This is a genomic window from Rhizobium sp. YAF28 (assembly GCF_052113285.1).
Lineage (GTDB): Bacteria > Pseudomonadota > Alphaproteobacteria > Rhizobiales > Rhizobiaceae > Rhizobium.
Genome location: NZ_JBFRCX010000004.1, coordinates 390,263 through 445,463, shown reverse-complemented (window position 1 = coordinate 445,463; position 55,201 = coordinate 390,263). Strand labels below are relative to the sequence as shown.

General features: G+C 59.7%; 58 protein-coding genes and 2 tRNA genes (2 of these 60 cut by a window edge). 24 read left to right on the top strand and 36 right to left on the bottom strand.

The genetic code is table 11. The features are described from left to right. A protein-coding gene (gene fliI / locus AB4Z13_RS12240) for a flagellar protein export ATPase FliI (protein ID WP_439014087.1) crosses the window boundary here: on the bottom strand, positions 1–343 show its beginning. The gene continues 1,058 nt to the left of window position 1, outside the view; the window shows 343 of its 1,401 coding nt (coding positions 1–343); the start codon lies at positions 341–343; the stop codon falls past the left edge of the window. Positions 344–358: 15 nt separating this feature from the next. After that, on the bottom strand, positions 359–1,093 hold the full coding sequence (flgF, locus tag AB4Z13_RS12235) for a flagellar basal-body rod protein FlgF (RefSeq protein WP_439014086.1): 735 nt from the start codon (positions 1,091–1,093) through the stop codon (positions 359–361). A 249-nt stretch (positions 1,094–1,342) separates the two neighbouring features. On the opposite strand from flgF, the gene motA reads away from it, so the two are divergent. From motA to AB4Z13_RS12205, 6 genes are all read left to right on the top strand, one after another. Next, on the top strand, positions 1,343–2,215 hold the full coding sequence (gene motA, locus AB4Z13_RS12230) for a flagellar motor stator protein MotA (protein WP_037071050.1): 873 nt from the start codon (positions 1,343–1,345) through the stop codon (positions 2,213–2,215). Next, positions 2,216–3,163 (top strand): flagellar motor switch protein FliM, encoded by a 948-nt coding sequence (locus AB4Z13_RS12225; RefSeq protein WP_113323620.1) that lies wholly within the window; start codon positions 2,216–2,218, stop codon positions 3,161–3,163. 66 nt (positions 3,164–3,229) lie between these two features. Continuing rightward, positions 3,230–3,856, top strand: coding sequence for a flagellar motor switch protein FliN (gene fliN, locus AB4Z13_RS12220; RefSeq protein WP_113323619.1), 627 nt, complete (start codon positions 3,230–3,232; stop codon positions 3,854–3,856). A 28-nt stretch (positions 3,857–3,884) separates the two neighbouring features. Continuing rightward, positions 3,885–4,922 (top strand): flagellar motor switch protein FliG, encoded by a 1,038-nt coding sequence (gene fliG / locus AB4Z13_RS12215; protein ID WP_007816114.1) that lies wholly within the window; start codon positions 3,885–3,887, stop codon positions 4,920–4,922. Between the two features lie 131 nt (positions 4,923–5,053). Next, the gene (gene flhB / locus AB4Z13_RS12210; protein WP_439014085.1) at positions 5,054–6,133 is read left to right on the top strand and encodes a flagellar biosynthesis protein FlhB; all 1,080 of its coding nucleotides are present in this window, start codon (positions 5,054–5,056) and stop codon (positions 6,131–6,133) included. A gap of 5 nt (positions 6,134–6,138) precedes the next feature. Further along, positions 6,139–6,579: a hypothetical protein gene (locus AB4Z13_RS12205; protein WP_112541535.1), complete on the top strand. Its 441-nt coding sequence runs from the start codon at positions 6,139–6,141 to the stop codon at positions 6,577–6,579. 65 nt (positions 6,580–6,644) lie between these two features. On the opposite strand, the gene visR is transcribed toward AB4Z13_RS12205, so the two are convergent. From visR to AB4Z13_RS12140, 13 genes are all read right to left on the bottom strand, one after another. After that, positions 6,645–7,391, bottom strand: coding sequence for a transcriptional regulator VisR (visR, locus tag AB4Z13_RS12200; protein WP_113323617.1), 747 nt, complete (start codon positions 7,389–7,391; stop codon positions 6,645–6,647). Between the two features lie 8 nt (positions 7,392–7,399). Then, complete coding sequence (gene visN / locus AB4Z13_RS12195) at positions 7,400–8,146, bottom strand: transcriptional regulator VisN (RefSeq protein ID WP_113323616.1); 747 nt, start codon at positions 8,144–8,146, stop codon at positions 7,400–7,402. 603 nt (positions 8,147–8,749) lie between these two features. Continuing rightward, positions 8,750–10,444, bottom strand: coding sequence for a flagellar basal-body MS-ring/collar protein FliF (fliF, locus tag AB4Z13_RS12190; RefSeq protein ID WP_439014084.1), 1,695 nt, complete (start codon positions 10,442–10,444; stop codon positions 8,750–8,752). Between the two features lie 114 nt (positions 10,445–10,558). Beyond that, positions 10,559–10,948 (bottom strand): chemotaxis protein CheT, encoded by a 390-nt coding sequence (cheT, locus tag AB4Z13_RS12185; RefSeq protein ID WP_113323614.1) that lies wholly within the window; start codon positions 10,946–10,948, stop codon positions 10,559–10,561. A 16-nt stretch (positions 10,949–10,964) separates the two neighbouring features. Next, positions 10,965–11,519, bottom strand: coding sequence for a chemoreceptor glutamine deamidase CheD (gene cheD, locus AB4Z13_RS12180; protein ID WP_007816127.1), 555 nt, complete (start codon positions 11,517–11,519; stop codon positions 10,965–10,967). After that, positions 11,516–11,905, bottom strand: a complete 390-nt coding sequence (locus AB4Z13_RS12175; protein WP_007816129.1) for a response regulator — start codon at positions 11,903–11,905, stop codon at positions 11,516–11,518. Before AB4Z13_RS12175 ends, cheD begins: the two co-directional genes overlap by 4 nt. Beyond that, on the bottom strand, positions 11,905–12,951 hold the full coding sequence (cheB, locus tag AB4Z13_RS12170; protein ID WP_113323613.1) for a protein-glutamate O-methylesterase CheB: 1,047 nt from the start codon (positions 12,949–12,951) through the stop codon (positions 11,905–11,907). The genes AB4Z13_RS12175 and cheB overlap by 1 nt, the downstream gene beginning before the upstream one ends. Then, positions 12,948–13,859 carry a protein-glutamate O-methyltransferase CheR gene (cheR, locus tag AB4Z13_RS12165; RefSeq protein ID WP_439014083.1) on the bottom strand — a complete coding sequence of 304 codons (912 nt, stop codon included), beginning with the start codon at positions 13,857–13,859 and terminating at the stop codon, positions 12,948–12,950. The genes cheB and cheR overlap by 4 nt, the downstream gene beginning before the upstream one ends. Further along, on the bottom strand, positions 13,856–14,323 hold the full coding sequence (locus tag AB4Z13_RS12160) for a chemotaxis protein CheW (RefSeq protein WP_439014082.1): 468 nt from the start codon (positions 14,321–14,323) through the stop codon (positions 13,856–13,858). The genes cheR and AB4Z13_RS12160 overlap by 4 nt, the downstream gene beginning before the upstream one ends. Before the next feature lie 6 nt (positions 14,324–14,329). Beyond that, positions 14,330–16,627 (bottom strand): chemotaxis protein CheA, encoded by a 2,298-nt coding sequence (locus AB4Z13_RS12155; protein WP_439014081.1) that lies wholly within the window; start codon positions 16,625–16,627, stop codon positions 14,330–14,332. 18 nt (positions 16,628–16,645) lie between these two features. Further along, complete coding sequence (gene cheY1, locus AB4Z13_RS12150) at positions 16,646–17,011, bottom strand: chemotaxis response regulator CheY1 (protein ID WP_003570362.1); 366 nt, start codon at positions 17,009–17,011, stop codon at positions 16,646–16,648. After that, positions 17,008–17,304: an STAS domain-containing protein gene (locus AB4Z13_RS12145; RefSeq protein ID WP_007821057.1), complete on the bottom strand. Its 297-nt coding sequence runs from the start codon at positions 17,302–17,304 to the stop codon at positions 17,008–17,010. Before AB4Z13_RS12145 ends, cheY1 begins: the two co-directional genes overlap by 4 nt. A 63-nt stretch (positions 17,305–17,367) precedes the next feature. Continuing rightward, positions 17,368–18,996: a globin-coupled sensor protein gene (locus tag AB4Z13_RS12140; protein ID WP_439014080.1), complete on the bottom strand. Its 1,629-nt coding sequence runs from the start codon at positions 18,994–18,996 to the stop codon at positions 17,368–17,370. A gap of 650 nt (positions 18,997–19,646) precedes the next feature. On the opposite strand from AB4Z13_RS12140, the gene AB4Z13_RS12135 reads away from it, so the two are divergent. Further along, the gene (locus tag AB4Z13_RS12135) at positions 19,647–21,071 is read left to right on the top strand and encodes an ArnT family glycosyltransferase (protein WP_439014079.1); all 1,425 of its coding nucleotides are present in this window, start codon (positions 19,647–19,649) and stop codon (positions 21,069–21,071) included. Between the two features lie 6 nt (positions 21,072–21,077). Here the strand turns inward: AB4Z13_RS12135 and AB4Z13_RS12130 are convergent, their stop codons facing one another. Beyond that, positions 21,078–21,383 carry a helix-turn-helix domain-containing protein gene (locus AB4Z13_RS12130; RefSeq protein ID WP_439014078.1) on the bottom strand — a complete coding sequence of 102 codons (306 nt, stop codon included), beginning with the start codon at positions 21,381–21,383 and terminating at the stop codon, positions 21,078–21,080. A 34-nt stretch (positions 21,384–21,417) separates the two neighbouring features. Here AB4Z13_RS12130 and ybaL point away from each other — a divergent pair, with 34 nt between their 5' ends. The 4 genes from ybaL (at position 21,418) to AB4Z13_RS12110 (ending at position 27,123) form a co-directional block, all read left to right on the top strand. Beyond that, the gene (gene ybaL / locus AB4Z13_RS12125; RefSeq protein ID WP_439014077.1) at positions 21,418–23,238 is read left to right on the top strand and encodes a YbaL family putative K(+) efflux transporter; all 1,821 of its coding nucleotides are present in this window, start codon (positions 21,418–21,420) and stop codon (positions 23,236–23,238) included. A 54-nt stretch (positions 23,239–23,292) separates the two neighbouring features. Further along, positions 23,293–23,673, top strand: coding sequence for a hypothetical protein (locus AB4Z13_RS12120; protein ID WP_439017169.1), 381 nt, complete (start codon positions 23,293–23,295; stop codon positions 23,671–23,673). 84 nt (positions 23,674–23,757) lie between these two features. Next, entirely contained in the window at positions 23,758–26,310 is a 2,553-nt protein-coding gene (gene secD, locus AB4Z13_RS12115) for a protein translocase subunit SecD (RefSeq protein ID WP_439014076.1), read from the top strand. Positions 26,311–26,406: 96 nt separating this feature from the next. Next, entirely contained in the window at positions 26,407–27,123 is a 717-nt protein-coding gene (locus AB4Z13_RS12110; RefSeq protein WP_439014075.1) for a sensor histidine kinase, read from the top strand. Between the two features lie 70 nt (positions 27,124–27,193). Here the strand turns inward: AB4Z13_RS12110 and AB4Z13_RS12105 are convergent, their stop codons facing one another. From AB4Z13_RS12105 to AB4Z13_RS12095, 3 genes are all read right to left on the bottom strand, one after another. Beyond that, positions 27,194–27,631, bottom strand: coding sequence for a response regulator (locus tag AB4Z13_RS12105; protein WP_007821076.1), 438 nt, complete (start codon positions 27,629–27,631; stop codon positions 27,194–27,196). A 30-nt stretch (positions 27,632–27,661) separates the two neighbouring features. Beyond that, positions 27,662–28,366 carry a response regulator transcription factor gene (locus AB4Z13_RS12100; RefSeq protein WP_439014074.1) on the bottom strand — a complete coding sequence of 235 codons (705 nt, stop codon included), beginning with the start codon at positions 28,364–28,366 and terminating at the stop codon, positions 27,662–27,664. Between the two features lie 457 nt (positions 28,367–28,823). Beyond that, complete coding sequence (locus tag AB4Z13_RS12095; protein ID WP_439014073.1) at positions 28,824–29,195, bottom strand: response regulator; 372 nt, start codon at positions 29,193–29,195, stop codon at positions 28,824–28,826. A gap of 258 nt (positions 29,196–29,453) precedes the next feature. On the opposite strand from AB4Z13_RS12095, the gene AB4Z13_RS12090 reads away from it, so the two are divergent. From AB4Z13_RS12090 to AB4Z13_RS12075, 4 genes are read left to right on the top strand one after another with little or no spacing between them, the layout of a single operon-like run. Further along, on the top strand, positions 29,454–31,541 hold the full coding sequence (locus tag AB4Z13_RS12090; protein ID WP_442206015.1) for a sensor histidine kinase: 2,088 nt from the start codon (positions 29,454–29,456) through the stop codon (positions 31,539–31,541). Beyond that, positions 31,528–31,953, top strand: coding sequence for a response regulator (locus AB4Z13_RS12085; protein WP_007821084.1), 426 nt, complete (start codon positions 31,528–31,530; stop codon positions 31,951–31,953). The genes AB4Z13_RS12090 and AB4Z13_RS12085 overlap by 14 nt, the downstream gene beginning before the upstream one ends. A gap of 3 nt (positions 31,954–31,956) precedes the next feature. After that, positions 31,957–33,552 (top strand): response regulator, encoded by a 1,596-nt coding sequence (locus AB4Z13_RS12080; protein WP_113321836.1) that lies wholly within the window; start codon positions 31,957–31,959, stop codon positions 33,550–33,552. Positions 33,553–33,574: 22 nt separating this feature from the next. Next, entirely contained in the window at positions 33,575–35,215 is a 1,641-nt protein-coding gene (locus tag AB4Z13_RS12075) for a VOC family protein (RefSeq protein WP_439014072.1), read from the top strand. 1 nt (position 35,216) lies between these two features. Here AB4Z13_RS12075 and AB4Z13_RS12070 read toward each other — a convergent pair whose 3' ends face one another. The 4 genes from AB4Z13_RS12070 to AB4Z13_RS12055 form a co-directional block, all read right to left on the bottom strand. Further along, entirely contained in the window at positions 35,217–36,911 is a 1,695-nt protein-coding gene (locus AB4Z13_RS12070; protein WP_439014071.1) for a hypothetical protein, read from the bottom strand. A gap of 65 nt (positions 36,912–36,976) precedes the next feature. Beyond that, entirely contained in the window at positions 36,977–37,870 is an 894-nt protein-coding gene (locus AB4Z13_RS12065; protein WP_113321834.1) for a DMT family transporter, read from the bottom strand. 114 nt (positions 37,871–37,984) lie between these two features. After that, positions 37,985–39,436: an FAD/NAD(P)-binding protein gene (locus AB4Z13_RS12060; RefSeq protein WP_439014070.1), complete on the bottom strand. Its 1,452-nt coding sequence runs from the start codon at positions 39,434–39,436 to the stop codon at positions 37,985–37,987. A gap of 96 nt (positions 39,437–39,532) precedes the next feature. Then, the gene (locus AB4Z13_RS12055; protein ID WP_113321831.1) at positions 39,533–39,961 is read right to left on the bottom strand and encodes an OsmC family protein; all 429 of its coding nucleotides are present in this window, start codon (positions 39,959–39,961) and stop codon (positions 39,533–39,535) included. Positions 39,962–40,115: 154 nt separating this feature from the next. Here AB4Z13_RS12055 and AB4Z13_RS12050 point away from each other — a divergent pair, with 154 nt between their 5' ends. Genes AB4Z13_RS12050 through ligD form a run of 4 tightly spaced genes read left to right on the top strand, consistent with a single transcriptional unit; the run spans position 40,116 to position 44,028 of the window. Continuing rightward, on the top strand, positions 40,116–40,379 hold the full coding sequence (locus tag AB4Z13_RS12050; RefSeq protein WP_113321830.1) for a hypothetical protein: 264 nt from the start codon (positions 40,116–40,118) through the stop codon (positions 40,377–40,379). A gap of 32 nt (positions 40,380–40,411) precedes the next feature. Beyond that, positions 40,412–40,645, top strand: a complete 234-nt coding sequence (locus tag AB4Z13_RS12045) for a DUF2188 domain-containing protein (protein WP_439014069.1) — start codon at positions 40,412–40,414, stop codon at positions 40,643–40,645. A 12-nt stretch (positions 40,646–40,657) separates the two neighbouring features. Then, the gene (ku, locus tag AB4Z13_RS12040) at positions 40,658–41,500 is read left to right on the top strand and encodes a non-homologous end joining protein Ku (RefSeq protein WP_439014068.1); all 843 of its coding nucleotides are present in this window, start codon (positions 40,658–40,660) and stop codon (positions 41,498–41,500) included. A 2-nt stretch (positions 41,501–41,502) separates the two neighbouring features. Then, the gene (gene ligD / locus AB4Z13_RS12035) at positions 41,503–44,028 is read left to right on the top strand and encodes a DNA ligase D (RefSeq protein WP_439014067.1); all 2,526 of its coding nucleotides are present in this window, start codon (positions 41,503–41,505) and stop codon (positions 44,026–44,028) included. Between the two features lie 33 nt (positions 44,029–44,061). On the opposite strand, the gene ku (AB4Z13_RS12030) is transcribed toward ligD, so the two are convergent. After that, positions 44,062–44,868 carry a non-homologous end joining protein Ku gene (gene ku / locus AB4Z13_RS12030; RefSeq protein ID WP_439014066.1) on the bottom strand — a complete coding sequence of 269 codons (807 nt, stop codon included), beginning with the start codon at positions 44,866–44,868 and terminating at the stop codon, positions 44,062–44,064. 183 nt (positions 44,869–45,051) lie between these two features. Here ku (AB4Z13_RS12030) and AB4Z13_RS12025 point away from each other — a divergent pair, with 183 nt between their 5' ends. Beyond that, positions 45,052–45,285, top strand: coding sequence for a hypothetical protein (locus AB4Z13_RS12025; protein WP_113321824.1), 234 nt, complete (start codon positions 45,052–45,054; stop codon positions 45,283–45,285). Positions 45,286–45,952: 667 nt separating this feature from the next. Here AB4Z13_RS12025 and AB4Z13_RS12020 read toward each other — a convergent pair. The 10 genes from AB4Z13_RS12020 to AB4Z13_RS11975 all read right to left on the bottom strand — a co-directional run bounded on the left by AB4Z13_RS12020 (position 45,953) and on the right by AB4Z13_RS11975 (position 52,092). Beyond that, a tRNA-Phe gene (locus tag AB4Z13_RS12020) sits at positions 45,953–46,028 on the bottom strand. 246 nt (positions 46,029–46,274) lie between these two features. Further along, the gene (gene yacG, locus AB4Z13_RS12015) at positions 46,275–46,487 is read right to left on the bottom strand and encodes a DNA gyrase inhibitor YacG (RefSeq protein WP_007821130.1); all 213 of its coding nucleotides are present in this window, start codon (positions 46,485–46,487) and stop codon (positions 46,275–46,277) included. Between the two features lie 123 nt (positions 46,488–46,610). Continuing rightward, positions 46,611–47,231: a Maf-like protein gene (locus AB4Z13_RS12010; RefSeq protein ID WP_113325745.1), complete on the bottom strand. Its 621-nt coding sequence runs from the start codon at positions 47,229–47,231 to the stop codon at positions 46,611–46,613. Positions 47,232–47,289: 58 nt separating this feature from the next. After that, positions 47,290–47,508: a translation initiation factor IF-1 gene (gene infA / locus AB4Z13_RS12005; protein ID WP_003545338.1), complete on the bottom strand. Its 219-nt coding sequence runs from the start codon at positions 47,506–47,508 to the stop codon at positions 47,290–47,292. A 120-nt stretch (positions 47,509–47,628) separates the two neighbouring features. Next, a complete protein-coding gene (locus tag AB4Z13_RS12000) occupies positions 47,629–48,114 on the bottom strand; it encodes an arsenate-mycothiol transferase ArsC (protein ID WP_310378919.1) in 486 nt (161 codons plus the stop codon). Further along, positions 48,111–48,584 (bottom strand): UPF0262 family protein, encoded by a 474-nt coding sequence (locus tag AB4Z13_RS11995; protein ID WP_310378921.1) that lies wholly within the window; start codon positions 48,582–48,584, stop codon positions 48,111–48,113. The genes AB4Z13_RS12000 and AB4Z13_RS11995 overlap by 4 nt, the downstream gene beginning before the upstream one ends. Positions 48,585–48,588: 4 nt before the next feature. Continuing rightward, positions 48,589–49,887, bottom strand: a complete 1,299-nt coding sequence (gene hisD / locus AB4Z13_RS11990) for a histidinol dehydrogenase (protein ID WP_439014065.1) — start codon at positions 49,885–49,887, stop codon at positions 48,589–48,591. A gap of 34 nt (positions 49,888–49,921) precedes the next feature. After that, the gene (locus AB4Z13_RS11985; RefSeq protein ID WP_439014064.1) at positions 49,922–50,359 is read right to left on the bottom strand and encodes a DUF2948 family protein; all 438 of its coding nucleotides are present in this window, start codon (positions 50,357–50,359) and stop codon (positions 49,922–49,924) included. A 114-nt stretch (positions 50,360–50,473) separates the two neighbouring features. After that, positions 50,474–51,766: a UDP-N-acetylglucosamine 1-carboxyvinyltransferase gene (gene murA / locus AB4Z13_RS11980; protein ID WP_007821142.1), complete on the bottom strand. Its 1,293-nt coding sequence runs from the start codon at positions 51,764–51,766 to the stop codon at positions 50,474–50,476. Positions 51,767–51,882: 116 nt separating this feature from the next. After that, positions 51,883–52,092 carry a hypothetical protein gene (locus AB4Z13_RS11975; RefSeq protein WP_310378927.1) on the bottom strand — a complete coding sequence of 70 codons (210 nt, stop codon included), beginning with the start codon at positions 52,090–52,092 and terminating at the stop codon, positions 51,883–51,885. Between the two features lie 154 nt (positions 52,093–52,246). Here AB4Z13_RS11975 and AB4Z13_RS11970 point away from each other — a divergent pair. Next, positions 52,247–52,321, top strand: a tRNA-Thr gene (locus AB4Z13_RS11970). A 149-nt stretch (positions 52,322–52,470) separates the two neighbouring features. Next, positions 52,471–52,713, top strand: a complete 243-nt coding sequence (locus AB4Z13_RS11965) for a DUF982 domain-containing protein (RefSeq protein WP_007821147.1) — start codon at positions 52,471–52,473, stop codon at positions 52,711–52,713. Positions 52,714–52,948: 235 nt separating this feature from the next. Here AB4Z13_RS11965 and AB4Z13_RS11960 read toward each other — a convergent pair whose 3' ends face one another. Both AB4Z13_RS11960 and AB4Z13_RS11955 read right to left on the bottom strand, forming a co-directional pair. Continuing rightward, positions 52,949–53,212 carry a hypothetical protein gene (locus AB4Z13_RS11960; RefSeq protein WP_310378931.1) on the bottom strand — a complete coding sequence of 88 codons (264 nt, stop codon included), beginning with the start codon at positions 53,210–53,212 and terminating at the stop codon, positions 52,949–52,951. An 82-nt stretch (positions 53,213–53,294) separates the two neighbouring features. Continuing rightward, on the bottom strand, positions 53,295–53,558 hold the full coding sequence (locus AB4Z13_RS11955; protein WP_310378934.1) for a BON domain-containing protein: 264 nt from the start codon (positions 53,556–53,558) through the stop codon (positions 53,295–53,297). A gap of 159 nt (positions 53,559–53,717) precedes the next feature. Between AB4Z13_RS11955 and AB4Z13_RS11950 the strand changes: the two genes are divergently transcribed. After that, complete coding sequence (locus AB4Z13_RS11950; protein ID WP_439014063.1) at positions 53,718–53,996, top strand: hypothetical protein; 279 nt, start codon at positions 53,718–53,720, stop codon at positions 53,994–53,996. 114 nt (positions 53,997–54,110) lie between these two features. After that, positions 54,111–55,201 carry the 5' portion of an ATP-dependent helicase gene (locus tag AB4Z13_RS11945; protein ID WP_439014062.1) on the top strand. 970 nt of this gene lie beyond the right edge of the window, so the window shows 1,091 of its 2,061 coding nt (coding positions 1–1,091); it begins with the start codon at positions 54,111–54,113; its stop codon lies off the right edge, out of view.

The window sequence follows — 55,201 nt, the reverse complement described above, 5'->3', positions numbered from 1 at the left end:
CGCACCAGCTGTCTGACGGAGATATACGGAAGGCACCCTTGCGGATGACGATGTCATGGATGCCGATCGGCTCGCCCGGTTCGATCGGGCAGACGTAAACCAGGTCCGGCTCTACCCTGACCACTTCGCCAAGATGGACACCCGTCGCGGATTTATGCGCCACGAACTCGCCAAGCCGCACATGCCGGGAAAGGCCGCGGACGGTATAGTGGCCGGCGGCGATGGTGTGCACGCGACCGCCATGGGTCACGGAGAATTCCGGCGACGTGTAGCGCTTTGCAAGGTCGCCGAGATGTGTGAGCTTCGGCGAGAGCGCGTCCTCGGTCAACAGGGTGGTGTTCATGCTTCACACCCTGCCTTAGCGGCTGCCGCCCAGCGTCTGAACCGCTTCCTTGAAGGAGTCTTCGCTGTCGCGCATCAGCGACGACACGCTATCGAAAGCGCGATTCACCTCGATCAGCTGCGTCATCTCGTGCATCGCATTGACGTTGGAGTTTTCCAGATAGCCCTGCTCGACACCGACATTGAAGCGGTCGACGACGGCGCGCGGCTGCTCGGTCGTCATGATGCCGCTGTTTTCGTAGCGCAGGTAACCCTTGCTGATATCGGCTTCGAAGAGGCCGAGTGAACCGACCTGGCGGTCATTCTGATAGATGATGCCATCAGTGCCGACCTTCGGCTCGCCGCCGGCGGTGTTGAGCACGATCGGCGCACCGCCTGCATCGAGAACCGGATAGCCGCGGATGGAAACCAGCTCGCCGGTATCCCGCATCGTGAAGCGGCCGTCCCTCGTCAGAACGCGGCCGGCGGGCGTATCGAGAGAGAACCAGGCATCGCCCTTGATGGCGAAGTCGAGCATGTTGCCGGTGTGCTGCATTTCGCCGTGAGTGGTGTCCAGGTAGTCGTTGCCCTGGGAGACGAAGGCGACCTTGGTGTTCGTCTTGTTCTCGTTGTTCGCCAACATTTCATCGAACTTTACCTCAGTGCCGCGAAAACCGGTCGTGTTCACGTTGGCCATATTGTCGGCGATCGTCGTCAGGCGTTTCTCGAGAGCCATCTGCGACGACAGGGAAACGTAAAGACCGGATTGCATGTCGGTAAGCTCCACATTGGCGATAAACGGGACGAAACACCGGGCTCCTTTTAGTTCGGCCACGGGTTCCGCTGAGCGGCATCTCAGACATGGGCGCGCATAGGCCCACTCGTCACGTTCAATATGAAGGCAAATCCTTGCGCGAAGCTGGTAGCGCAAATGAATGCGCGAAAGCCGCGTTCATCAGCCTCACGCAAGGCACAAACCCTATCCGTCGCAAAGAAAAGCAACGTTCAGATTGGGCTGACGATGAATATTATTATCGGATTTGTAGTTGTCTGCGGCTGTATCGTCGGTAGCTTCATGGCCATGGGCGGCGAAGTCGATGCTCTTTTTCAGCCCTTCGAATTCCTGATCATCGGCGGCGCGGGTCTCGGCAGCTTCATCATGGCCAACCCTATGAAGGTGGTGAAGGACTCCGGCAAGGCGCTCGGAGAGGCCTTCAAGCACTCCGTTCCCAAGGAGCGCAACTACCTCGATACGCTCGGCGTGCTCTATTCACTGATGCGCGACCTGCGTACGAAATCGCGCAACGAAATCGAAGCGCATATCGACAATCCGGCCGAATCGACGATCTTCCAGCAGGCTCCGACGGTTCTGAAGAACAAGGAACTGACGGCCTTCATCTGCGACTACGTGCGCCTGATCATCATCGGCAACGCCCGCTCCCACGAGATCGAGGCGCTGATGGACGAAGAAATCAACACCATCCTTCATGACAAGATGAAGCCTTACCACGCGATCCAGATCATGGGCGATTCATTCCCCGCTATCGGTATCGTCGCGGCGGTTCTCGGCGTTATCAAGGCCATGGCGCATATCAACGACTCGCCGGAAGTGCTCGGCCACCTCATCGGTTCGGCCCTCGTCGGCACATTCCTCGGCATTCTGCTTTCCTACTGCGTCTGCTCACCGCTGGTCTCGCAGATCAAGGTCGTCCGCTCCAAGCAGCACCGCCTCTACGTCGTCGTCAAGCAGACCCTGCTTGCCTACATGAACGGCTCGGTGCCGCAGGTCGCCCTCGAATATGGCCGCAAGACGATCTCGGCGTATGAACGCCCGTCGATCGACGCAGTGGAACAGGAAATGATGAACCCAGGTGGCGAAAACAAGGCAGCTTAAATGACTATGAGCAATGCTTCGCATGACAACCAGACAATGGATCCAGCTCTCCTTGCCAAACTGACCGGCGGTCTCGGCGACAAGGGCAGGGTTGCCAAGCTCTGCAGTTCCTTCAGCGATATCTACAGCGAATTCCTTCCTGATATCCTGAAGAGCGAAACCGGCCTCGACGTGACAGTCGGCTATCTCGGCTGCGAGATCGGTTACAAGAATCATCTGATCGACGATCTCAGCTCCAACATGACGCTGGTCGATGCGACGCTGCGCAATTGGTCTCAGAACATCACCATCGCCTGTGGCAACAGTTTCATCATTACCCTGATGGAACATCTGCTTGGCGCTGCTGCCGAAACGATCGAGGAGCCGGCCGACCGGCTTCTCTCCGTTATCGAGATCGACCTCGCCGGCATGGTGTTCGACAAGATTTCCAAGGTGCTGCGTTCTGCCGTCAACGCGCCTGGCGGATTCGAGCCCAGCCTGTCGGCTCCCTTCGCTCTTGAAGCACGCATCCGTCCGCCGGAAGACCGTCCGGATGAATTCGCGGCGGCAATCAACATGTCGATCACGCTTGCCGGCATCACTTCCGAATTCAGCCTGATCGTCCCCCAGGCAGCGCTGCTCAAGACCAAGGTCTCTGCCCCGAAGCCGAAGAAGCAGCCGAGCAAGTCGCCGGAGTGGACGGAGCAGATCGGCGACCAGGTTCGCCGGTCGCAGGTGACCCTCGAAGCGAAGATCCGCCTGCAGGATCTGACGCTCAGAACGATTTCCAAACTGATGGCCGGCGACGTCATTCCTTTCCGCGACAGCGGCGACGTACGCGTCGAAGTCAGCGCCAACAGCCGAGAATTGTATGTGTGCGAGTTCGGGCGTTCAGGCGACAACTACATGGTGCGAGTGAAAGACACCATGAATTCGGATGATGAGCTGATCCGGCACTTAATGAATTAATCGGTTCTCTCGCTCTCAGGGCCACAAAGGCAGTTTGAGGCAAGTTTCAACTGGAATAGTGATTTCATGGCTACGAAGAAGACACAGCAGAATAGTGACCTCTCCCTGGACATGCCGGGCAATGAAGCCGATCTGGATCAGGCTATCGACGATCTGCGCGGCGTGCTGAAGAAAGATTCGGACGGCGACCTTCCGCAGTTCGGCGACGACCTGCAGAACGATGCTTTCGCAGCAGGAACGGACCTTTCGCCGTTCGGTGGTGATGCCGGCGAAACCGCCTTCGGCGGTGCCGATTTTGCAGGCGGCGATTTCGGGGGCAGTGATTTCGGTGACAATGCTGCCGGCATGGGCGCAGCAGGCTTTCCCAGCCTTGACGCCGCGCCGAGCTTCGGCGGCAATTCCTTCCAGTCCGCTCCGGCACCGCTCGGGAGCGCACTGAACTCGAACTTCGACCTGATCATGGACATCCCTATCGATGTCCAGATCGTGCTCGGGACGAGCCGCATGCAGGTTTCCGGCCTGATGAACCTCACCGAGGGTGCTACCATCGCGCTCGACAAGAAGATCGGCGAGCCGGTCGAGATAATGGTGAATGGCCGCAGGATTGCACGCGGCGAGATTACGGTTCTTGATAACGACGACACGCGATTCGGTGTAAAACTGATAGAAGTTTTGAGCACGAAAAAAGCCTGATCCCTGTGCGGGACGGAGAGGTTAGACCATGATGGACTTTGACGATTTCGGCGGCGCACTTGCCGGGAAACCGTTGACCCAGGCTGAAAAGGCGGCGGCAGTTCTTCTCGCTATGGGGAAGGGGGTCGCCGGCCGACTGCTGAAATATTTCACGCAGGCCGAGTTGCAGACCATCATCGGATCTGCCCAGGCGCTTCGTGCCATCCCGCCGGACGAGCTTCTTCAGCTCGTCGGCGAATTCGAAGATCTCTTCACCGAAGGCGCCGGTCTGATGGACAACGCCAAGGCGATCGAGGCCATCCTCGAGGAAGGGCTGACGCCTGACGAAGTCGACAGCCTGCTTGGCCGCCGTACCGCCTTCCAGGCCTACGAAACATCCATCTGGGACCGTCTCGCCGAGGCGGAACCTGCCTTCGTCGCCCAGTTCCTGCTGCGCGAGCATCCGCAGACCGTTGCCTATATCCTGTCCATGATGCCGTCGTCCTTCGGCGCGAAGGTGCTGCTGCAGCTTCCCGACAACCGCCGCGCCGACATCATGAACCGTACGGTCAACATGAAGGGCGTCAGCCCGAAGGCCGCGCAGATCATCGAAAACCAGGTGATGACGCTGCTTGCCGAGATCGACGCGGAACGCAACGCGTCAGGCTCCACCAAGGTCGCCGACCTAATGAACGAAATGGACAAACCGCAGGTCGACACGCTGCTCACCTCGCTCGAATCGATCAACCGCGAAGCGGTGAACAAGGTTCGTCCGAAGATCTTCCTTTTCGAAGACCTCATGTTGATGCCGCAGCGCAGCCGCGTGATGCTGCTCAACGATATTTCGTCCGACGTTCTCACCGTCGCACTGCGCGGCGCATCGGCCGAAATCCGCGAATCGGTCCTTTCCTCCATCAGCCCGCGCCAGCGCCGCATGATCGAATCGGATCTGCAGAGCGGCATGGCCGGCGTCAATCCACGCGAGATCGCGATTGCGCGGCGCGCCGTCGCACAGGAAGCGATTCGCCTGGCCAATGCCGGCCAGATCGAGCTCAAGGAAAAGGAAGGCGGCCCGGCCGCCGCCTAGACGATCGCAGTTGTTGACAAGCCCCCTCGCCCACAAGGCGGCGGTTGATCAGCAGCACGCACAAGACTACCCTTCGGGGAAATGGGCCGCGCTCCAGTCGCGGCCTTTTTCTTTGACGGAGGGCCGCAGACTTGGCCGATGAAGACAAGGACAGCAAAACAGAAGCCCCTACCGCGAAAAAGCGGTCTGATGCTGCCGAAAAAGGTAATACCCCCCACTCGCGCGAAATCTCGATCTTCACGACGATTCTGGCGACCTTCATCTATCTCGTCTTCTTCCTTCCCGACGCGACGTCACACATGGCCGAGACCCTGCGTGACGTCTTCGAGCAGCCAGATCAGTGGAAGATCGAGACCGGACCTGACGTCCTCTCGCTCTTTGCGAAGCTCGGCTGGGCTATGGCTGCGCTTCTGGCCCCTGCCTTCATCATGTTCATGGCGTTCGGCATCGCCTCGTCCGTCTTTCAGAACCTGCCGACGCCGGTTCTCGAACGCATCCGTCCGCAGGCCTCGCGTATTTCACTGATCAAGGGATGGTCGCGGCTCTTCAGCCTTCAAGGCCTCGTCGAATTCGGTAAGTCGCTGTTCAAGGTGGTGGTGGTCGGAGTGATTCTCTTCTTCGTCCTCAGAAGCGAATATTTCGGCTCGATCGATGCGATGTTTTCCGATCCGCAGACGATCATGGTTCGCATGATGACCGCGATGCGCAAGATCATCATCGTCATGCTGGTCGCCACCGCGATCGTTGCGATCGCCGACGTCTTCTGGACGCGCTATCATTGGTTCACCGAACTGAAGATGACGAAGCACGAGATAAAGGAAGAAAACAAGCAGTCGCAAGGCGACCCCTTCGTCAAGAGCAGGCAGCGCTCTGTCATGCGTGACCGCGCCCGCCGACGCATGATCGCCAGTGTCCAGCGTGCCACCCTCGTCATCGCCAACCCGACGCACTATGCCGTGGCGCTGCGCTACGTACGCGAAGAAAACGATGCACCGGTCGTCCTTGCCAAGGGCCAGGACCTTATTGCGTTAAAAATCAGAGAGATCGCCGAGAAGAACGACATCCCCGTCTTCGAGGATCCACCTCTCGCACGCTCCATGTTTGCGCAAGTCTCGGTGGATAGTGTCATACCGTCAGTCTTCTATAAGGCCGTCGCGGAACTCATTCATCGGGTTTACGCCGCGGAGGCCAAGAACAAACGGGTAAGATAAGTCGAATGAAAAAATGCCCCTACTCTGCCCAGCGTGAAAAAATCCTTGCAGAAGCGATCAGCCCGGTCGCAACCGAGCTCAGGCTTCTGGACGCATCCGATCTCATTTCTCTGCTGCGTTTCGAGTATTACGGCAATCTCGCCGACCTCGTCGCTTCCGCAGCGGAACTGTTTTTCCATCCTGGCACTGTCAACTTCGGCTTGGGGGGAAATTATACGCTGGAATGGGGCGGTAAGCCTGAAGTTGTGCTCGATCTCGAAATCAAGCCGCGCGGCGTGACCGTCTATGCGCAGCTGACACTCGCCGAAGACCATGCCGGCATCGAGATCAATCATATTTCCTTTCAGAACGCCTCCAGCGATCCGGACGCAAACACGGCTTTTCTCCAGAGAAGCCTGCACGAAGCGCGCTATATCGTGGCAAAACCGCAGGCGCTCGCCGGCTAAAGCACTTCCGTTTGAGAATATCAGGCCCGGCCCGCAAGGCGCCGGGCTTTGCCGTTCTCAGAGCCCTAGCTGATGTAGCCGAGACGTATCGCCTTCGCGATCGCCTGGATACGGTTGACCGAATCGAGCTTAATGGTCGCCGAGCCGAGATAGGCGTTCACCGTGTGGACGGACAGGCCGAGCTTGTCGGCAATTTCTTCGCTGATACGACCGTCGCCGGCAAGCTGAAGGCAGGCGATCTCACGCTCGCTCAGCGCTTCGGTCGCCGCCGCACGCCGCTCATCGAGCGACAGCAGATCCATCATCACATTGCAGCACCGGCCATGCAGCTCGATGATCGTATCGCTCGACGGATCGATATCGTCGCCGGTGAAAAGCACGAAGCCATTGCCAATGGCGCCAAGGCGCACTGGAAATGCGAGACCGGAGAAAGGCACCATGCCGTCTTTCAGCCTCACCATGAAGGGAGAGAAGTCGGCAGGGCCAGGAGCTGCACGATCATGGCTACCGGCCCAGAACAAAGGCAACAGCGAGCGATCGATATGGTCGAGCAAAGCCTCGCCATGAGCATCGACGAAGCCCTTGCCGAAGCCGGCATTCGAGGGACTCCAGTTTTCCAGCTCGCAGATCAGTCGCTGCTTTGCCGGCACGCCGGAGCCGGTGACACGAAAAACGGCGAAGCCTTGCGCATCCGCGAGCTTCTGCATGGCAATCAGGCGCGGGAAAAGGTCAGACCGGCTGGAAATCCTGTTCACACGTACCATGCGCATCTGGTCCGTATTGCCTAGCGCCCTGCCTGGATGATGGCCCATAATTTCCCTCAGACGAGATTGTTGCGAACGGCGAAGGCTATCGCCTCGGAACGCGTCTTCGTTGCAGTCTTCCGCATCACGCTGGTGATATAGTTATTGATAGTATTCCGGGAGATGCCGAGGATCATGGCGATCTCGTCGCTTGTCTTGCCTTCCGCAATCCAGAAGAGGCATTCCAGCTCCCGGTCGGTCAACTCGAAATCGCGATCGACCTTCGTGCCCCCGCACCGAAGGAAGCTTGCGAAATAGCCTGCAAGCAGGCCCACGTCCCGGAGACGTTCCGGCGAAAGAACGAAACCTTCCCTGAACAAGAACATCAGCACCAAGCGAGAGCGGCCGACATTCAAGGTCAGCGAGCAATATTGGCGGCTCGCGCCATGCGGCACATCGGCGCTGTCCGGCAGGAGTGCGAAGCCCGGCTGCAGCACCTGCATGCACTTCTCGAATTCGGTCGAGCGCGCATAACCCACGACCAGGTCATTGGCGACCTCCTTCACCAGATCGAAAGGCCAGTCGGACGAAACGATAAAGTCCAGACCGCTTTCCTGGATGAGATCGCAGCGCGCCATCAGATAGTGCATGGCGCCGACATACTCGGTCAGCGCCAGTAAGCCGGCATGCAATTTGCCGGTTTCGGCGATGACGCGAAGGCGATCGATCAGTTCGTCGCGCGGCAAAAGATCCGGCACATTGGCGCCGACGAAGTTCGCCATCTGCTTCTCGCCTTTATTCGCCTGAAATATGTCCATATCCATTGGCAGTGACCTGCGGCTGAGAAACTGTCGGTTCTCGCAAAGAAGTTCTGTTTTTGTGAAAGGGATTCAAACACATGCCCCACGCGAATCCCAATTCGAATCACTTAAGGGTAAGCCAACCACCGTAAATCACCATCTCCGACTTCTGGGGATTTACTTTTGCGACCTTCCATGCGGTGATTCGATCACCACTCCACTCTCGCGAAGATGTATAAAACTAGGATGATTCTGGCATTGGCCGCAACGTTTCTCGCCTTATGCGCGAGTGACGCGGAGCGGAATTATCGGTCTGAATGGCGTAATTATCACAGTTCCGGCAAAGGAAGTGCCGTAACCGAATGCCCCGGCAAAAGCAGATTTCAAACGCACGAAAGCAACGATCTATTGTTCTACTGGAGACATACTTGCGTCATCCGCCTTATGTACGGCTTGAGCATCATGCGAACGGCGTCATCCCGCTGCCGGGCGATCTCTACATCAGAACTCTCTGCAATAGAGTAACCGGCTCCTTACGAGCCGGTCACCAGTGCCGGTAACGTTCTTGTTACCGGCCGATGTATCCACAGATGAGAATGAAAAAGGCCGGTTTCCCGGCCTTTTTCATTATGCAGCTTCGTCGATGGCCCATTTCCTGAGGATCTTCGCGGCGCGCTCCTCGTTGATCTCCACCATACGGGCGAGCTTGCGTTCCGGACCTTCCTTGACGCGGCGGTTGAAGTTGCCGTCGTCGTCGCCGAGACTGAGCAGATCCTCGGTGCTGTCGAAGCCGAAGTCGGAGCCGAAGCCATCCATGAGCGCGCCGCCCGCGGAAGCGCCCGCCGGTGCGAAGTCCGGCAGTTCCAGGCCAGCCGATTCCGGAGTGGCGTCGCCGAAAACTGCGGCGGATGAACCCGAGCCGTTGACGGTGCGGATGAGAGGACGCACGCCCATCCAGACCACCACGAAGGCGACCGCGACGAAGGCCAGCGAGTTGATGATGCCTGCGAGGTTGCGGCTCAGCATGTCCATGACATGGACGCCGTTGTTGGCATCGTCGAGAAGCTGGTTCTCGAGGAAGTCCATTGCGGTGACGGTGACGACGTCGCCTCGGTTGGTATCGAGGCCGGCGGCCGAGGCGACGATGCTCTTCATCTCTGCGAGATAAGCGTCGATCTTGGCCTGGTCTGCCGGTTCGCCCACCATCTTGGCGATGCGGCCCTTATTGACGACGACGGCGACCGAGAGCTTTTCGACCCGGTAGCTGTTGCGCGTCGTGGCCGTGGTCTTGCTGTTGATTTCGTAGTTGGTCTGCTCTTCGCGCTTGTCGGACTTGTCCTGCGACTGCGGGCCGGTCGCGCCGCCAGCTTCAGGTGCGGCCTGCGGAATGTTCTGCTCGACCGTCGTCGCGTTGTCGGCCTGGTTCTGCTGCGACTGCTGGGCTTCCTTGGTGGAGCGGACCGAGCGCTCGACCTTGGATTCCGGATCGTAGGTGGTTTCCTGGATCTGCTGGGCGTCGGTGTTCAGATTGGCCGTTACGCTGGAGCGGAAGTTGTCCATGCCGAGGAACGGGGCGAGCGCCTTGTCGATGTTCGATTCGACTTCCTGCTGGACGTTCTGGACGATATTGAGCGAGCGGTTCAGCGTACCGTTGGCGGCGTCATCGCCGGAGGCGAGAAGCTGGCCGGCGGAATCGAGGATCGTCACGTCAGCGATATCAAGCCCCGGCACGGCCGAGGCGACGAGGTGGCGGATCGAGGTGGCGGCGTTTCGCCCCGTCGCGGCACTGGCGCGAATCATCACGGAGGCCGTCGGCTTCTGTTCCGCCTTCCGGAAATTGCCGACCTCGGGCATGACGATGTGGACGCGCGCGGCGGTGATGCCTGAGATCGATTGAATGGTGCGGGCGATTTCACCTTCGAGGGCGCGGACGCGGGTCACTTCCTGCATGAAGGAGGTGAGGCCGAGCGAACCGACATTATCGAAGAGCTCGTAACCGGCATTGGCGCTATTCGGCAGGCCGCGTTCGGCAAGCAGCAGGCGGGCCTTGCCCGTCATGCCTGCTGGTACGGTGATGCTGGAGCCGTCCGTTCCAACCTGGAAATCGACGTTGCTTTCGGCGAGCGCCATACTGATCTGATTGAGATCGGGCTTCTCCAGGCCGACATAAAGCGTTTCCTGGGCCGGTTTGTTGACGAAAATTGCCGCGGCCAAGATGATTGCGATGGAAGCGGCGCCGACCCCACCAAGGATCATCAAACGCGTCCGCCCAAGCGAACCAAAGTTCTTAATAATCTGAACTAATTGATTTAACAGATTCATTCTGTTCTCGCACGATCCGTCAAAGACAAAGCAGGCTTATTGCCTCATTTGACGAATAGACGCCGAAACTTGTGCGAGCGTTTCGTTCAGCGCATGCGGGAATGAATTGCGGTATCAGAAGAAATCGAAGTCGCCGGCCGCCTTGCTGAGCGGCTGGGAGTGGCCGTGACGGGTACCGCCACCGAGTGCCTTCTGCATTTCGGCAAGCTTCACAAGGCTCAGCGCGGTGGCGACATCGATCGACCAGTTCTGCGGAATTTCACCGGTGATGGTGTCGATGAATTCGGCCAGACCGCGCGATTTCTGCACGGCGAGATCGATGCCCTGCATCACCTTCATGCTATCAGGGGAATTCAGGATTTCCGAGCCGCCCAGTTCGATCAGCTGAGGCTCGATCCGTTCCATCAGGTAGGCAACGTCGTGAAGCTCGGAGACAATGCGCATCAATATGTCGCTCAGTGCCTCGACCGGCGCCGGCGGCTCGATAATCGGTGTAAAAGTCATATAAAAATCCTCGCCATTAAAAGAATTCGATACTGGTCTCGGCGGGCTTCTGCGGAGCGGCGGGACGCTGCTCGAGAGCGACGGTTTTCTGCGTTTCGGCGCCGGTCAGGGGGTATTGCCGGGCACGGCCGGAAACCGGCCAATATTCGATCTTGCGTCCATGCTCACCGCCGGTGCTGGAGCTGACCACCGGAATGCCTTCATCCCTAAGGAACTGCACGGCGAAGGCCGCGTTCTGCTCGCCGACATTCGAGAATGTCGAGATCGTCTTCGCTCCTCCGAAGATCTTGGCCTCCAGCCGGTCGCGTCGCGCGCCCTTTTTCAGGAGGCCGTTGATCAGCAGTTCCATGAGATGTACGCCGTATCGCGTGGCATCGCCGCCGGTCATCGGGGTGTTGCCTGTCCCCGGCAGCAGGAAGTGGTTCATGCCGCCAACACCAGCGACAGGATCTCTGAGGCAGGCTGCCACGCACGACCCAAGGATGGTCGTGAGCACCGCATCCGGGTCGCTCAGGACCTTATATTCACCCTGAATGATGTGCACGCGGCGGGCCGCACCCTCAGTGATCATTTCAGGGCTCCAAACACGGCTTCGATAGCCGCTTTCATCTTTTCGATGGTGAAGGGCTTGGCCAGAACGTTGTTTGCGCCGAGCTGCGCTGCTTTGGTCACCAGCGCACGGTCGCCCTGTGCGGTGAGGATGATGAAGGCCGCCTTCTTGGTGTTCGGATTGCTGCGGACTGCCTGCAGGAAGCCGATGCCATCCATCTTCGGCATGTTGAAGTCCGAGATCACGAGGTGGTGGGGCTGCTCCGCCATGATCTTCATACCCTGCTCGCCATCGCCGGCAGAGGTGATCTGCTTGAAGCCGAGCTGCGTCAGCGCGTCGCTGAGCAGCAGGCGGCTCGTAACCTGATCGTCAACGATCAGAACTTTGATTTTCTCCGCGATCGACATTATTCGGTCCCTTCCTTTCGGGCGGCTGTCATTTTCAATATTTCTTCGCCGATAGCAGCAAGCGGGAGCTGCTGTTCAACTGCGCCAAGTTCGTAGGCAACTCTTGGCATTCCGTAAACGACGCAGGTTTTTTCGTTCTGACCAAGCGTTCTGGCCCCTGCATGTCGCATTTTTAACAACCCGGCGGCGCCATCGCGACCCATGCCGGTGAGGATCACGCCGACGGCATTGCGTCCGGCGAGTTCGGCAACCGAATCGAAGAGCACATCGACCGATGGACGATGGCCATTGACCGGCCCCCGCTCGACCAGCCGGCAGCAAGGCGCCGATGCATTGGAGACCTGCAGATGACGCTCGCCGCCAGGCGCAAGATAGACCTTGCCGATCTCGAGACGGGCGCCATCGGTCGCTTCTTCCACGACCGGCGCGCAGAGGCGGTTCAGCCGTTCGGAAAAGCTCTTGGTGAAGGTCGGCGGCATATGCTGGGTGATGACGGTCGGCGGGCAGTTCGCCGGGAATTTCTGCAGCACGGCGATCAGGGCTTCCACGCCACCGGTCGAAGAACCGATCGCCACGATCTTGCGGCCGACGCGGAAATCGGCCACTGCGAGCGGCGTGACGGCGGCAGACTTGGCCGGCTTGGCGAAATTGCGCTGCGTGCGGGCGGCAGCCTTTACCTTCTCGACGAGGTCGCCGAAGGGGCGCGGCTCGCCCGGCTGCGGCTTGCCGACGCAATCGAAGGCACCGATTTCAAGGGCTGCGAGCGTCGCCTCCGCGCCGCGATGCGTCATGGTCGAGACCATGATGACGGGCATGGGCCGCAGGCGCATGATCTTTTCGAGGAAGTCGAGGCCGTTCATGTTCGGCATCTCGATATCCAGCGTTAAGACATCGGGGTTCAGCCGCTTGATCGCCTCGCGCGCCTCCAGGGCGTCGCCGGCCTGGCCTATGACGTTGACTTCGGGATCCGAACTCAAGACGGCCGAGATCAGGCCGCGCATGGTCGGCGAGTCGTCAACGACGAGAACTCTTGCCGGAGCGCTCATGCCTTCCTCCCGATACCCTTGGACGTATAGCGATAGGTGGTGATGCCGATATTGTCGAAGACGTGCTTGGCCTCGCCCGAAACGCGCTCGGAGTGGCCGATATAGAGATGGCCACCCTCCGGCAGCAGGCCGGCAAAGCGCTGCCAGATCTTCATCTGCGTCGGTTCGTCGAAGTAGATTACGACATTGCGGCAGAAGATGACGTCGAACTTGCCCTTGAACGGCCACTGGGCCATCAGGTTCAGTTCGTTGTAGGTGATGAGGCGCTTCACGCGGTCGTCGACCTGGAACTTGCGGCGTCCCTGCATCTCGACCTCGGTAAACCATTGCTTACGCATAGCGGGCGAGACGGTTTCCAGCGCGTTTTCGTCGTAGGCGCCGGCCCGGGCGATCGCCAGGATCTTCGGGTCGATGTCGGTCGCGAGGATCTTGAAGTCGTAGTCGGCAGCGTTCGGCATCATTGACAGAACGGTCAGCGCGATCGAATAGGGCTCCTGCCCATCCGAGGACGCAGCAGACCAGATGCGGACACGGCCGCCGGCGCGCGCCCGGTTCAGAAGATCGGGCAGCACATGGTCGCGCAAGTGTTCGAAATGATGGTTTTCGCGGAAGAAACGCGTGAAGTTGGTCGTCAGGTGCGACAGCATCTCGCGCCGGGCGGCGGCCCCTGCCGGCGAGGCGACAAGCTCGCAATATTCGCGAAACCCCGAAAGGCCGAGATTGCGGATGTGCTTCGACAGACGAGAGTAGACCAGCGAGGCCTTCGTCTCATTGAGATAGATTCCGGCATCCGCATAGATCATGGCGGCAATTTCCGAGAGATCGCGGCGCGTCAGCGGGTATTCCCCGCTCGCCAGAACCTCGTCGGCACCAGACTGCCTCTGATCTTTTACGCCAAGTGCGTTCATGCGGCTTCGCTTTCGGTGTCGGGGAACAGGGCTTCGAGTTCGATCAGGCAGATCATTCGCTTTTCGATGGAGAGAATGCCGCGGGCGAACTGACGCTGAAGGTCTGAGGAGATCTCGGGCGTGGGCTGGATGTCATCTTCATTGACGGTCAGAATGTCGGAAACAGCGTCGACCAGCAGGCCCACCGTTTTGCGGCGGACCTGGGCGACGATGATGACGTGGCGGGCGGTCGGATCGACCGGCTTCATGCCGAGTCGGCCCGACAGATCGATGATCGGCAGCACCGCGCCACGCAGGTTTATGACGCCAATCATATAAGATGGCGAGTGCGGCATCGCGGTCGCCGGGGTCCAACCCCGGATTTCGCGGACTGCCATGATGTTCACGCAGAATTCCTGATCGCCGATGCGAAACGCGATGAGTTCGCTTCCGCTGAGGGTCAGATTTTTTGCCGTGTACGACATTGCCTCTTATCCTACTGCCGCCAGAGACATTTCAGCCTTCAGGGACTGACCGCGCGAGGCGCCGACCACTGCGTCCACGTCCAGGATGAGGGCCACGCGGCCGTCGCCAAGGATGGTTGCTGCGGCAATGCCCGGAACGTGGGTGTAATTCGCCTCGAGGCTCTTGATGACGACCTGGCGCTGGCCCTGGATCGCATCGACCATGAGCGCGCGCTGACCGCCGCCTTCCGATTCGACGAGCAGTGCGACACCTTCGACCGGATTGGCCTGGGTGGCGCGGAAGTTCAGGATGCGACCGACATCGACCAGCGGGCAGAAGGAGTTGCGGATCGAGATCAGACGGTGGCTCGCACCGAAGGAGTGGATCGCAGCAGCTTCCGGTTGCAGGGTCTCGACGATGGCCGTCAGCGGTACGACCAGTGTCTGGCCGGCAACCGTGACCACCATGCCGTCGAGGACGGCGAGCGTCAGCGGCAGGCTCATGGTGAAGACCGAACCGTGGCCCGGCTTCGAGGTGATGTTGATACGACCGCCGAGTGCCTGGATCGAGCGCTTGACGACGTCCATGCCGACGCCGCGGCCGGAGATGTCGGAGATCTTGTCGGCCGTGGAGAAGCCCGGCAGGAAGATCAGGTTGTCGATTTCTTCATCCGACAGGTTGGCGTCCGCCGGGATGAGATCGTTCTGGATCGCCTTCTGGCGAACCTTTTCGCGGTTGATGCCGGCGCCGTCGTCGGCAAGCTCGATCAGGATGCGACCCGAACGATGTTTTGCCGTGAGGCGGACCGTGCCTTCAGTGTTTTTGCCGGCGGCGGCACGCTTTTCGGGCGTTTCGATACCGTGGTCGACGGCGTTGCGGATCATGTGCGTCAGCGGCTCGGCCAGCTTGTCGATGACCGTCTTGTCCACTTCGGTGTTTTCACCTTCGGTGATCAGGCGGATCGACTTACCGGTCATGTCGGCGATTTCGCGAACGATACGCGACATGCGCTGGAAGACCGGCTTCACAGGCTGGGCGCGGATCGCCATCACCGAGTCCTGGATCTCGCGGGTGAGCTGCTGCAGCTCTTCGAGGCCCATGTTGATCGAGGACGTGCCGGTCGTGTCGTTTTCGATGACGCTCTGGGAGAGCATCGCCTGGTTGATGACAAGCTCGCCGACGAGGTTGATCAGGCGGTCGACGCGATCGAGATCGACGCGGATCGTCTGGCCTGCACCGGCAGCGGCATTGTTCTGCGCCGCTGCACTTGCGGCGGCGGCAGCAGCGGCTGCCGATTCCTTCTTTTCGACGCGGGCAGCGGCAGCAGCCATCTGCGCGACGTTGGTCGCCGTTTCAGCGGCAGCAACGGCAGCAGCGGTGTCGTCGGCCTTGGTCTCGGCAGCGGCCGGCGCTTCGGAGGCCCCGCCATCGTCCAGGATCGAGAGATCGAATGGAACCGGGATCATCGGCAGTTCTTCGTTGGTCTCGCCCGGCTTGCTGTCTTCTGCCGGCTTCACGGTCAGATCGCAATCCCATTCGGCGAATTCGAAGACCGTGCGGATGGCGTCTTCGCCCTTGTCCGTCTTGATCGTGATGTTCCAGAAGAAATAAGCGCCTTCGGGATCGAGCTCCTCAAGGCCCGGCAGAGCATCGGTGTTGCAATAGATGCTCATCTCGCCGAGGCGGGAAAGATCACGCAGCAGAAGGGTGGCGTCGTTACCCTTTGAATAGAGTTCGAAGCGCGGCTTGAAGGTGATTTCATAGGCCGGCAGATCGATCGGCTTCTCTTCGCCACCGAAATCGTCGAAGGAGAAGGGGACCGGCTGGAAGCCGCTATCGTCGGTCGGCTTGGGAGCCGGGGCTGCGGCAACCGGAGCAGGAGCGGCCTTCGGGGCCGGCTTCGGCGCGGGCGCCTCGGGAACTGCCGAGGGAGACGGCAGCTCACCGTGGGCAAGCGCTTCCAGTTCCTTGACGAGGCCGCGGCTTCTGCTTTCATCAACGCTGCCGCCATCGCGGGCAGCATTGGTCAGGTCGGCGAGCACGTCGGCCGACTTCAGCATGACCTTCAGGACGTCCTGGTTAGGCTCAAGCTTGTTGGAACGAACGCAATCAAGTGTGGTCTCAAAGACGTGAGCGAAGGCGACGAGGTCATCCAGGCCAAAGGCGCCGGCACCGCCCTTGATCGAATGCACCGCGCGGAAGACCGCATTGACGGTTTCCGGGTCGCGATCGCCATCATTCATTTTCAGGAGACCGGATTCCAGTTCGGCGAGCTGTTCCTCGCACTCCTGGAAAAAGATCTCTTTGATTTCGTTCATATCCATAGGAGCAAATCCTGGGCTTTAAGCGGTTACACGCTCGATGGCATCGATCAGCTTGGCGGGGTCGAAGGGCTTGACGATCCAGCCGGTGGCACCAGCCTGGCGGGCGCGGTTCTTCTTTTCCGCATCGCTTTCGGTGGTCAGCACCAGGATCGGGATCGCACGGTACTTCTCGTTGCGACGGACACCTTCGATGAAGCCGAAGCCATCGAGGCGCGGCATGTTGATGTCGGTGACGATAACATCAGGATTGGACTCTTCGAGAACTTCGAGGCCCTCAACGCCGTCTTCAGCCTGGATCGTCTCGAAACCTGCATTGTTCAGCGTTACGAGAAGCATGTTTCGGATGGTGCGGGAATCGTCCACCGTCAGTACTTTCTTCTTCATTGCCGGATCTCCTTGGCAAGCAGATGGTCGATATTGACGCCAACCAGCTGCATGGTTTTTTGAAATGCGTCGGACACCTTCGAGAAGGTGATCGACTGCTTGTCCTGGTCCCAGGTCTTCTCGGCGGCCATCAGAACCTGGGCGCAAAGAGCGCCGATGCGTTCGACTGCCGAAGCATCGATCGCCAGAGGGTTTCCTCGCATGGAGAGAAGCTTGTCGCGCAATGCGGAAGCCTCATTGAGATCAAGAACCGCTGGCAACTCCAGCGTCTTGGCACTCTTCTTTGCTGCCATCAGCTTTTCCTTGTCCCCTTGTCCCCAACCCGCGAAAGCGAGCCGGCGTCATAATCCGATAGGTTAGTAAACATTCCGCCCACCTCCGGCGCTTGCGAGAGGCTGAAGCATGCTAAAATCGTCATTTTCGTAATCGTCTTCGACCACTTCCGGGCGAGCTGCGATCGCAACCGTCCGGGAGGCAGAAACACCCACCTGATGAGGCCGGGTTGCATAGGCATTTTCCCGCGCAATGCGGAATTCGCGGATCGTCTGGCCGAGTTCCAGAATGACCGTATGAAGATGATTGGCGCCTTCGGCTGAACGTTCCGCAAAGCCGGCATTGTCGGCGACTTCGCCGCCGAGGCCCTTAACGTCTGCGGTCACGGCTTCGAGACCGGCGGCGTGTTCACCCGTCTCGCCTGCGATGCCAGCGATTGCGGCATTGATGTCGGTCACCTGACGGACGATGCTGGCAATCGAATCCTGTGTGCGGCCGACCATCTGCACGCCGGCATCCACCTGTGTCTTGGTGGTGGTCACCAGCGTCTTGATTTCACGGGCAGCTTCTGCGGAGCGCTGGGCGAGCGCCCGCACTTCCTGCGCCACGACGGCAAAGCCGCGGCCGGATTCGCCGGCGCGGGCAGCTTCGATGCCGGCGTTCAAAGCGAGCAGGTTCGTCTGGAAGGCAATCTCGTCGATCGCACCGATAATTTGGCCGATCTTCTCCGCAGACTGTTCGATATCAGCCATGGCGCTGATCGCGCGGCCGACGACCTCACCGCTTTCCTCGACGGCCGCACGCGTCGCGGCAGCAGCCTGTTCGGCGGCTCGGCTGCCGGCTGCACCCTCGCGGACCCGCTCGGCGATGCCGGCAAGGGCGGCGGCGGAAAGCTGCAGCCGCCCTGCCTGACCGGAAGCGTTGCCGGCGAAGCTACGGGATGCGCCGGCGAGCGATTGCGTTGCGGCTTCCGCCTTCGCATTGCGTTCTGCAATTGCGGCAAATTCCGTCTGGAGGTTGTCGAGTGCGGCGTTCAGCGCGGCGGCAATGTCGGTGTGAGCGCCATCGACCGGTGCGCGCTGCGTCAAGTCCCGGGCTGACAGGCCTTCGATGACATCGCTGAAGATGCGGGCGACTTCCGCTTCACCTTCGGCACGCTGATCGGCGAGTGCGCGCTGCTGCGTGGAGCGCAGCGCATTGAAACGCAGCGAGACGGCGATTTCGACATCAACCATGACGATGCGGATGATTGAGGTCATCAGGTCGGTGATCTCGCGAGCACGCCGCTTGGCCGACGGCAGTACCGGGCGACCGGCCAGCTCATCGGCCAGACCGGAAATCACGTGTTCCAGCATGACGCCGTGGCCGGCCACGTGCCAGCGAGGGTCGAGGCCGATCTTGCTTTCGGTATCGGAGAGAACCTTGACGCGTTCTGCATAGAGGCTGTCGAATCGCGCATCCGTGAGCACGTCCCAGTGCGAGGACTGCAGGTCGTGGAGACGCTCGATCTGACGCTCGCTCTCGAAATTGCGCGAGGCATCCGGGAAGGACTGGAAACGATGGAAGAGATCGCGCAGGCCGGCCTTGAGATGGGCTTCAAGGGCGGGCCGGTTACGGCGAACCATCTCGCACTGGTCTGTGTTGAGGCCGGCAAAGCGCAGGCGGTCGCGCAGGCTGCCTGCCTGTGCTCCACGAGCCTGATCTGATGGCATATCCTGCCTCAACGCCTATCCCCAACCACTTTCCGGGCGAACCCGGCCAAAAACCTTCGCAGATTCCGATGAATGCGATACGCAGAGGTGCTCTTCGCCACCGGTCGCAACCGAGGGACTGAAGCCTCCTGATCAGCAATTCTGTTTCGGAGCTGCCTGAAGAAGATGGATACCGGATCGACCCGGTACGGCGGTACGGCGTCATGCCTGGTGGGAACGAGTGCATCTTCCCATTCCGACGTGTAAACCAATGTTTATGGTTAATTCCTTGCTTGAAGGTTAATAAGCCATTCCCGTCGGTAGCTTTTGAGACAATTGGGAGAGTTCACCTAGTAAATACTGGCGCAGAGTTGCATCGCTGCTACAAGGCACACGCAAGCTTTATGTTATAGACCCGTTTTATAGAGCCTGACATGACGTCAATAAGGAAAGAGAAATGATAGTTCTCGGAATGGGTTCCTGCCTGATCGCCCTCTCGATCGCCGCAGCCGTTGCCCTCCTCGACCTGATCGCGACACACCGCGACAACCGCACGCTTCGCGTCTTCTAAGAGGTCACTGCGCCTTAAATCTACCTTTACCTTTCCCGTTGGCAGCCCGGCACCGTTGGTGTATCGACACGCGCTCCTGTGTCAGCGGAAGTAAGGGATTATGTCAGCTCGGACCGGCCTCATCATCATATTGGCGTTTACGATCTTCCGCATCGTGACGCTGCATTTCGATACGACGGACCTTTTCGTCGATGAGGCGCAATACTGGTTCTGGTCGCAAAACCTCGACTTCGGTTACTATTCCAAGCCGCCGATGATTGCCTGGGTTCTCAGGATCTTCACCGAGCTTGCCGGCTCCAGCGACATTTACTGGCTGCGGCTTCCCGGCCCCCTCTTCCACATGGCGACCGCGCTGGTGCTGATGAAAATGGCGAAGCGCTTCATCGGGCCTGAGATCGAAGGCTGGGTCGGCGCAACCTATATCACGCTGCCGGCGGTTGCGCTTTCTTCGGTGTTCTTCTCCACCGACGTCATCCTGCTCTTCTTCATAGCCATTGCGCTCATTGCCTATTTCGAACTGACGCAGCGCCGCTCCGTCGGGCTTGCACTTCTCATGGGTGTCGGTGTCGGGCTGGCGTTTCTTACGAAATATGCCGTGCTCTTCCTTGTGCCCGGCGGAGCGATTGCGCTGCTGCTCATTCCGTCGGCGCGGATTTCGGTGCGCGATTTCATCATCGCGGTCGTCACCTCCGCGGTCATCGCGTTCCCGAACCTGTGGTGGAACCTCCAGCACAACAATACGACGGTGCGCCACACGCAGGATATCGCCCACTGGAACGATCTCGGCAGCAATATCCGCGGCGGGCTGGAATTCTTCTCCGCGCAGTTCGGCGTTGTCGGCCCGATCGTCTTCTTCGCCACGCTCTGGGCCGTCTGGAACATGATCCGCGGCCGCAGTGAACCGCGTGAGAAGATGCTCGTCTGGCTCTCGATCCCGGTCGTGCTGCTCATTACCCTGCAGGCAACTGTCGCCAAGGCCTATGCCAATTGGGCCGTAACGGCCTATGTGGCAGGTATCGTGCTGGCGGTCTGGCTGCTTCACCGCCTGTGGCCGAAGGGTCTCAGAACCTCGCTCACCATCAATGGCGTTGCCTGCCTGCTCTTCCCCTTCGCAACTATCTTCGCACATCAACTGGTGCTGCCAAACGGCAAGGAAGTCATGCAGCGCTATCTCGGCCGGGCCGAAGTAAGCCGCGCAGCCGCTGATCTTGCCGCGCAGGCCGGCGCCGGCATCATCGTCACCGACAACAGGGACATGGTCGCCGATCTCTTCCACACGCTGAGAGCCGCACCCTACAAGATATATGCCCGTCCGCCGGCCGATCTGCCGGACAGCTATTACGAACAGGAATTCGCCCTCCCGGCCGATACCAGCGGGCAGGTTCTGTTCCTGACCTCCAAGCCGCTGAGTTGCGCGAACGAAACGCCGGAAATGCTGAAAAGCTGGCAGCCGGAAAAAGGCAACTACAGAGGCGATACGATCTATGTCTATAAGGTCGGTGCGGCCTGCCTGATGCAGCCCTAAGGCAGCTCAGTTCACCGGGCCGGGCAGGCAGAGGCCGATTCCGCAGCCTTCTATTTCGATAAATTTTACGCCACCCTCCTCGAAGGCAAGGCGCAGCTGCGCCTCCGTCGCACGATGGATTTCGTGGTGACGGCCTTCATAGTCGCGTATCGTGCTACGGGAGACGGCAGCCTTCTCAGCGAGGTCCGCCTGCGTCCAATCAAGCAGACCACGAGCCGCGCGGCACAAAGCGGGCGTCAGAATTGTTTCTTTTGCACCTTGACCCATAATTTCAAACCACCCATATTGGTCAATATAAATCAAATATGTCATGTTTTGAACAGGATTTCCAGATCGGGAGAGAGCGATGCCCCACGATACGCCTTTGATTTCAACAATCGTCGGCGGCCTTGTGCTGGCATTTATCCTGGGCGCGCTCGCCAATCGCCTGCGCCTGCCCCCTCTCGTAGGATATCTTGTCGCAGGAGTTCTCGTCGGTCCGCACACGCCGGGTTTCGTTGCCGATCAGAGCCTTGCGCCTGAGCTTGCGGAAATCGGCGTCATCCTGCTGATGTTCGGCGTCGGCCTGCATTTCTCACTCAAGGACCTGCTTTCCGTGCGCGGCATCGCGGTGCCGGGTGCGGTCGTGCAGATCGGCTTCGCCACGCTGCTCGGCTGGGGTCTTGGTGCTTTCATGGGATGGCCGACGGGCGGCAGCCTCGTATTCGGCCTAGCGCTTTCGGTCGCCTCCACGGTCGTGCTGCTGAAAGCCCTGCAGGAGCGGCGTCTCGTCGAGACGGAGCGTGGGCGCATCGCCGTCGGCTGGCTGATCGTCGAAGACCTTGCCATGGTGCTTGCGCTGGTGCTCATCCCGGCGGCCGCCAGCATCACCGGCGATGGTCATGGCCCGGTCGAGCCTCTCTCGGCGGGCCTCAACCGGATTTTCGGCCTCGATCTCGGCGTCGGCGGCATCATCGCCATGACGCTGGTTAAAGTGGCGCTGTTCGTCGCCCTGATGCTGGTCTTTGGCCGTAAGCTCATTCCCTGGACCATGCACCGCATCGCTCATACCGGTTCGCGTGAACTCTTCCGCCTCGGCGTGTTGGCAATTGCTCTTGGTGTCGCCTTCGGCGCGTCCAAGCTTTTCGGCGTATCGCTGGCGCTCGGCGCCTTCTTTGCCGGCATGGTTCTCGCCGAAAGCGAGCTCAGCCATCGAGCCGCCCAGGAAAGCCTGCCGCTTCGCGATGCCTTCGCGGTGCTCTTCTTTGTCTCCGTCGGCATGCTCTTCGATCCGAACATCCTGATCGAGCGACCGCTGCCGCTGCTTGCGACGGTCTTCATCATCGTGATCGGCAAGTCGATCGCAGCCTTCCTGATCGTCCTGCTTTTCAAGAAGCCGGTCAGTACGGCGCTGACGATCTCGGCGAGCCTCGGGCAGATCGGCGAATTTTCCTTCATTCTCGCCGCCCTCGGCGTCGATCTCGGCTTGCTGCCGGAGGAAGGGCGCGACCTTATCCTTGCCGGCGCGATCATCTCGATCATCATCAACCCGCTGCTCTTCTTCGTCTGCGACCGCATCCGGCCACTGCTGGAAAGCCCGAAGCGCGAGGAACCGGCCACCGAGACTGCTCCGGCCACTGAGGTTTCGCCGGCACCGGAAGAGGCCGTGGCCGACAGCGACGAGGTCCATCCGACAGCGCTGAACCGCCATGCGATCCTTATTGGTTACGGCCGTGTCGGCAGCATCGTCGGCCAGAACCTCAAATCATCAGGCACGCCCTTCCTCGTCATCGAGGATTCAGACAAGCGCATCATTGAATTGCGCGCGCAAGGCGTCGAAGTCATCCCCGGCAACGCCGTTTCTCGCGAAACACTTGATCTCGCCAACATCGCCGGCGCCCGCAGCCTCGTCATCGCCATCCCAAACGCCTTCGAGGCCTGCAGCATCGCCGAGCAGGGCCGCACCATCAATCCATCGATCCTGATCGTTGCACGCGCCCATTCCGACGCCGAAGTGGACGAACTGCGGCAATACGGCGCCGACACGGTGATCATGGGAGAGCGGGAAATTGCGCTTGGCATGGTTGACCGGCTCGCCCAAGTGCATCATGACAGTGCACCCTATGAAGACGGACCTTCGGCTGGTACAATCGTGCCATCGGTGGAGTATCCGCCGGAAAAACAATGAGAGATTGCCGCGCCTTTGAGCCGATCTGGGAGTGAAATCGCCGATACAGGGGAGATGGTGCTGGAACAGCGCCGTCTGGCAAGCCGTATTGCCGCCTCCGTCGTCGTTGCGATCTTTGCTTATCTCGGCCTGCTTTTCGGCGGCAATATCGTCATCGGCCCGTCCGCAGCACCGAACAGCCTTTCCTCTTCCAGCCGGGATTCGCAGCAGACGCAGGTTACGGCGCGAGACGCCATCCGCGGCCTGCTGATCAGTGATCGCAAGGCCGCACCGAAACAATCGCTCCAGGATACCGGCCCGGCGGCGCTTACCATTGTTCCTGCATTGCAGTTCGCCGACTGGCGCGCTGCCACGGGGGCAGCTGAATTCGATGCCCCGCTGCCCATTGCGGCAGCCAGGGCCCACCAGCCGCGCGCACCGCCGCAAGCTGCCTGAATCAAACGCCTTCGGGCGCTTCTGATCCATAGACATGCCGCAGCGCGGTTGCGCCGGCCCAAGCATTATCCAAGGATTTAAAACATGCGCAATTCACCATGGCTGGTGTTCACCTATACGGTGATCATCGTGCTCGGCCTGTTGATCGCCCTGCCGAATGCGCTGCCGCAGAGCGTGCTGCAGCGCATCCCCTCCTGGCTGCCGCACAGCCAGGTTTCTCTCGGTCTCGACCTTCGCGGTGGTTCACACCTCGTGCTCGAAGTCGATGAAGCCGACCTCACCAAGGAGCGCCTGAATTCGCTCCTGCAGGACGCACGCCGTGTGCTGCGCGAAAGGAACATCCAGCCGAAGTCGGTTGTCCGCAACAATAACAACATTGTTGTTTCGCTCGCCGATCCGTCGCAAAGCGATGCGGCCGTCACCCAGCTTCGCACGCTCGGCAATGTGATCGCCAGCGGCATCAGCGCCGGCCAGTCCGATCTTGCAGTCACAGCCGATGGCGGCAACATCACTATCGGCTTCTCCCCGGCCGGTATTTCGACAAACGTCGACAATGCCGTCACGCAGAGCCTTGAAGTCATCCGCCAGCGCGTCGACCAGGTCGGCGTTGCCGAGCCGACGATCCAGCGTATCGGCGCCAACCGCATTCTCGTGCAGCTTCCGGGCGCGCAGGATCCGTCCCGCCTTCGCGAACTGCTCGGCTCCACCGCCAAGATGTCCTTCCACATGCTCGCCCCGAACGGCCAGGCCGGCCCGGGTGTGACGATCATGAAGGACGACGAGGGTAACAGCTACCCGGTTCTCGACCGCGTCGAGATTTCCGGCGACCGCCTCTCGGATGCCCGCGTCAGCTTCGACCAGAGCCAGCAGCCGGTCGTCACCTTCCGCTTCGACAGCGCCGGTGCAACCCGCTTTGCCGAAATTACCCGCCAGAACGTCGGCAATCCCTTCGCGATCGTCCTCGACGACAAGGTGCTGAGCGCGCCCGTCATTCGCGAGCCGATCACCGGCGGTTCCGGCCAGATCTCGGGCAACTTCTCGACTGATAGCGCCAACACGCTCGCCGCCATGCTGCGCGCCGGCGCCCTGCCCGCCAAACTCACCGTCATCGAAGAACGCACCGTCGGCGCCGACCTTGGCGCGGATGCGATCCGGATGGGCCTCTATGCCGGCGTCGTCGGTTTCGCGCTCGTCGCCGCCTTCATCTTCGTGCTCTACGGCACCTGGGGTATTCTGGCGAACACCGCGCTTCTCATCCACACGATCCTGACCTTCTCGGCGCTGACGCTTGTCGGCGCGACGCTGACGCTGCCCGGCATCGCCGGCGTCGTGCTCGGCATCGGCCTTGCGGTCGACGCGAACGTCCTGATCAACGAGCGCATCCGCGAAGAAAGCCGCAAGGGCAAGAGCGCCTTTGCCGCCATCGACACCGGCTTCCGCCGCGCCTATTCGACCATCATCGACGGCAACATGACGGCGCTGATCGCCGCAGCCGTCCTGTTCTGGTTCGGCTCCGGCCCAGTTCGCGGCTTTGCCGTAACCATGGCGCTCGGCCTGATCATCTCGATGTTCACCTCGGTCGCCTTCGTGCGCGTCACGATGATCGAGATCACCCGCCGCCGGAAGATGAAGACGATCAACATCAAGCCGATGTTCTCCTTCTTCAGCCCCTACGACAAGCATATCCAGTTCATGAAGGCCCGCTTCCTCGGCGTGACCGTCTCCGCATTGCTGTCGATCGCCTCGATCGCACTCTTCGTCTATCCGGGCCTCAACTACGGCGTCGATTTCCGTGGCGGTATCCAGATGTCGGTGAAGACACAGGACGCTGCCGATCTCGGCCGCTTCCGCGAAGAACTGAACAGCCTTGGCCTCGGCGAAGTGGCCCTGCAGTCCTTCGGTGACAACAACACCATGCTGGTGCGCGCGCAGCGCCAAGAAGGCGGCGAAGAGGCACAGACGGCAGCCGTGACCAAGCTCAAGGCCGAGATCGTCAAGATCGACCCGTCGGCAACCGTCACCGGCACCGATGTCATCGGTCCGAAGGTCAGCGGCGAGCTTGCCTGGGCAGGTATCCTGTCCGTCGTGATCGCCAGCCTCGCGATGCTGTTCTACATCTGGTACCGCTTCGAATGGCCTTTCGCCGTCGGCGCCATCGTCACGCTCGTGCTCGACGTGACGAAGGTGATCGGCTTCTTCGCGCTGACCGGTCTGGACTTCAACCTGACGGCTATCGCCGCCATCCTGACGCTCGTCGGCTACTCGGTGAACGATAAGGTCGTCGTCTACGACCGTATGCGTGAAAACATGCGCCTCTACAAGTCGATGCCGCTGCGCGAAATCATCGACAAGTCGATCAACGAGACGTTGGCCCGAAGCCTCTACACCAATGCGACAGCCTTCCTCTCGCTCCTGCCGATGGCAATCTGGGGCGGTAGTGCGGTGGAAAGCTTTGCAGTGCCGATGGCTTTCGGAATTCTCGTCGCCGCCGCTTCCTCGGTCTTCATCGCAGCACCGATCCTGCTCTTCCTCGGCGACTGGCGCCGCCGCCATGCCAAGGCAGTGGCAGCTTCGAACGATGCAGCCGTGGAAATCATTCCGCCGGATGCAGGCCAGCCGCGCAAAACGGCAGGCTAAACCGTCGATATTTAAGGTGGACTTGGAGAGGGCGCCGGTTGCACAGCCGGCGCCCTCTTTCTATGTTCAGTTCAAAGAGATCGGGAGCACCGCGACATGTCATCCAACCCGACGGCGAAAAAGCCGGAAGCCGGTTCCACCGGGGATCAGGAGGAGCGCATCAAACGCTTCCTCGCGACCGCCTCGCATGACCTGCAATCGCCGCTCCGCCATATCGCCATGTATGCGGAAATGCTGCTCGACGATCTGGAGCCGACGCTCGACAGCGAACAGCTGCAGAGCCTCAGGATGATCATGGACAAGGCCCAGACGGCGCAGAGGCTGACCAAGGCATTGATGAGCCTTGCGGGAACGACGCCGCAGATTACAATCGGTGACGTGCGCCTCACCGACGTTGCGCAAGAGGCCTGGAAGCAGTCGCTGGAGGAATTTCCGGTGAACGGCGCGGCACTTGATGCGGACAATCTGCCTCTCATCCGCAGCGATGCCGCACTTCTGACCATTGTTCTGAGGCACCTCTTCTCCAATGCGTTGACATATCATGGCGCCGCTGCGCCCCACGTCACCGTGACGGCCGCACGGGAAGGTGCGGACTGGCGCATCATCGTTGCTGATAACGGCTGCGGCATCGAACCTGCCTATCGGGAGAAGATCTTCGATGCCTTCTGGAAGCTGCCGAAAGCAGGCAGCGTGCCCGGACCGGGGCTTGGCCTGACAACCACGAGGGATCTGCTCGGCGCGTTCGGCGGCGATATCAGGCTCGACCATTCCGATGAGAGCGGCAGCCGCTTTGCGATCCGCCTGCCGGCTTAGGGCGCCGTGCGTCCATTCGGACGCACAAAGGACGCTCTAACTCTTTGAATCTACGCATCAGGCTTTCCGGTCAGATGCTGTAATCATCCTTCCAGAAATCCGGGACATCATAGGTCACGTATTCCCGGATGATGTGCTGTAGCGTCTGGACGTCGATCTCATCTTTGCCGATGCGGAAATCGACGCCGTAATCGGGGAATTCCTGGAAATAGTTACCAGATATATCGGTCGAGACGACACCGATCGGGCCGGTATAGCCGATGCCCCTGAGTTCAGGTACGGTCTCGCGAAAATCCGCATTCGGCAACAGGCGGTTGTCGAGAAGGATGAGATCGAAGCGAGCGGCCTTTATCTTGTCCAGCGCATCACCGATCGATTGAGAATATTCGACATCGACACGCGGTTCGGAGAGATCGGCGATCTTCTTTTTGAGCGAACGGAATTCGATAAACTCGTCATCGACGAATAATACCTTTACCGCATTCCTGCGCGTTGCTTCCGCACTCATCGTTTCAGCTTTCCCCGAAATGAAACCAGCTCACGAAACCAGACCGTTTCGCAACGCAATCGCCACCATATGAACGCGGTTGACGGCATCGAGCTTCCGGACGGAGGCCGTGATATGGGAATTGACCGTATGTTCCGAAAGACCGAGGATTATGGCAATCTCCGCAGAGGTCTTGCCTTCGCTCGTCCATTTGACGATTTCGGTTTCGCGCTGCGTGAGCCGACCGGATATTTCCTGCGTCAGGATTTCCTCATACAGCTTGTCGAAGATGCGCATGGCATCGAGCAGAATATCCGCCACCTCGCCCTGGTCCGGCTCCTGACGCTGGCCGGCGAGCACCAGGCAGTAGCGACGTCCTTCCGGCGTAAACAGTGGAATGAAAAGGAATGTGTTGCCGCTGAATTCATTAAAGACGAGGTCTGGCGGGTAGCCTTCTATCGCCGCACTTTTTCCATGCACCGGTGTCGTCAAAAACTGCGCCGTCCGCGCCTTGGCGGTTCCCAGCGCTTCCTTGAGGGTCTTGACAAAGAGGCTCATGCGCCGTTCGGCGACATTGGTGATGACGACATCGCGTTCGCCGAAAGGAGTTGCAGCCTCCGAAATGCGCGCCAGGGTAAAATTGTCGAAATTGTAGTGCTGTGCGGCCGCCTTCAGCAGGCGAAAAAAATCCGTGCGATTGATAGCCCGGCTAAGTTCCGGACCGGCATGAAAGGGAACTGCGGCAGCACTGGTCATTCCCACCACTCCTCCTCCCCAATTCTCATTCCGACGATCCCGAAATCTTGGGATATACGTCTTAAGCGCGAACAGCTACAAAAATTGCGAGATAGTTGATGATCGATAACGAAATGGGGACTTTCGATATCGCAGGCAGAGACATCTCAACTACAGGTGATGCGTAGGACAGTTTACTCGAATAGTAGCTCTTACCTAGGTATCCCAATCTCTCCGTATTCAACATCCATGGATGCGGAAGACAGTGCCAGAAGTAAGCGCGGGAGAGCCGGTCGGGCCATCAGCTAAGGGGTTGGCTGACGTTCGTGGCGGCGAACAGGGATCGGGCGGCTCTCTCAGTGCTTTTTGGTTTTCTTCTCTTCGGGTGCAGTTTGAAATGCACTGCCAGGCTTGTCAATTGTGCTTTCTTGCAGGCGTCGCGCACTTTTTGCATGCAAATAAATTGCGCTTTCTGCAATCACCGATTGCCGATGATCCTAGCAAAGTCCAGCGGCTTCTCAAGGTAGAAATCGGCACCGGCGGCAAGTGCCCGTTCTCGGTCCTCCACCGCATCCGAACCGCTGCACACGCCGAGCTGCATGGTGGAAAAGCGATCATCCTGTCGCAGCCGCGCGATCAGCCCGCTGCCGCTGTCGAGAGGCATGTAGAGATCGGCGATCAGTATATCCGGCGCGCCTTCGCCTCTTTCCAGACGCTCCTCAAGCGCCTCGAATGCAGCCTGTGCGGTCGGGAAACAGAATAGATCAACATCCACCTGTTGTTTCTTTCGGATATAGTCGAGATAGAAGAGATCATCCCTGCTATCGTCGACGTAAAACAAGATCGACATCTGGCACCACAATCCGGATATTGTTTCTGATGTTCTGCACTGTCCTTCACTGAGACATTAACGCCACTTCACTAAAATTCGATATCGACCTTTAGGGATTTACTGTCGAAAAAGCATGTTTTGCGCAACAATCTGCCTATTGAGTATTCGTAGATTTCGGAAAAGATGGCTCGCCAACAAGGACATGGCGGAGAGGTGATGCAGGTGCGGGATACTGCTACATCAGGACGAGACGGGGCGGAAAGCGGTCGCTACCGCATGGTCGCGCTCGTCATCGGCTACCTGCTGGTCCTGCTCGGCCTGACGGCGCTGACCGGGTGGCTGCTGGAGGTCGAAATCATCATCTCGATCGTGCCCGGCTTTCCGTCCATGGCATTCAATACCGCCATCTGCTTCGTGCTGTCGGGTATCGGGCTTGCCACGTCGATGGAGACAGGCAAGCCTAACCGCATCGTGCCCGTCATTGCCTGCAGCCTTGCCGCCCTGCTTTCCGCGGTGCGCCTAACAGAGATCATCACGCTCGGCCGCACGATACATAATGTCGATGTGTTCCTGACGCAGTTTTTCATCTCTCCAACCTTTGTCGAGCAGATCGGCGGCGGCATGGGGCCGAACACAGCGCTGATCTTCCTGATATCAAATCTTTCCATTCTCTTTGCGCTCTATGGGAAGGAGCCGCGCGGCCAGCTTGTACAGGAACTCACCAGCTATATCGCGATCACGCTCGGCATGATCGCGCTTGCCGGATACGTCACAGATGCCGAACAGGGATATCGCTGGGGTCCCTATGCCGCGATGGCCTTGCCTACGGCTATCGGTCTGGTGGCTTTCGGTTGCGGGCTTCTCGCCAGATCCTGGTGGATGTTGCCAACCAACAGGGCACAGATCCCCCTCTGGATACCGGCATCGATCTGTTTTACCGGCCTCATCGTCGATCTCTATACGCCGCTTGGCGTGGCAAACGGTATTCTCTATGTCCCGCTCGTGCTGACGGCGCTCTGGTTCGGTAATCGCAACGCGCCGATGTTATTCGCCTTCGTCTGCACTGTCCTGATCCTGCTTGGCTTTTTCGCCGTCAACCATGCTGAGAATGATTACTGGCGGGAAGCCACCAATCGCTCGATCACGGCAGCAACGCTCTGGCTGATTGCCATTTTCGTCTTCTATTTCATGCGCAACAGCCAGCATCTGGAAACCGAGCGCATCCGCTTCAGCGCGCTGGTACGCAATACGCCTGACGCCGTGATCTCCATCGACGAGGTCGGGCGGATCATGAGCTTCAATCCAGCCGCCGAGACCATGTTCGGTTACACGCCGCAGGAAGTGATCGGCAACAATATCAAGATGCTGATGCCGGAACCCTATCATTCCGAACATGACGCCTATCTCGGCAATTACCGGCGCACCGGTGAGGAACGCATCATCGGCACGACGCGCATGGTCTCCGGCCGGCGCAAGAACGGCGTGGTCTTCCCAATCGACCTCTCGGTCAGCGCTGTCGTCGGTGGCTCGGGCAAGACCTTCGTCGGTATCGTGCGCGATATCAGCGAGCGCATGCGGCAAGAGGAGCGGATGAAGACGACGCTTGCGCAGCTCGAGGCATATACGGCCGATCTCGAACGCTCCAACCACGATCTCGATGAGTTCGCCTATATCGCCTCGCATGATCTCAAGGAACCGCTGCGCGGCCTGCACAATCATTCGCGTTTCCTGCTGGAAGATTATGAGGAGAAGCTCGACGAAGACGGCGTGCGCCGGCTTAACCGGCTTGTCCGGCTCAGTCAGCGCATGGAAAAGCTCGTCAACGATCTTCTCTATTTCTCGCGCATCGGTCGCCAGCAGCTCGCGGTCAAAAGAACCGATATCGGTTCGATCATCCGCGACGTCGTCGCCACCATGGAGCTTTTTCTGGAGGAGCGGCATGCGAAGGTCGTCATCGACGGGATGCTGCCGGAGGTCGTCTGCGATGCCCCGCGGCTAACCGAGGTATTCCGCAACCTCGTCACCAATGCCATCAAATACAACGACAAGCCCGTGCCGCTCATCAGCGTCGGCCATCTGGAACGCTATGCCGGCAAGGACGGGACGACGGTCCGCAACGTCTTCTACGTGAAGGACAACGGCAAGGGCATACCCCAAGAATTCCACGAGGATATTTTCCGCATTTTCAAACGGCTTGAAAAATCGCAGGATTCCGAGGACGGCACCGGCGCAGGGCTCACCTTCGTGCGCAAGATCATTGGGCGTCACAATGGTGAGATATGGCTGGAGTCGGACGTAGGCATCGGCACGACATTTTACTTTACTTTGGGAAGGAAGCGCGAGGGCCAGAATGCTGCAGCGTGACACGCAACCGATCCTCATCGTCGAGGACAGCGAAGACGATTTCGAAGCAACGATGCGGGCCTTCAAGCGCACCAATCTGCGCAACCCCATCCGCTGGGCAGCCTCCGGTCAGGAAGCGCTCGACGTGCTCGCCACCATGGCGCCGAAGCCCGGCCTCATCCTGCTCGACCTCAATATGCCGGGTCTCGACGGGCGCAAGACACTTGAGGCGATCAAGTCCAATGCGCATTGGCGCAAGATCCCGGTCGTGATCCTCACGACATCGGACGACGAGCGCGACATCGAGGGCTGCTATGCGCTCGGCGCCAACACTTATGTACAGAAACCGGTCGATCTCGACGGACTATTCGCCGCTATCCAGCGGCTCAAGGAATACTGGTTCGAAATCGCAATCCTGCCCCTAGAGGACTGACGTTTGGCGGAAGACTGCTGCGTTCTCATCATCGATGACAATATAGACGACCGGGAAGTCTATCGCCGCATGCTGGCGCGGGTCTCCGGCACGAACTATACCGTGATCGAGGCCGAGAGCGGCGACGAGGGTCTCGCCCTCAACAGCCAGAGGCACCCTCACTGTATTTTGCTCGACTATTCGCTTCCCGGCCGCGACGGCCTTGGCGTGCTCTCGGAAATCCTCGCCCAAGATGCGGCCGCGAATGTGGTGATGCTGACCGGCCAGGGCAACGAAACCGTCGCAGTTGAAGTGATGAAAAGCGGTGCGCGCGACTATCTCACCAAGGATGCGCTATCGCCCGAGACGCTGCATCGCTGCATCCAGAATGCCGTGATGCATGGTGTACTGGAAGCAAAGCTTGAGCAGAAGCGGCAGTCGCTCGAAATCTTCACCCGCGCCATGGCGCATGATCTCAAAGAGCCGCTGCGAACGATCAAATCTTTTAGCCGCATTCTGCACGGCTCGGCCGAGCTGCCGGCCGAGGACCGCGAACTTCTCGATTATATCCTCAGCGCCGCCGATCACATGGAAGACCTGATCGTCAAGGTCTCAGGCTTCACGAAGCTGGAGGTCTCGAGCGAGCTCGAGCTCAAGCCGATCTCGCTGTCGGCCGTGCTCGATCAGGTGGAGCACAATCTGCATCAGCAGATCGAAAGCCGGCAGGCGATCATCATCCGCGGTCGGCTGCCGGAGGTGATGGGCGACGCGACGCTGCTGATCCAGCTTTTACAGAACCTCGTCTCCAATGCGATCCGCTATTGTGAAGATACCGTTCCGGAAGTGCGCGTTTCGGCCATAGCAGACAGGGGGATATGCCGCCTGACGGTCGGTGACAACGGGCCCGGAATCGACCCTAATCATCGTGAGCTGATCTTCCAACCCTTCAAGCGCCTCGTCGGCCGCGGCATCGAAGGCACAGGGCTCGGGCTTGCCATATGCCGTCGCATCGCGCAGCTGCATGGCGGATCGATCTGGTGCGAGGCGAAGACCGGCAGGGGTGCGACCTTCCTGCTCGAAGTACCGCTCGCGAAGATATCAGGCGATCAGCCGGTCACCAGCGAACAGCCACAGGCGGCAAAAGCATCCGACCATACGAGCGAAAGCCGCGGCAGGCTCGCCGAAGTGCTGCTGGTGGAAGACAGCCCGGCCGATATCCAGCTTCTGAAGATCAAGTTGATGCGGCGCGAGAAGGTGAACTTCAACCTGCATGTGGCGACCAACGGCCGCGAGGCGATGCGGCTTCTGGAGCAGCGCGCCGGCGTTCCCGGCGAGCCGCAGATCGATCTGATGCTGCTCGATATCAACATGCCGATCATGGATGGTTTCGAAGTGCTGAACGCGCTCTCAGCCGATCATCGGTTGAATAGGATTCCGGTCTGTGTGCTCAGCACGTCAAGCGACGAAAGCGACATGCAACGGGCAAAAGACCTCGGCGCGCTCGCCTATATGATCAAGCCGCCGACGCTGCAACAACTCGAAGAAGCATTGGAGGAAGTCGACACGCTGGAGCTCCTGCCGCGTGGTGACGCACTTGTGCTTTTTGCGGAACAAAATTAGAGAAAAGGTCATTGGCAACGGTATGACGCTAGCAACGACCCTCATACTCGCGCTCCTGGCCTCGCCTTTTCAATTCGGGCTTTCATCCATGGCTTCAGGCATACACCATATCACGCTGATCACCCGCAAGGTGCAGGCGAATGTGGATTTCTACGCCGGATTCCTCGGCATGCGGCTCGTCAAACAGACGGCCGGTTTCGAGGACGCCACACAGCTTCACCTCTTCTATGGCGATGCAGAGGGCAGTCCGGGCTCGCTCGTCACCTTCCTCGTCTGGGAGGACGGTGCGCCCGGCCGCGCTGGCTACGGCCAGATCAACGAGATGTCGCTGGCGATCGATCCGACCAGTATCGGCTACTGGCTGACGCGTGCCATGCGCTTCGGCTTCCGCTCGGAAGGCCCCGCGGATGAATTCGGCGAGCCGGTGCTGCGGTTGAAGGACCCGGATAATGTCATCGTCAAACTTGCCGGGGCCAGGGATCTGAAATCACCGGCCGTCTGGGACGGTGGCGACGTGCCGATCGAGCATGCCGTGCAGCGCGTGCGCGGTGCGACCATGCTGACCGAAAAACCGAACGAGAGCCGCCATTTCATCGAAAGCCATTTCGGATACAGGTTCCAGGCAAATCGCGGCACGATCGACCGCCTTGTCTCGCAGTCGGGCGATATCATCGACGTGCGCGATGCGCGTGGCTTCTGGTCCGGCGCACCGGGTACCGGCACGGTCGACCATGTCGCTTTCCGCGCAGATGACGACGCAGCCGTTCTGGCCGTTCACAAGGCGCTCGAAAAGGAAAATGCATCGGCGACCAACCTGCACGATCGCAAATACTTCCGCTCGCTCTATGCCCGCGAGCCGGGCGGCACGCTGATAGAGCTTGCCACCAACCAGCCGGGCATGATGGTGGATGAGCCGAAAGCTACACTCGGGACCAAGCTCTTCATTCCGCCGAAGGATTCGATCACCAATCTCAGCGACCTGAAGGTCGTGCTGCCGCAGTTTTCCATGCCCGGCCAGCCGCGCATCAATTATCGCGACCTGCCCTTCGTCCATCGTTTCTATACGCCGCCCGATCCCGACGGCAGCGTCTTCGTGCTGCTGCACGGCTCCGGCGGCAACGAGACGACGCTTATGCCGCTGCTGAACAAGGTCGCGCCACGCGCCACCCTTCTCGGCGTGCGTGGGCGCGCGACCGAGGAAGGCTTCCCGCGCTGGTACAAGCGCATCACGCCTTTCTCCTTCGACCAGGACGACATCAAGAACGAAGCCGAAGCCTTCGCCGCCTTCATCGAAGGTGCGGTCAAATCTTATGGTCTCGATCCGAAGAAGATCGTCTATGTCGGCTACTCAAATGGCGCTAACCTTCTGAATTCGCTGCTCTACCTGCACCCGAACCTGGTGCACAAGGCTGTGCTTCTGCGCTCCATGCCGGTGCTCAGCGCCTATCCGCATGCCGACTTGAAGGGCACGGACCTGCTTGTCATCAGCGGCAAGATGGATGCCTACGGCAAATATGCGAGCGAGCTGGAAGAGCGGCTGAAGACGTCGGGTGCGACCGTCGATTCCGACGTCATCCCCGGCGGTCACGATCTCGGCGATGCCGACGTGCCGATCATTCAAAAGTGGCTGCTGCAGGAAAGCAAACTGCAGGGAACCCAATAAGCTACCAGTGGAAGCTGTCTGGGCATGATGCCGGAACGGCATCCCCTGCCGTCGGCGCGTTGCGATCGATCCCGTAGAGCCTTGCAAAACCGGCGTCTTTCAGGAGATGGGTACCCGCCGGCATGACGTCGCCGACATTCTGATCGACGACGTCGGCGTTGACAACCAGGATAAAATCGAACTTGCTGCGCCAGTCGACAAGATAGGGCGTGAAGCTGGCGTCCTCCGCCATCAGACCTGGACAGGACAGAACGCCGGTTGAAAAGAGATTTCCTTCCGGTACCGAGCGATCTGACCAGGATGGAAGGACGGCAAGAGGCTGCTTGCCCTGCGCGCTGAAGAGCGTCGGAACGAAAGCATGCGCCAGTGGAATCGCCAATGTCGGCAGATGCCGAAACGTATCCTCGGTGAATGCGTAATGCCGCTGATCGAGTTTTATCTCAGCAAAGGCCGGATCGTGCTGCAACGGCAGGATCGCGGCGCCCGAGGGAATGGCTTCAAGCACCTTCGCTACGCTCGTAACATCGACCTGCCCCCGCCACCAGTTGAAACCGATCCAGGCAGTCCGGCCAAAGACAGCGACATTCAAGGCGAGGAACAGGATGACGGCCCGACGGCGGCCGATCTTTTGAAAAGGGCAGATCATCACCATGCCGACAAGGGCGGCCATGATGGGGAAGCGCCAGCTTATCCAACCGGTGCCAAAAGCATGCCGTGGCGAAAGGATGGATAGCACAAGAAGGCCTGCCACGGTGATAACGAGCCCTGCATGAATGCGCATGTTTTTCGTGGCAATCGCCCTGCTGCAAACGAGTAGAATCGGCACAAGGAAGATTACATCGACGAGCGCAACATAGGTCCAGACGGCCGACAGCAGATTGAAAACCAGCAGCACTGGGCCGTCGTTCCAAGCAGCCACGATGCCGCCCACATGACTGCCTGGGAGGTCGGCGGTCAGCGCCAGCGCGACCGGCGGCAGCAGGCAGGCGATCATTGCCGCCGCGAGCCTGCCGGCAAGGTGCAGGACCGCCGAACGAGATTTGAGGACATCAAAGCGCCAGGAAAATTCCAGTCCGCAGACGATCGCCAGAAAAAAGCCTACAGAGAATATATGGACGACGGTGAGCAGCAGCGATACGGCCACCCGCCATAAGAAGAGCCTGACTGCAGACCCGGACTCCAGGCGGTGGTCCAGCGTTGCAAACAACAATGCAAGGCCGAGGCCTATCTGGAAATTGATGAAACCGCCGACCAGCGTGGCGCACCAGGCGAGATAGAGCATGCCGATCTGCCAGTAATAGCTGCCGCCGAACAGGCGCCGATGCAGTACGATGGCACCGAGCGGCGGCAGGACAATCGCCAGGAATAGCAGGACGCGGGCGAGCAGTGAGACGCCGATGACGGGACCGATGAAGCGGGCGAGCAGATCAATGCCGACATTGGTGAAAGTGCGGTTCCACTCGATCGCGTAGATTTCGGGGAAGGGTGCTTCCTTTATGCCGCCGGCAAGCAGCCACATACGGGCATAGTGGTTTGCATAATCGAGGAGCGGCGGAAATTTGAAGAGAGCGACAAGGATGGCGGCAAGGGCCATGAAAGCCAGCAAGGGCGCAGTCGAAGCCTGCCGCGCAGCGACTTCCTGCGGCTTTTCCGCCTTTTGAACTTCAGCTGAAAATACCTGATCAAGGTTCGCCATGGCCGATCCTGCCCAAACTCCGGGACAGATCTATCAGCCAATGGTCAAGCTTCCTTTAAACGGGATTATCCGCGCCGTGCGACCGTGATACCGGCAAGAACAATCAGGCCGCCCAAGGCCTGCATTGCCGTGATCGATTCGTTGAGCAGCGCCCAGGCGAGGATGGCCGCCACGACCGGCTGGAGAAGCAGCGTCAGCGAGGAGAAGGCTGCCGGCAGATAGGCAAGCGCATAGGCGATCGCCACTTGCCCGCCGGCATGGCTGACGAAGGCAAGGCCGAAGACCACCGACCAGCCGTAAAGGCTTGCCGGCAGCATGTGGCCTTCGAAGAAGAACGCAAGCGGGAAGACGCCGACTGCGGCAGAGGCTGTGCTCCACAGCATGATACGGATCGTATCGAAACGACTGCGCAGCGCGCCGATCGCCAGGATGTAGCAGGCATAGAAGAAGGCGGCGATCATGGCGACGCCATCACCGCGCAGGTCGCCATTTCCAAAGGCAGCAGGCCCGCCCTTCAGCACGACCACGCCGGCCAATGCCAGGATGAGGCCGAGCACGAAGACGCGGGTAACCTTGGTGCCGAAGAACAGAAAGCCGATGGCGGTCACGAAGACCGGCGCAAGGTTTGCGAGCAGTGTCGCATTCGCAACCGAGGTCATGGTGATCGACAGATGCCAGGCCGACAGATCAAGCGCCAACACGGCGCCCGGCAGGATCAGCATGCCACAATCGGCAAGGCTCTTCGGCTTGGGGCCGGTATCCTTGCGCAGAAGCGAGAACATGAAGATCGGGATCAGCGCCAGTGCCACACGCCAGAAGGCCGTTGCCATCGGCCCGACCTCGGAAAGCCGCACGAAGATCGGCGATCCACCGATCGCCGCGCCGCCAATAATAAGGGCGACTAGCGGGAGACGGCTGGAAGATGGAGTTTCGGAAACGGAGGAAGCGGCCTGCGACATGATCTCGATGCTTTCTGCGCGGCCGATCTCAGCCGCGACTGACGCAGCGACTATCAGGAGTAGCGCCTCGAAGACAGTCAGAGAACGACAGATCGATCAGAAATAGGTCGCCAATTATCTCGCGGCTGCGGCTTTCAGTTTGTCTGTGATCTCGCGGGCAACGAAGACCGTATGTTCGGTGATCTGCGGCAATCCCATCAATTCACCGAAGGTTCCACGCGCAAGCGGACCGGAAATGAGCAACGAGGGGATCGCCTGACCATCCGCTCCGAGCGCTTCGGAACGCTCGGAGCAAGCAAGTCCGAGACCGGTGGGATCAAGGACGAGATAGCCTTCGCGCTCGAGTTCACCGAGCCAGGGTTGCGTCTGCAAAATACCACCATGTGCGGGACCGGTCGTGACGATGACGGCATCGAACGTTCGTTCCACTCTTTCGCGGGCATGCCGCGGCTGCAGGGTGATGCGGATCGTTTCACCCTCGACCTTGGCATCGGCGACGGATGCTGCAAGCACTTCCAGCCGGCCGGCTTCGATTGCTGAATCGAGCACCGCCTCCACCTGCGGGGCGATGCGGAAACGGTGAACATCCCAGTAGGACCTGAGATGCCGGACGATGCGCCGCCGCTCGGCGACCGGCAAAGCGCGCCAGAGATCGTGCCCCTGGGAGCGCACCTGATCGATGACGGCATGCCAACTCGAGCCCTGCTCGGCTGCCTGGAGAATGGTCAGCCGGATCTTGCGCAACAGCGCGACTGCCGAGGATGCGGGATCGGCGATGAAATCGCCAAAGGGTTCCTGCAGAACCGCGGCATGGCCGCGAGAGCGCAGGCCGCGGCGAGAAATCGCCACAACAGGACCCTCATGGCCGTTTCGCGCAAGCGAAGCGATCACGTCTGCCCCCGTCAGCCCGTTGCCGATGACGAGAACTCTGTCCTGCGGCCGCACGACCTCAAGGGAACCTGGTTTCGTGGTATCGGCAACGAAACGAGGATGATCGCCAAGAATAGCCGCCAGCCTGCCCGGCGCCACCGGCGGCGGATGGCTGGTGGCGATGGCGACAATATCGGTCTCAGTGCGCCCGCCCTTATCGTCGAGGATCACCCAGCTATCACGCTGGCGGCGGATGGCCGTCACTGTGGCGCGGCGATGAGTGATGGCACCCGACTTCAGGAAGGGCTTCAGAAGTGCACCGACATAATCGCCGAACACGCGCCGGCGCGGGAAAAGCTGGCCGTTCTCGCGCGCAGCCTCGGGATCGTCGCGCACGGCATTGTTCGCCTCGATCCAGCGCTGGAACTCCTCCGGATCATCGGGCTGCAGGCTCATCTTGGCGGCCGGCACATTGATGCGGTGCGCCGGATCGGCGGTGTCATAGGCAAGGCCACGGCCCAGCATGGGGCGCGGCTCGAAGACCACGATATCGGGTGCGTCGGCGCCGGCAAGCTTCAGCAAATGATAGGCGACACCCGCCCCGGAAACGCCGCCGCCGATGATGGCGACGAGCGGCCGCTGGGATTTCTGTTCGTTCGAAGGTTCTGTCTGGAACTGCATCTCAGCCGGCGTCATTTCAATCGATGCCGGAGCATAGGTGGAGCCCGGAGGCCACGCAATGCTCCGGTCCCATTGTCTATAATTTTCATGCAGAAACCTGCGGCGACCCGATCAGCCGGAGATCGTGGTTGCGAAATCCGGAGTGCCTCTGATGGTGTTGCTGACGGTGCAGATTTCGTCTTCGGCCATATGTGCAATCTTGCGGCGCGTTTCCTCGTCGATATCGCCCTTGATGGAGAAGATGATGTTGAACTTGGCGACGCGCGACAGCCCTTCCGCCGCCTTTTCGCCGGTCACATCAGCGGTCATCTCGGTGATCTTGTCGAGGACGCCGAGCTGGCTTGCCGCCATGCGGGCACTCAGCACGAGACAGGCCGAAAGCGAGGAATAGAGCAGGTCGAGCGGGTTGAAGCCCGGCTGTGATGGGCTGGTGACGATATCGATCTCACCGCCGGTGACCGACGTAACGTGCGGAAAACCGGTACGACCAAGAACGGCACTTGCACCTGTGGGACGGGGACGCGCCTTGAGATCGGCCATATTGTAATCCTCTATTGAATAGAGCTTTCAGATAGTGTCTCGGCCGCAAACCCGCAATGCGGCGATTTTGATTTTCGTTGCACCGCTCAGCGGAACCTTTCCTCTGTTCAGCGGTTTTTTCACCTGAAAAACCTCATGAAGGCAGGACTTTCCCATGCCCGGCATCCGCAAGATCGACCGCAAACGCAGCAGTATGGATGCGCGCGACCGGCTGATCGTCGCGCTCTATGCCCAGCTCAAGGCCGAGCGGGAGACACGTGAGACGCTGGAATGGGCAATCCGCAACGGTGCGGTATCCAAGGAAGTACTGGAGGCGATCGCCGCCGATCCGGTTCCTGTCGTCACCAGCGAGGATATAGCATCGCTTGAAAAGATCATCGCGCTTGACGAGCGGCGCAGCCGCTCGTCCCGGCAATGAATGACCAGAACGGCTGACAAGGAGGAAAGCACATGGCCGACATCACCTATCAGATCGTTCCGCATGACAATGGCTGGGCCTACAAGCTCGGTGATACATTGTCTGAACCCTATGCCACAGCAGAACAGGCGATGGATCGCGCAAGAAACGCAGCCGCGCGCCAGAAGATCGGCAAGGGCGATGCGCTGCTCGCCTACCCGGCGCCGGATGGAAGCGGCTGGAAATTCCAGCAGATCGACACCGACAAAAGCAACAGCAGGCTCTGAACGGAGGAGACGATGGCGGGACGCGCAAGCTGGAAGGGCCATCTAAAGGTCGGCGACCTTGCTTGCGCCGTTGGCCTTTATACCGCCGTTTCCTCTTCCGAACGCGTCTCTTTCAACATCGTCAACCGCAGGACTGGCCATCGCGTTGAGCGGCGGTTCGTCGACAGCGAAACCGGCAAGCCGGTGGAGCGCGACGATCAGGTCAAGGGCTATCGGACGGAGAGCGGTGACTACATCCTCATCGAAGGTGATGAGATATCGGAGATCATGCCCGAAAGCGAGAAGGTGCTTGACGTGAAGGGATTCATTCCCTTCGACGGGATCGACAAGCTCTATTTCGACCGCCCCTACTATCTGGCACCAGTCGACGAGCATGATGCGGAAGCCCTCGCATTGATTGCCAGAGCCATGGTTGACGGCAGGGTGGCAGCTCTTGCCGAAGCAGTGCTCTTCCGCCGCAATCGCACGCTGCTCGTCCGCGCGCATGACGACCACATCATCGCGACCATGCTGAACTTCGACTATGAAGTGCGCTCGGCAAGCTCCGTCTTCAAGGACATTCCCGATATCAAGTTCGACAAGGAGATGCTGGAGCTTGCCGGCCATATCATCGGCACCAAAGAGGGCCGTTTCGACCCGAGTGAATACCACGACCGCTACGAGGCCGCGCTCGTCGAGCTGGTGAAAGCCAAGATCGAAGGGCGGGCGCCGCCGAAACGCAAGCGCGAGCCGGAGCGCAAGGTAGTCGATCTCATGGAGGCGCTGCGCCAAAGTGCAAAAATGGGCGGCAAGGCGCCGGCGAAGAAGCCTGCCGCACGCAAGACCTCTGATAGAACCAGCAGAAAAGCGAGCTGATCATGGCGCTCGAAACCTATCAGGCCAAACGCGATTTCAAGATCACATCGGAGCCGCGCGGCCGGAAAGGCCGGGCGACAGGCAACAGTTTCGTCATCCAGAAGCACGACGCCACCCGCCTGCACTATGATTTCCGCCTTGAGATGGACGGCGTGCTGAAAAGCTGGGCCGTCACCAAGGGACCGAGCCTTAACCCCGAAGACAAGCGCCTTGCCGTCCATGTCGAGGATCATCCTCTCTCCTATGGCGATTTCGAAGGCATCATTCCAAAGGGACAGTATGGCGGCGGCACGGTCATCGTCTGGGATCGCGGCAGCTGGACGCCGCTCGGCGATCCGCACAAGGCCTATCGCAAGGGGCACATGGAATTCGAACTCGACGGCGAGAAGCTGAAGGGGCGCTGGCATCTGGTGCGCATGCATGGAAAACCCGGCGAGAAGCGCGAAAACTGGCTGCTCATCAAGGGCGACGACGAAGAAGCCCGCCGTGAGGGCGAAGCCGATATCCTCGAAGAGCGCCCCGAATCCGCCAAGACCGGCCGGCAACTCGAAGAGGTGGCGGAATATCCCGATGCCACCTGGCACTCCAGACCGGAGGGTGGCAAGGCCGTTGCCGCAAAGGCCAAGGCGCCGCCAGCGAGAAGGGCAAAGTCCCCTGCCCCACAAGAGCGGGATTGGCCGAAGGGCGCGAAAAAAGCTGATATGCCCGACTTCATCGAGATGGCGCTCGCCAAGCTGAAACCCAAGCCACCGGCCGGTGAGGGCTGGATCCACGAGATCAAGTTCGACGGTTACCGGCTGCAGGTGAAGATTGAGAATGGGCGGGTGACGATGCTCACACGCGGCGGTCTCGACTGGACGGAGAAATTCGGCAGGGACCTTGTCGATGCCTTTGCATCTTTGCCGGTCGAAACGGCCGTCATCGATGGTGAACTCGTCGTCGAGCGCGATAACGGCGCGTCGGACTTCTCCGCCCTGCAGCACGACCTTAGCGAAGGTCGTTACGACCGCTTCGTTTTCTATGCTTTCGACCTGCTCCATCTCGACGGATACAGCCTGCTCGATGTAAGCCTCCTCGAACGCAAACGTCTGCTGGAGACCGTGGTTCCCAAAGATAGCAGCAAGCTGCGTTACAGCACGCATTTCAACGAGAACGGCGGGCTGGTGCTGGATCACGCCTGCCGGCTCAGCCTCGAAGGCGTCGTCTCCAAGCAGCGCGACAGCAAATATATTTCCGGCCGCAACGGTGAATGGATCAAGTCCAAATGCTCGCAGCGGCAGGAATTCGTCATCGGCGGCTATGTGCCCTCGACCGCGATGAAGAATGCCATCGGCTCGCTCGCCATGGGTTATTACGAGGATGGCGCGCTGAAGCATGTCGGCCGCGTCGGCACTGGTTACACAGTCGCGACGGCGCAGATGCTTTACGAGCGGCTCTCGGCGATGGAGATGAAGCAGAATTCCTTCGACGACACGCTGACCGCCGAGGAGCGGCGTGGCCTGCATTACGTCAAGCCGCAGCTCGTTGCCGAAGTGGAGTTCCGCGCATGGTCGGCGGATGGTAATCTGCGCCACGCGGCCTTCCGCGGATTGCGGGAGGACAAGCCGGCAAAGGACGTTGTGCGCGAGATGGAAAAGACGACCGCGAAAAACCTGCCGAAATCGGTAGTGCAGCTCACTCATCCCGACCGCATCTACTGGCCGGATGAAGGCATCACCAAGGAAGGTCTCGCCAATTACTATGCGCAGGTCTGGCACCTCATGGCGCCCTATGTGGTCAACCGGCCGCTTGCCCTGCTGCGCCTGCCCGATGGGATTTCCGGCCATCAGCGCTTTTTCCAGAAACATGCCTGGAAAGGCATGAACGACTATATCGAGGAAATTACCGACCCCAAAGACAAGGGTGGCGAGAAGCTGCTGCGCATTACCGATTTCGACGGTGTCGTGGCGCTGGTGCAATCGGCCGCGCTGGAAATCCATCCCTGGGGCACGACGACGGACAATTGGGAAAAACCCGATATGGTCACCATGGACCTCGATCCCGGCGAGGATGTGCCATGGGAAAATGTGATAGCGGCAGCTTACGAATTGAAGGAGCGCATCGAAGGTGAAGGCCTTGCAGCCTTTGTCAAAACATCCGGCGGCAAAGGCCTGCATGTAGTGACGCCACTTGAGCCGAAGGCCGATTGGGCGGATGTGAAGGGCTTTGCCAAATGGCTGGCAGACAGCATGTCGCAAGATGATCCCGAGCGCTATCTTGCAACCGCAACCAAGGCGAAGCGCAGCGGCAAGATCTTTATCGACTATCTTCGGAACGGCCGCGGCAACACCGCCGTTGCCGCCTATTCCGCGCGCGCTCGCCCGGGTGCGGCCGTTTCCATGCCGCTGGAATGGAGTGAACTGACCACCGCAATCGGCCCCGCCTATTTCACGGTCGATAATACGCCGGCGCGGCTCGATGCGCTTAGCAAGGATCCCTGGGATGGGTTCTTTGCGGCGGCAAAGCCATTGCAGAAGCGGAAGCGATAGGGCTTCACTTCCAACCCTGCGGACTTTTTAAGATTATCGCGACTTCCCGCGATCGCCTTCAGCGGCCAGGCTCTTCTTCAGTGCATCCATGATGTTGATGACATTGCCCGTCGATTTCACCGGTGGAGGCTTGCGAGCCGGGGCAGCCTTCTTGAGGTTCTTTTCCTTGCTGCGGATCAACGCCTTCAGCCGCTTCTGAACCGGATCCTGTACCATCGAAGGGCTCCATTCCTTCGTCTCTTCCTTGACCAGCTTTTTCATCAGGGTCAGCAACTCGCTATCGACCTTCGCCTTCATATCGAGTTCGGCGGCCGGTTCGCGCACCTCGTCTCCATAACGCAGCGTCCAGAGAATGATGCCCTTGCCTTGCGGTTCCAGGAGCAACGCACGCTCTCGCCGGTAAAGCACCAGCCGAGCGATGCCGACGACATCGTTGGCTTTCATCGCCTCGCGGATCACACAGAAGGCCTCAATGCCGACCTTGTCTTCCGGCGCCAGGAAATGCGGCTTGTCGTACCAGATCCAATCGATCGACCCGCGCGGCACGAAAGTATCGATATCGATTGTGCGCGTGCTTTCCAACCCCACCTCTTCGATCTCCTCGTCCTCGAGCAGAACATAGTCGTCCTCGCCACGCGGATAGCCTTTCATCTGATCCCTCTCGGCAACGGGCTTGTGTGTGACGCTATCGACATAGCGGCTTTCGACGCGGTTTTTCGTTGCGCGATTCAATACATGAAACCGCACCTTGCTCGACTCCGTCGTCGCCGGCGTCAGTGAAACGGACGCGGTGACAAGCGAGAGCTTAAGGTAACCTTTCCAGAACGTTTGACGGGCCATGGGCCATAAACGGAAATGGTCGCGAGAGGTTCCGTCCGTTGCCTGTTGGAGCGAAAATTCCGGCGACGTTCCAACGGAATGCAATACCTAAGAGCCCCGGTTGCAATCACATATTCGTTTCGACAATTTCCTGACACGATTTTCGTACCAACTGGTTCGATGTCGTTGTCCGCAGGCAAACAAATGCAAAAAGATGATGTCTCCCGAGCCAAGAAAGTCGCTTTCGTCCTCACGCTGTTTTTTGGCGTGATGATATCCTACGCGAAGTTTGCCGGACTGTTTCCGCCGCCTAATTTGAGCGACGAAACAAAATACGGACCGCCGGGCTGGTTCTCAAGCTTCGACCTCGGACCTTCGCCATTCTCTCGTCCGCCGGAATTCGGGCCGGTTGAGGAACCGCACGACATTTCCGTTTAACGTTGCGGTGCGGAGCTTCGCAGCCGATGCGAGCCGAAGCCGGCCGTCGAACGTCAACGCAAAGGGTCGGGAGTTTGCATGGGCATCATCCCGCAGCTCGTTCGGCACGGTCTCTCAAATCATGGAAGCCCTCTCGGACCTCGACTCTCAGCTTGAGTTAGTACCTGGGGAGTGGCCCGCAGATCGATGGTGTTAGGCTTCTGCCCTGGCTGCCAGGAAAACCAGATAGCGATCGGACGCCGATAATGCTTGTTGAGGGCATCCGCTGCTTCCCTCTCGAAGAGCGTCCGTTCTTTCGGACTGTCGGTAATATTCCGCTTTTCGTAGATCACAGTATCCTCCCCATTGTTGCGATCCAATTCGGATCATGCGCAAAAATGCGCCTATCCGAAACGGACTAAGGTCCGAGGGTTACGCGGGATTGTGCAGAGGAGGTGAAGATGGCGCAGGGTTCAGTGTACGGCGCTACCCCAGTCAGGTTAGATCCGCAACCAGTTGGAAACATTTTCTCCCCTGAGGATCGATATCTGCTTCCTGCATGATGATGAGCCTCAAAAGGCGGGCCGCTCATGAAGTCGTGAAGTCGCGCCTACCGAGCGCACAAAGGTGGATACACCGCATTCTACAATGCCATGTATGTTTGGATAGAAATGCTTCAGAGATTGAATGGTGCCCAGGACCGGAATCGAACCAGTGACACGCGGATTTTCAATCCGCTGCTCTACCAACTGAGCTACCTGGGCTAGCCATGCTTCCTAGGAAACATCCTGCTTGAGAATGTCAGGGCCTTGGTTCGCCCCGGAAGCGAGCGGGGTTATAGCATCTTGTTCGCCCATGGCAAGCATCAAATGATAGTTTTTTGACGGTCCTGCGGATTTTGGCGATTTGCGAGGAAAAATAAAGGCTTCGCGGTGGAAAACCTGCTCTGTTCCTTTGTCTTCACGCAATTACGGACGCAAAAACCGCTGCACATTTTTGCTGGAATTGCTCTAGTTTTCCTCGTCGGGATAATCCGCCTTCGTCTCGTCGTCGGCCACGGGGATGGCGTAGGAGCCCGTCAGCCAGCGTGACAGGTCCACTTCGCGGCATCGGTTGGAACAGAAGGGATAGTGTTCGCGGTTCGACGGTTTGCCGCATTCGGGGCAGGGGCGCGTCTTGCGCAGCGGCTCAACCTTGCCGTCGGTCTTCATTTCATCAGACATGGTTTCCTCCTACAACATCAGCCCGAAAATCGTTCCGATTTTCGGAAAGCCTGATGAGTAGATTCAACAAGCTAGAGCGTCCTTTGTGCGCCCCGAATGAACGCACGGCACTCTAGCGGGAGATCAGCCCTCGGGCCAACGGCTGTGGACATCGAAGCCCTCGCCGGTCAGAAGCAGAATGGTTTCGTAAAGCGGCAGTCCCACGACATTGGTGTAGGAGCCCACCATTTTTTGCACAAAGGTGCCAGCCAGCCCCTGGATGCCGTAGGCGCCGGCCTTGCCGCGCCATTGGCCCGAGGCAATGTAGTTTTCGATCTCGAAGCTCGACAGGCGCTTGAAGCGCACTTTCGTCTCGACGATCTTGTGGCGCACCTTGCGATCGGGCGTGATCAGGCAGATGCCGGTATAGACAACGTGGTTGCGGCCGGAGAGCAGGTGCAGCGAGTTTGACGCCTCATCGGCAAATTCCGCCTTGCCGAGAATGCGGCGACCGACAGCGACCACCGTATCGGCGGACAGGATATAGCTGCCCTTCCAGGTGATGTCGCCCTTGATGGCGGCAAGTGCCGCTTCCGCCTTTTCGCCTGAGAGGCGGCGAGCGAGCGAGCGTGGATGCTCCGACTTCTTCGGTGCCTCGTCGATATCCATCGGCATCAGGCGCGAAGGCTCGATGCCGGCCTGATTGAGCAGATCGACGCGGCGGGGCGAGCCCGAGGCCAGAATGAGCTTGTATTTCAGCGCCATGGAACCTCGACCATCGGCAGGCGGGAGCGGAAACTCCGGGGAGCTTCGCAGACCAAGCTTACTTGAAGCGGTAGGTGATGCGGCCCTTCGTCAGGTCGTAGGGCGTCATTTCGACCAGAACCTTGTCGCCGGCGAGAACGCGGATACGGTTCTTGCGCATGCGGCCGGCGGTGTGGGCAATGATCTCATGCTCGTTTTCGAGCTTCACGCGGAATGTCGCATTCGGCAGAAGTTCGGTCACGATACCCGGGAATTCGAGGACTTCTTCTTTCGGCATATAAGGGTTTTCTTCCTGTGTGTTGGGTAAAGCGGCGCTGGGCGCCTCAAAATTTGCGCGGAAACTACACAATCAACGGGGATTTGTGAACCTCGTAGATCGGGCTTTCTATCTTTTGTTTCACGCCGATTGCGCGGCGATGCCATTTCTCTTGAGTAGCCGGCTTTCGATGAGGCCGGCGATGTGATCGCGAACCTCTCGATAGCTGTCCAATATCTGCTCGCGCGTTCCGGTCGCGACCGTCGGATCCATGGTCGGCCAGTAGACCACGTCAACGGCACTGGAGCGGGTCAGCTCGAGTGCTGCGTGATGGGCCTGCGGTGAGAGCGTGATGATGAGGTCGAAATAATCGTCCTCGAGCTCCTCCAGCGTCTGCGGCTGGCGACGGCCGAGCGACAGGCCAATTTCTTCCAGCACGACATCGACGAAAGGATCGCGTTCGCCGGCGCGAACGCCGGCAGACCTTATATAGGTATTTCCAGGCAGAATGCTACGGGCGATCACTTCGGCCATCGGCGAGCGGATGACATTCAGCCCGCACATGAAGAGGATGGCGCCCGGCCGCTTTCCGTCCTCCGTTTCGACGTGCGGCTCCATCGCCGTCATCCGCGCCAATAGAGTACGCAGACCAGCGTGAAGAGACGCCGGGCGGTGTCGAAATCGACATCGATCTTACCCGAGAGACGGTCCTTCAGCGTTTGTGAGCCCTCGTTGTGAATGCCGCGTCTGCCCATGTCGATCGCCTCGATGCGGCTCGGCGAGGCCGAGCGGATCGCCTCGTAATAGCTCTCGCAGATCATGAAATAGTCTTTCACGATCCGGCGGAAGGGCGTCAGTGACAGGATATGGGTTGCAACATTCTCGCCGTTTTCCGTGGTGATGGAAAAGACCAACTTGGAATCGACCAGCGAGATGTTCAGCCGATAGGGCCCGCCGGCATGGCCGACGGGTGTGAAGGAATTCTCCTCGATCAGGTCGAAGATCGCCACCGCCCGCTCATGCTCGACATCAGGAGTCGAACGGCCGATCGTATCGTCAAGGACAACGTCGCAGAGCCGAAAGTCGTCCTTCACCATTCCCTCACCTTTCGAGGTTCAGGCGGATCGCGACCGATCGCGCATGGGCATCGAGGCCTTCGGAAACGGCAAGCGCAATCGCTGCCGGGCCAAGATCACGGAGCTGCTGCGGACCGAGCCGCAGGATCGAGGTGCGCTTGACGAAATCGAGAACCGAAAGGCCGGAGGAGAAGCGGGCGGAACGCGCCGTCGGCAGCACGTGATTGGAGCCGCCGACATAATCGCCGATCACTTCGGGCGTGTGGGCGCCGATGAAGATCGCGCCGGCATTGCGGATCTTGTCCACAAAGGCATCGGGATCGGCGACGGCGAGTTCCAGATGTTCAGCGGCGATACGGTTTGCGAGCGGAATGGCATCCTTGAGATCAGAGACAAGGATGATTGCGCCAAAATCGCGCCAGCTAGCCGCAGCAGTCTCTGCACGGTTCAGCGTCTTCAGCTGCCGTTCGACGGCCGCTTCGACCGCCTTGCCGAATTCCTCGTCGTCGGTGATCAGGATGGCCTGCGAGCTCTCGTCATGCTCGGCCTGGGCGAGCAGATCAGCGGCAACCCAATCGGGATTGTTGTCCTTGTCGGCGATGACGAGCACTTCTGACGGGCCGGCGATCATGTCGATACCAACAGTGCCGAAGACCTGGCGCTTGGCGGCGGCGACATAGGCATTGCCGGGGCCAGTAATCTTGGCAACCGGGGCGATCGTTTCCGTGCCATAGGCAAGGGCAGCAATCGCTTGCGCGCCGCCGACGCGGTAGATTTCATTGACGCCGGCAAGTTTGGCCGCAGCCAGCACCGCCGGATTGACCGAACCGCCCGTCGCCGGCACGGCGATAACAATGCGATCGACCCCTGCAACCCTCGCCGGTACGGCGTTCATCAGGACCGAGCTCGGATAGCTCGCCGTGCCGCCCGGCACATAGAGGCCGACGGCTTCGATTGCCGTCCAGCGCGAGCCGAGGCCCACGCCCATGGCGTCCTCGTAGATATCGTCCTTCGGGAGCTGTCGGCGGTGGTGGGATTCAATGCGGAGTGCGGCGACCTTCAGCGCGCCGAGGACTTCGGATGGAGTGACCTCGACGGCATTGTCGATCTCTTCCTCGGTGACACGCATAGGCACGGTGGCGTAGTCGATGCTGTCGAACTTCTTCGAATATTCGGCGAGAGCGACATCGCCGCGGGTGCGAACGTCATCGATAATGGCGCGTACCACGGCGTTGACGTCTTCGGAGACTTCCCGCTTGGTGGTCAGAAAAGCCGCGAAACGCTGCTCAAAACCATCGGATGCCTGATTGAGCCAGATTGCCAAAGCGGTATTCCTTCTCTGATCGAAACTGTTAGGCTCAGGTGCCAGGGTGGCGCGGCTTGGAAGTCGTTTCCCAGGCGCCGCCGATATCGGCAAGCTGCACTTCGATGCATTCGACATCGAGGGCGATCGAAGCCGTGCCGGACAGCGAAAGCTCCAGCGTGCCTTCCGGGCCCTCGCCCTTCTGCTCGAAACGCAAGGCGAGCAGCGACAGCACGTCGTCGCGCCGAGCACGGTCGATGCCGATCGAGCGGACGGAAAGCACGCGCTTGAAAACGAGAGCAGCGCGGCGGCGTTCGAAACCCTTGCGCTTGCGGGCCGCCTCTTCCCAGACGAAGCGGTTGGCAGCGAGCGAAAACTGCTTGTCGCGCGGCAACCAGTCGATATCGGCTACCTTGAGGACGCTGTCCTGTATATGTGCGGAAATGACGGCCAAGTCTTCGCTATCGAGCGCAACAAGCTTCAGGTCGGTCATCCAGCCTCTATCCCATGTCTTTCAGCCGCACCTGCGGCGATCTGTCAGACAAGGGAGATAAGGCGCTCAGACCAAATACGCAACCGGGATAAAGGGCGCACAAGCGCCCTTTTCTTACTCGCTGACGCGCTCAACGATGGCGCCGCAGCGGGTCAGCTTTTCTTCCAACCGCTCAAAGCCGCGATCGAGGTGATAGACGCGGGAAACCGTGGTCTCGCCTTCGGCGGCAAGCCCGGCGATAACGAGCGAAACGGAAGCGCGAAGATCGGTCGCCATGACCGGGGCGCCCTTCAGCCGCTGGACACCTTCAATCTTCGCCGTCTGGCCTGACAGAGAGATCTTTGCGCCAAGGCGGGCAAGCTCCTGCACATGCATGAAGCGGTTTTCGAAGATGGTTTCCGTGACATGCGAGATGCCGGAAGAGCGGGTCATCAGCGCCATGAACTGCGCCTGCAGGTCGGTCGGGAAGCCCGGGAAGGGATCCGTGACGATATCGACCGGCTGGATGCCGGCGCCGTTACGCTTGATGCGCATGCCATTGTTGGTCGACGAGATGTCCGCGCCGGCGCGGCGCAGTGTTTCCAGCGCCGTTTCCAGCAGGGCAATATCGGTATTTTCGAGTACGACATCGCCGCCGGCCATGGCAACGGCCATAGCATAGGTGCCGGTTTCGATACGGTCAGGCAGGACGCGGTGGCGCGCGCCCGAGAGCGAGGTGACGCCTTCGATCGTGATGGTCGAGGTGCCCGCGCCGGAAATCTTCGCGCCCATGGCATTCAGGCAGTTGGCAAGGTCGACGACTTCGGGCTCGCGTGCGGCATTGCCGATTACGGTCGTGCCGCGGGCAAGGGTTGCCGCCATCATCAGCACATGCGTGGCGCCAACGGATACCTTCGGGAAGGTATAATGTGTGCCAATGAGGCCGCCCTGCGGTGCCTTGGCGTTGATATAACCGCCATCGATTTCCATCGTCGCGCCGAGCGCGGTCAGACCGTCGATGAAGAGATCGACCGGACGCGTGCCGATCGCGCAGCCGCCCGGCAGCGAAACGCGGCAATGACCTTCGCGGGCCAGGAGCGGACCGATGACCCAGAAGGAAGCACGCATCTTCGAGACCAGTTCGTAGGGAGCGGTCGTATCGACGATGGTACGGCAGGTGAAATGGATCGTGCGGGCGTAGGAATCTTCCTGACGCTCGCGACGGCCGTTGACGGCGACATCGACGCCGTGATTGCCGAGGATGCGCATCAGCAATTCGACATCGGCAAGGTGGGGCACGTTTTCGAGCGTCAGCGTATCGCTCGTCAGCAGCGAGGCGATCATCAGCGGCAGCGCGGCATTCTTGGCGCCGGAAATCGGAATGATGCCGTTAAGCTCATTGCCGCCGACAATTCTGATACGATCCATGTGCACTTACGGGCGAGGCCCGCCTTTCCTCAAAAGTTTTGCCTGTGGGGGCAAGGCAAGAAGTGGGGGTCTTTAGAGCAAATCCCCGCACGCTTCAATTCGTCGCGGACCGAACATTACGATTCGTCCATTTTTGCGGCAGGCATTTTTGCGGCGGGCAGCCCATTCGTCTCGTCCGCCTGGCCGGATCGGCGCGCGCGCACTTGCTGTTTGCGTCTTGAAAGATTTTCTCTCAGCTTTTCGGCAGCCCGTTCGCGGCGCAATGCCGCTTGGGCTTCCATGGCCGCTTTCCGGCTCTGCCGGGCCTTCTCAGTCTCTTCGTTCATCCCCCAGAACTACCCGAATTCGCGCCATTCCAAAAGTGGGCGGGACGTTATTCCCAGATAAGTTGGAATTTGCGGCTTGCACTCCTGCCGAAGCTGTGGCAATAGCCGCCCCGTTCACGCGAATTGAGCGTTTCCGCTTCTCGCGTCTGGTCCTGCTGCCGTAGCTCAGTGGTAGAGCACACCCTTGGTAAGGGTGAGGTCGGTGGTTCAATCCCACTCGGCAGCACCAGTTTTCTCCTTTAGCATTATCCCCCGCGCCAATCGGCGCCATTGCTGCCGGCAAAAATCTCGCTAGAATATTAGCATTCTGAATGCCTTTGCGGAGGAACCCGAAGGCTTCATTCAATGTTTCTATCGAGACATGCTGGAGGAGCGTCGATGGCAACTGAACGATGGAATAGTCCGATCAAGGTAGGTTTCGAAGAGGCGGGAGCACGCACGGTTAACGGACCGTTTGACGCGCTGACCTGCCTGACCGATCTCTGGCCTGCCGTACGCGGACTGAAATATCTCAAGGCACGCAGCGCCTGCCGCGCCGCACTCGATGGAAGAAAGACCGTCGAAGAGGCCCGCGCGGAGTTTATGGCGGCGGCCGAGGAAGCAAAGCTTAAAGTGCATTAAGCTTTCGGCGGCGGTATTGGACAATAAAAGTCCGATCTGCTCCGAAACGAAGCAATGCTTAATTTTCACTTAACCCTGCCCGGAGCTCGCGCAGGGCTTTGTCTCGAAAGACATTGCGCCATTCATCTGTTCATCAATAGAACGACGCCAGCCATCATGATGATGGTTAGAGGCTCGTCACCTTCTGCGGGAGACTGCAGACGAGCCTCGTTCGAAAGAAACTTCGAATATTCTATCAGCAATCCGAAGTATCCTCATCCTCCACCTGAATATATCCTACACCGATGATTGTGCCATCTGCGGCACGGATGAAGGACGGCAGGTAATGCGGTTCGGCGGGCTTGCAGACGGCGGCGCTGGTATATTCGTTCAGCGCTATTTCGTCTTTCGGCAGCGCCGAATAGTTCATATCGGTTTCGAGTGAGGCATGGGCGGAGCCGGCAAAAGCGCCGCATCCCAGAAGCAGAGCTGCGGCCCACAGGCGTATCAGCGTTTGCATTATTGTCTCCCGTATTGAAATCAGCTTTTCAACACGCGGGACAGGGAGTTGGTTCCTTGGAAATTCCTGTGCTGATCGTGATTTATCTCACCAGCAGGCGGCAATGCACGTAACCGCTTCCGACAATGTCCTCGGCGATTGCCAACGCCCGCTCGCTATCACCCCATTGGCTCACGAAACCTTCGAGAATGACGGTGGGGCCGATGGTGGAGACGATGATTTCGGTCGCATCGAGATCGGCTGCGGCATGCAGGGCGCTTTCCACGGACGCGCGCATGGCGGCCGTGTTGTGGCCCTTCATCCAGGCTTCCTCGTGGGGTGGCGAGCCGTGAAACCGCAGCACCATGACCGTTCCTGACATTACCTAATAGGGGTTTAACGCAAGAAGACGACGTTTGTTGCCATACGCAGCCGGCTGGATGCATAGTCGCCGTGATGGTGGTGCTCCGATACTCCTGTCCCCGTCGGCAGAAGCCCCATGCAATTGCGGCCGAGGAAAATGTTGATGAAAGCGCTTGTGCCTGCCCTTCTTGCCACGACCCTTCTGGCCGCACCTCTGCTGGCAGGCTGTTCCGCCGCGGACGCGCCTGCGCTGGAGCCCATTCCCGGCAGCATCACCTATGGCGGGCAGCCGCGCACGAAGCTGACGAAATCGCCGATCGGCAGCGCCGTCCACAACGACTTCTACGATCAGCAGGGCCAGCGCGTCTACGAAACCTATATTCTCCAGGCCGACCGCAGCCTGAAGCTGGTGCGGCGGCAGATCGTGCCGGACTTTCCGTAATAGTGCATGGCAGCCAGCGCCTGCTTGACAGCGGCGCCAATCGAGAACATCCAAGGAACATCTGATTTTATTCGCGAGCGTTGATTCTCCCGCGAAGCCCAACCGGACGGCTGGATGTATCTCGAAAGACTCAATCCCCAGCAGCGCATGGCCGTGGAGCACGGCACACTCACAGACGGCAGCCATGTGGCCGGGCCGCTGCTGGTCATCGCCGGCGCCGGTTCTGGCAAGACCAATACGCTCGCGCATCGCGTTGCGCACCTCGTTCTCAAGGGTGCCGATCCGCGCCGTATCCTGCTGATGACCTTTTCGCGCCGGGCGGCTGCCGAAATGGGCCGGCGCGTCGAGCGTATCTGCGGCGAGGTTCTCGGCAAGAATTCCGGCATCCTGGCGGATGCGCTCGCCTGGAGCGGCACGTTTCACGGTATCGGCGCGCGGCTCTTGCGCGACTATGCCGAACAGATCGGCATCGACCCGGCCTTCTCCATTCATGACCGGGAAGACAGCGCCGACCTGATGAACCTCGTGCGCCACGATCTCGGCTTCTCCAAGACGGAAAGCCGGTTTCCGACGAAGGGCACCTGCCTTGCCATCTATTCGCGTGCCGTAAACTCCGAAACGGAACTGCCGCTGGTGCTGCGCGACGCCTTCCCCTGGTGCGCCACCTGGGAAAAGCAGCTTCGTGAGCTTTTTGCCTGTTATGTCGAGTCGAAACAGAGCCAGAATGTGCTCGATTACGACGATCTGCTGCTCTACTGGGCACAGATGGTGGCAGAACCCATGATCGCCGAGGATATTGGCAGCCGCTTCGACCATGTGCTCGTTGACGAGTATCAGGACACCAACAGGCTTCAGTCTTCGATCCTGCTTGCGTTGAAACCGACCGGCCAGGGCCTGACCGTTGTCGGCGACGATGCGCAGTCGATCTATTCCTTCCGCGCGGCCACAGTGCGCAACATTCTCGATTTTCCGGCTTCCTTCAGCCCGGCTGCCAATATCGTCACGCTCGATCGCAACTACCGTTCGACGCAACCGATCCTTGCCGCCGCCAACGCGGTGATCGACCTTGCTTCCGAGCGTTTCACCAAGAACCTCTGGACGGAGCGGGAATCGCCGGAACGGCCACGGCTGGTGACGGTGCGCGACGAGAACGATCAGGCGCGCTATGTGGCAGACAAGGTTCTCGACAATCGCGAGGAGGGCGT

Excerpts from the sequence above, each read along its gene's own strand:
- AB4Z13_RS11960 (WP_310378931.1), bottom strand. The coding sequence starts at position 53,212 with ATGCAAACGCTGATACGCCTGTGGGCCGCAGCTCTGCTTCTGGGATGC.
- infA (WP_003545338.1), bottom strand. The coding sequence starts at position 47,508 with ATGCCGAAAGAAGAAGTCCTCGAATTCCCGGGTATCGTGACCGAACTT.
- AB4Z13_RS12160 (WP_439014082.1), bottom strand. The coding sequence starts at position 14,323 with ATGTCGTACACGGCAAAAAATCTGACCCTCAGCGGAAGCGAACTCATC.
- AB4Z13_RS12085 (WP_007821084.1), top strand. The coding sequence starts at position 31,528 with ATGCTGCAGCGTGACACGCAACCGATCCTCATCGTCGAGGACAGCGAA.
- cheB (WP_113323613.1), bottom strand. The coding sequence starts at position 12,951 with ATGAGCGCTCCGGCAAGAGTTCTCGTCGTTGACGACTCGCCGACCATG.
- AB4Z13_RS12065 (WP_113321834.1), bottom strand. The coding sequence starts at position 37,870 with ATGTCGCAGGCCGCTTCCTCCGTTTCCGAAACTCCATCTTCCAGCCGT.
- AB4Z13_RS12175 (WP_007816129.1), bottom strand. The coding sequence starts at position 11,905 with ATGTCGATCGCGGAGAAAATCAAAGTTCTGATCGTTGACGATCAGGTT.
- AB4Z13_RS12120 (WP_439017169.1), top strand. The coding sequence starts at position 23,293 with ATGGTGCTGGAACAGCGCCGTCTGGCAAGCCGTATTGCCGCCTCCGTC.
- visN (WP_113323616.1), bottom strand. The coding sequence starts at position 8,146 with ATGGATATGGACATATTTCAGGCGAATAAAGGCGAGAAGCAGATGGCG.
- AB4Z13_RS12155 (WP_439014081.1), bottom strand. The coding sequence starts at position 16,627 with ATGGATATGAACGAAATCAAAGAGATCTTTTTCCAGGAGTGCGAGGAA.
- AB4Z13_RS11950 (WP_439014063.1), top strand. The coding sequence starts at position 53,718 with ATGAAAGCGCTTGTGCCTGCCCTTCTTGCCACGACCCTTCTGGCCGCA.
- AB4Z13_RS12000 (WP_310378919.1), bottom strand. The coding sequence starts at position 48,114 with ATGACGGCGATGGAGCCGCACGTCGAAACGGAGGACGGAAAGCGGCCG.
- ku (WP_439014066.1), bottom strand. The coding sequence starts at position 44,868 with ATGGCCCGTCAAACGTTCTGGAAAGGTTACCTTAAGCTCTCGCTTGTC.
- AB4Z13_RS12050 (WP_113321830.1), top strand. The coding sequence starts at position 40,116 with ATGCCCGGCATCCGCAAGATCGACCGCAAACGCAGCAGTATGGATGCG.
- AB4Z13_RS12010 (WP_113325745.1), bottom strand. The coding sequence starts at position 47,231 with ATGGCGCTGAAATACAAGCTCATTCTGGCCTCGGGCTCGCCCCGCCGC.
- AB4Z13_RS12060 (WP_439014070.1), bottom strand. The coding sequence starts at position 39,436 with ATGACGCCGGCTGAGATGCAGTTCCAGACAGAACCTTCGAACGAACAG.
- AB4Z13_RS12100 (WP_439014074.1), bottom strand. The coding sequence starts at position 28,366 with ATGACCAGTGCTGCCGCAGTTCCCTTTCATGCCGGTCCGGAACTTAGC.
- AB4Z13_RS11985 (WP_439014064.1), bottom strand. The coding sequence starts at position 50,359 with ATGACCGACCTGAAGCTTGTTGCGCTCGATAGCGAAGACTTGGCCGTC.
- AB4Z13_RS12070 (WP_439014071.1), bottom strand. The coding sequence starts at position 36,911 with ATGGCGAACCTTGATCAGGTATTTTCAGCTGAAGTTCAAAAGGCGGAA.
- AB4Z13_RS12090 (WP_442206015.1), top strand. The coding sequence starts at position 29,454 with ATGGTCGCGCTCGTCATCGGCTACCTGCTGGTCCTGCTCGGCCTGACG.
- cheR (WP_439014083.1), bottom strand. The coding sequence starts at position 13,859 with ATGAACGCACTTGGCGTAAAAGATCAGAGGCAGTCTGGTGCCGACGAG.
- fliF (WP_439014084.1), bottom strand. The coding sequence starts at position 10,444 with ATGAATCTGTTAAATCAATTAGTTCAGATTATTAAGAACTTTGGTTCG.
- AB4Z13_RS12055 (WP_113321831.1), bottom strand. The coding sequence starts at position 39,961 with ATGGCCGATCTCAAGGCGCGTCCCCGTCCCACAGGTGCAAGTGCCGTT.
- AB4Z13_RS11975 (WP_310378927.1), bottom strand. The coding sequence starts at position 52,092 with ATGAACGAAGAGACTGAGAAGGCCCGGCAGAGCCGGAAAGCGGCCATG.
- ku (WP_439014068.1), top strand. The coding sequence starts at position 40,658 with ATGGCGGGACGCGCAAGCTGGAAGGGCCATCTAAAGGTCGGCGACCTT.
- secD (WP_439014076.1), top strand. The coding sequence starts at position 23,758 with ATGCGCAATTCACCATGGCTGGTGTTCACCTATACGGTGATCATCGTG.
- ybaL (WP_439014077.1), top strand. The coding sequence starts at position 21,418 with ATGCCCCACGATACGCCTTTGATTTCAACAATCGTCGGCGGCCTTGTG.
- cheT (WP_113323614.1), bottom strand. The coding sequence starts at position 10,948 with ATGACTTTTACACCGATTATCGAGCCGCCGGCGCCGGTCGAGGCACTG.
- AB4Z13_RS11955 (WP_310378934.1), bottom strand. The coding sequence starts at position 53,558 with ATGGTGCTGCGGTTTCACGGCTCGCCACCCCACGAGGAAGCCTGGATG.
- yacG (WP_007821130.1), bottom strand. The coding sequence starts at position 46,487 with ATGTCTGATGAAATGAAGACCGACGGCAAGGTTGAGCCGCTGCGCAAG.
- AB4Z13_RS12110 (WP_439014075.1), top strand. The coding sequence starts at position 26,407 with ATGTCATCCAACCCGACGGCGAAAAAGCCGGAAGCCGGTTCCACCGGG.
- AB4Z13_RS12205 (WP_112541535.1), top strand. The coding sequence starts at position 6,139 with ATGAAAAAATGCCCCTACTCTGCCCAGCGTGAAAAAATCCTTGCAGAA.
- AB4Z13_RS12075 (WP_439014072.1), top strand. The coding sequence starts at position 33,575 with ATGACGCTAGCAACGACCCTCATACTCGCGCTCCTGGCCTCGCCTTTT.
- flgF (WP_439014086.1), bottom strand. The coding sequence starts at position 1,093 with ATGCAATCCGGTCTTTACGTTTCCCTGTCGTCGCAGATGGCTCTCGAG.
- AB4Z13_RS11965 (WP_007821147.1), top strand. The coding sequence starts at position 52,471 with ATGGCAACTGAACGATGGAATAGTCCGATCAAGGTAGGTTTCGAAGAG.
- cheD (WP_007816127.1), bottom strand. The coding sequence starts at position 11,519 with ATGATCACTGAGGGTGCGGCCCGCCGCGTGCACATCATTCAGGGTGAA.
- murA (WP_007821142.1), bottom strand. The coding sequence starts at position 51,766 with ATGGATCGTATCAGAATTGTCGGCGGCAATGAGCTTAACGGCATCATT.
- cheY1 (WP_003570362.1), bottom strand. The coding sequence starts at position 17,011 with ATGAAGAAGAAAGTACTGACGGTGGACGATTCCCGCACCATCCGAAAC.
- AB4Z13_RS12095 (WP_439014073.1), bottom strand. The coding sequence starts at position 29,195 with ATGTCGATCTTGTTTTACGTCGACGATAGCAGGGATGATCTCTTCTAT.
- AB4Z13_RS11995 (WP_310378921.1), bottom strand. The coding sequence starts at position 48,584 with ATGGTGAAGGACGACTTTCGGCTCTGCGACGTTGTCCTTGACGATACG.
- AB4Z13_RS12145 (WP_007821057.1), bottom strand. The coding sequence starts at position 17,304 with ATGGCAGCAAAGAAGAGTGCCAAGACGCTGGAGTTGCCAGCGGTTCTT.
- fliG (WP_007816114.1), top strand. The coding sequence starts at position 3,885 with ATGATGGACTTTGACGATTTCGGCGGCGCACTTGCCGGGAAACCGTTG.
- fliN (WP_113323619.1), top strand. The coding sequence starts at position 3,230 with ATGGCTACGAAGAAGACACAGCAGAATAGTGACCTCTCCCTGGACATG.
- AB4Z13_RS12105 (WP_007821076.1), bottom strand. The coding sequence starts at position 27,631 with ATGAGTGCGGAAGCAACGCGCAGGAATGCGGTAAAGGTATTATTCGTC.
- AB4Z13_RS12135 (WP_439014079.1), top strand. The coding sequence starts at position 19,647 with ATGTCAGCTCGGACCGGCCTCATCATCATATTGGCGTTTACGATCTTC.
- AB4Z13_RS12225 (WP_113323620.1), top strand. The coding sequence starts at position 2,216 with ATGACTATGAGCAATGCTTCGCATGACAACCAGACAATGGATCCAGCT.
- AB4Z13_RS12045 (WP_439014069.1), top strand. The coding sequence starts at position 40,412 with ATGGCCGACATCACCTATCAGATCGTTCCGCATGACAATGGCTGGGCC.
- ligD (WP_439014067.1), top strand. The coding sequence starts at position 41,503 with ATGGCGCTCGAAACCTATCAGGCCAAACGCGATTTCAAGATCACATCG.
- AB4Z13_RS12025 (WP_113321824.1), top strand. The coding sequence starts at position 45,052 with ATGCAAAAAGATGATGTCTCCCGAGCCAAGAAAGTCGCTTTCGTCCTC.
- AB4Z13_RS12130 (WP_439014078.1), bottom strand. The coding sequence starts at position 21,383 with ATGACATATTTGATTTATATTGACCAATATGGGTGGTTTGAAATTATG.
- motA (WP_037071050.1), top strand. The coding sequence starts at position 1,343 with ATGAATATTATTATCGGATTTGTAGTTGTCTGCGGCTGTATCGTCGGT.
- visR (WP_113323617.1), bottom strand. The coding sequence starts at position 7,391 with ATGGGCCATCATCCAGGCAGGGCGCTAGGCAATACGGACCAGATGCGC.
- AB4Z13_RS12140 (WP_439014080.1), bottom strand. The coding sequence starts at position 18,996 with ATGCCATCAGATCAGGCTCGTGGAGCACAGGCAGGCAGCCTGCGCGAC.